The 57,671-nt window shown below is 65.4% G+C and carries 46 protein-coding genes (2 of these 46 running past the window's edge); 22 read left to right on the top strand and 24 right to left on the bottom strand.

The genetic code is table 11. The features are described 5' to 3' along the window. The 3 genes from treS to glgA form a co-directional block, all read right to left on the bottom strand. Positions 1 to 330: the start of a maltose alpha-D-glucosyltransferase gene (gene treS, locus BAU06_RS15305; protein WP_066351068.1), read on the bottom strand. Its footprint begins 3,018 nt before the window's first position; 330 of the gene's 3,348 nt are visible here — the first part of the coding sequence; its start codon is at positions 328 to 330; its stop codon lies off the left edge, out of view. A 48-nt stretch (positions 331 to 378) separates the two neighbouring features. Beyond that, complete coding sequence (locus BAU06_RS15300) at positions 379 to 3,825, bottom strand: alpha-1,4-glucan--maltose-1-phosphate maltosyltransferase (RefSeq protein ID WP_066351066.1); 3,447 nt, start codon at positions 3,823 to 3,825, stop codon at positions 379 to 381. A 212-nt stretch (positions 3,826 to 4,037) separates the two neighbouring features. Continuing rightward, complete coding sequence (glgA, locus tag BAU06_RS15295; protein WP_082988561.1) at positions 4,038 to 5,654, bottom strand: glycogen synthase GlgA; 1,617 nt, start codon at positions 5,652 to 5,654, stop codon at positions 4,038 to 4,040. A 353-nt stretch (positions 5,655 to 6,007) separates the two neighbouring features. Here glgA and BAU06_RS15290 point away from each other — a divergent pair, with 353 nt between their 5' ends. The 3 genes from BAU06_RS15290 to BAU06_RS15280 all read left to right on the top strand — a co-directional run bounded on the left by BAU06_RS15290 (position 6,008) and on the right by BAU06_RS15280 (position 10,970). After that, complete coding sequence (locus tag BAU06_RS15290; RefSeq protein WP_231933883.1) at positions 6,008 to 7,057, top strand: ligase-associated DNA damage response exonuclease; 1,050 nt, start codon at positions 6,008 to 6,010, stop codon at positions 7,055 to 7,057. Next, on the top strand, positions 7,054 to 8,718 hold the full coding sequence (locus tag BAU06_RS15285) for an ATP-dependent DNA ligase (RefSeq protein ID WP_066351051.1): 1,665 nt from the start codon (positions 7,054 to 7,056) through the stop codon (positions 8,716 to 8,718). The genes BAU06_RS15290 and BAU06_RS15285 overlap by 4 nt, the downstream gene beginning before the upstream one ends. A gap of 362 nt (positions 8,719 to 9,080) precedes the next feature. After that, positions 9,081 to 10,970: a hypothetical protein gene (locus tag BAU06_RS15280; RefSeq protein ID WP_156770244.1), complete on the top strand. Its 1,890-nt coding sequence runs from the start codon at positions 9,081 to 9,083 to the stop codon at positions 10,968 to 10,970. On the opposite strand, the gene BAU06_RS15275 is transcribed toward BAU06_RS15280, so the two are convergent. Further along, positions 10,941 to 11,909 carry a LysR family transcriptional regulator gene (locus BAU06_RS15275; protein WP_156770243.1) on the bottom strand — a complete coding sequence of 323 codons (969 nt, stop codon included), beginning with the start codon at positions 11,907 to 11,909 and terminating at the stop codon, positions 10,941 to 10,943. The genes BAU06_RS15280 and BAU06_RS15275 overlap by 30 nt on opposite strands. 132 nt (positions 11,910 to 12,041) lie before the next feature. On the opposite strand from BAU06_RS15275, the gene BAU06_RS15270 reads away from it, so the two are divergent. The 4 genes from BAU06_RS15270 to BAU06_RS15255 all read left to right on the top strand — a co-directional run bounded on the left by BAU06_RS15270 (position 12,042) and on the right by BAU06_RS15255 (position 16,122). After that, entirely contained in the window at positions 12,042 to 13,175 is a 1,134-nt protein-coding gene (locus BAU06_RS15270; RefSeq protein ID WP_156770242.1) for a C45 family autoproteolytic acyltransferase/hydolase, read from the top strand. Between the two features lie 122 nt (positions 13,176 to 13,297). After that, on the top strand, positions 13,298 to 14,329 hold the full coding sequence (locus BAU06_RS15265) for a Bug family tripartite tricarboxylate transporter substrate binding protein (protein WP_082993712.1): 1,032 nt from the start codon (positions 13,298 to 13,300) through the stop codon (positions 14,327 to 14,329). 87 nt (positions 14,330 to 14,416) lie between these two features. After that, positions 14,417 to 15,244, top strand: a complete 828-nt coding sequence (locus BAU06_RS15260; protein WP_066351023.1) for a polysaccharide deacetylase family protein — start codon at positions 14,417 to 14,419, stop codon at positions 15,242 to 15,244. Continuing rightward, positions 15,241 to 16,122, top strand: coding sequence for a polysaccharide deacetylase family protein (locus tag BAU06_RS15255; RefSeq protein ID WP_066351013.1), 882 nt, complete (start codon positions 15,241 to 15,243; stop codon positions 16,120 to 16,122). The genes BAU06_RS15260 and BAU06_RS15255 overlap by 4 nt, the downstream gene beginning before the upstream one ends. 854 nt (positions 16,123 to 16,976) lie before the next feature. Here the strand turns inward: BAU06_RS15255 and BAU06_RS15250 are convergent. The 5 genes from BAU06_RS15250 to hutC all read right to left on the bottom strand — a co-directional run bounded on the left by BAU06_RS15250 (position 16,977) and on the right by hutC (position 22,427). Further along, positions 16,977 to 17,798, bottom strand: a complete 822-nt coding sequence (locus BAU06_RS15250) for a phosphate/phosphite/phosphonate ABC transporter substrate-binding protein (protein ID WP_231933882.1) — start codon at positions 17,796 to 17,798, stop codon at positions 16,977 to 16,979. 28 nt (positions 17,799 to 17,826) lie between these two features. Continuing rightward, positions 17,827 to 18,831, bottom strand: a complete 1,005-nt coding sequence (locus tag BAU06_RS15245; RefSeq protein ID WP_066351007.1) for an ornithine cyclodeaminase family protein — start codon at positions 18,829 to 18,831, stop codon at positions 17,827 to 17,829. A gap of 13 nt (positions 18,832 to 18,844) precedes the next feature. Then, complete coding sequence (locus tag BAU06_RS15240; protein WP_066350998.1) at positions 18,845 to 19,837, bottom strand: Bug family tripartite tricarboxylate transporter substrate binding protein; 993 nt, start codon at positions 19,835 to 19,837, stop codon at positions 18,845 to 18,847. A gap of 143 nt (positions 19,838 to 19,980) precedes the next feature. Next, positions 19,981 to 21,663, bottom strand: a complete 1,683-nt coding sequence (hutU, locus tag BAU06_RS15235; protein ID WP_066350995.1) for a urocanate hydratase — start codon at positions 21,661 to 21,663, stop codon at positions 19,981 to 19,983. After that, positions 21,660 to 22,427: a histidine utilization repressor gene (gene hutC, locus BAU06_RS15230; RefSeq protein WP_066350992.1), complete on the bottom strand. Its 768-nt coding sequence runs from the start codon at positions 22,425 to 22,427 to the stop codon at positions 21,660 to 21,662. The genes hutU and hutC overlap by 4 nt, the downstream gene beginning before the upstream one ends. Positions 22,428 to 22,594: 167 nt before the next feature. Between hutC and hutI the strand changes: the two genes are divergently transcribed. The 4 genes from hutI to BAU06_RS26660 all read left to right on the top strand — a co-directional run bounded on the left by hutI (position 22,595) and on the right by BAU06_RS26660 (position 26,825). Continuing rightward, entirely contained in the window at positions 22,595 to 23,854 is a 1,260-nt protein-coding gene (hutI, locus tag BAU06_RS15225; RefSeq protein ID WP_066350986.1) for an imidazolonepropionase, read from the top strand. A gap of 267 nt (positions 23,855 to 24,121) precedes the next feature. Further along, a complete protein-coding gene (locus BAU06_RS15220; protein ID WP_066350979.1) occupies positions 24,122 to 25,369 on the top strand; it encodes an MFS transporter in 1,248 nt (415 codons plus the stop codon). A 147-nt stretch (positions 25,370 to 25,516) separates the two neighbouring features. Beyond that, the gene (locus BAU06_RS15215) at positions 25,517 to 26,494 is read left to right on the top strand and encodes a Bug family tripartite tricarboxylate transporter substrate binding protein (protein WP_066350975.1); all 978 of its coding nucleotides are present in this window, start codon (positions 25,517 to 25,519) and stop codon (positions 26,492 to 26,494) included. 169 nt (positions 26,495 to 26,663) lie between these two features. Further along, a complete protein-coding gene (locus tag BAU06_RS26660; RefSeq protein ID WP_156770240.1) occupies positions 26,664 to 26,825 on the top strand; it encodes a hypothetical protein in 162 nt (53 codons plus the stop codon). 22 nt (positions 26,826 to 26,847) lie between these two features. Here the strand turns inward: BAU06_RS26660 and BAU06_RS15210 are convergent, their stop codons facing one another. Continuing rightward, complete coding sequence (locus BAU06_RS15210) at positions 26,848 to 28,296, bottom strand: FAD-containing oxidoreductase (protein WP_082993710.1); 1,449 nt, start codon at positions 28,294 to 28,296, stop codon at positions 26,848 to 26,850. A gap of 254 nt (positions 28,297 to 28,550) precedes the next feature. Here BAU06_RS15210 and BAU06_RS15205 point away from each other — a divergent pair, with 254 nt between their 5' ends. The 3 genes from BAU06_RS15205 to BAU06_RS15195 all read left to right on the top strand — a co-directional run bounded on the left by BAU06_RS15205 (position 28,551) and on the right by BAU06_RS15195 (position 32,049). After that, entirely contained in the window at positions 28,551 to 30,827 is a 2,277-nt protein-coding gene (locus BAU06_RS15205) for a phosphocholine-specific phospholipase C (RefSeq protein ID WP_066350966.1), read from the top strand. 332 nt (positions 30,828 to 31,159) lie between these two features. Further along, positions 31,160 to 31,753: a DUF2975 domain-containing protein gene (locus BAU06_RS15200; protein ID WP_066350963.1), complete on the top strand. Its 594-nt coding sequence runs from the start codon at positions 31,160 to 31,162 to the stop codon at positions 31,751 to 31,753. Positions 31,754 to 31,821: 68 nt separating this feature from the next. Further along, complete coding sequence (locus BAU06_RS15195; protein WP_066350959.1) at positions 31,822 to 32,049, top strand: helix-turn-helix domain-containing protein; 228 nt, start codon at positions 31,822 to 31,824, stop codon at positions 32,047 to 32,049. A 152-nt stretch (positions 32,050 to 32,201) separates the two neighbouring features. On the opposite strand, the gene BAU06_RS15190 is transcribed toward BAU06_RS15195, so the two are convergent. From BAU06_RS15190 to BAU06_RS15165, 5 genes are all read right to left on the bottom strand, one after another. Beyond that, on the bottom strand, positions 32,202 to 35,270 hold the full coding sequence (locus BAU06_RS15190) for a hypothetical protein (protein ID WP_066350957.1): 3,069 nt from the start codon (positions 35,268 to 35,270) through the stop codon (positions 32,202 to 32,204). A 158-nt stretch (positions 35,271 to 35,428) separates the two neighbouring features. Beyond that, on the bottom strand, positions 35,429 to 37,309 hold the full coding sequence (locus BAU06_RS26655; protein WP_156770239.1) for a hypothetical protein: 1,881 nt from the start codon (positions 37,307 to 37,309) through the stop codon (positions 35,429 to 35,431). A gap of 527 nt (positions 37,310 to 37,836) precedes the next feature. Beyond that, positions 37,837 to 38,310, bottom strand: a complete 474-nt coding sequence (queD, locus tag BAU06_RS15175) for a 6-carboxytetrahydropterin synthase QueD (protein WP_066350945.1) — start codon at positions 38,308 to 38,310, stop codon at positions 37,837 to 37,839. Next, positions 38,307 to 38,939, bottom strand: a complete 633-nt coding sequence (gene queE / locus BAU06_RS15170; RefSeq protein ID WP_066350933.1) for a 7-carboxy-7-deazaguanine synthase — start codon at positions 38,937 to 38,939, stop codon at positions 38,307 to 38,309. The genes queD and queE overlap by 4 nt, the downstream gene beginning before the upstream one ends. Before the next feature lie 195 nt (positions 38,940 to 39,134). Beyond that, positions 39,135 to 40,427: an NCS2 family permease gene (locus tag BAU06_RS15165; RefSeq protein ID WP_066350928.1), complete on the bottom strand. Its 1,293-nt coding sequence runs from the start codon at positions 40,425 to 40,427 to the stop codon at positions 39,135 to 39,137. Between the two features lie 522 nt (positions 40,428 to 40,949). Between BAU06_RS15165 and tsaD the strand changes: the two genes are divergently transcribed. Further along, positions 40,950 to 41,993, top strand: coding sequence for a tRNA (adenosine(37)-N6)-threonylcarbamoyltransferase complex transferase subunit TsaD (gene tsaD, locus BAU06_RS15160; RefSeq protein WP_066350920.1), 1,044 nt, complete (start codon positions 40,950 to 40,952; stop codon positions 41,991 to 41,993). Positions 41,994 to 42,230: 237 nt separating this feature from the next. Here tsaD and plsY read toward each other — a convergent pair whose 3' ends face one another. Then, the gene (gene plsY / locus BAU06_RS15155; RefSeq protein WP_066350916.1) at positions 42,231 to 42,878 is read right to left on the bottom strand and encodes a glycerol-3-phosphate 1-O-acyltransferase PlsY; all 648 of its coding nucleotides are present in this window, start codon (positions 42,876 to 42,878) and stop codon (positions 42,231 to 42,233) included. Between the two features lie 158 nt (positions 42,879 to 43,036). On the opposite strand from plsY, the gene surE reads away from it, so the two are divergent. The 6 genes from surE (at position 43,037) to BAU06_RS15125 (ending at position 48,419) form a co-directional block, all read left to right on the top strand. Then, positions 43,037 to 43,798, top strand: coding sequence for a 5'/3'-nucleotidase SurE (gene surE / locus BAU06_RS15150; RefSeq protein WP_066350906.1), 762 nt, complete (start codon positions 43,037 to 43,039; stop codon positions 43,796 to 43,798). After that, on the top strand, positions 43,783 to 44,613 hold the full coding sequence (locus BAU06_RS15145; protein WP_066350899.1) for a protein-L-isoaspartate(D-aspartate) O-methyltransferase: 831 nt from the start codon (positions 43,783 to 43,785) through the stop codon (positions 44,611 to 44,613). The genes surE and BAU06_RS15145 overlap by 16 nt, the downstream gene beginning before the upstream one ends. A gap of 17 nt (positions 44,614 to 44,630) precedes the next feature. Continuing rightward, positions 44,631 to 45,539, top strand: coding sequence for a peptidoglycan DD-metalloendopeptidase family protein (locus BAU06_RS15140; protein ID WP_066350886.1), 909 nt, complete (start codon positions 44,631 to 44,633; stop codon positions 45,537 to 45,539). A 2-nt stretch (positions 45,540 to 45,541) separates the two neighbouring features. Continuing rightward, the gene (locus BAU06_RS15135; protein WP_066350877.1) at positions 45,542 to 46,324 is read left to right on the top strand and encodes a 3'-5' exonuclease; all 783 of its coding nucleotides are present in this window, start codon (positions 45,542 to 45,544) and stop codon (positions 46,322 to 46,324) included. A gap of 141 nt (positions 46,325 to 46,465) precedes the next feature. Next, a complete protein-coding gene (locus tag BAU06_RS15130) occupies positions 46,466 to 47,092 on the top strand; it encodes a hypothetical protein (protein ID WP_066350868.1) in 627 nt (208 codons plus the stop codon). Positions 47,093 to 47,666: 574 nt separating this feature from the next. Then, positions 47,667 to 48,419 carry a TorF family putative porin gene (locus BAU06_RS15125; protein ID WP_066350864.1) on the top strand — a complete coding sequence of 251 codons (753 nt, stop codon included), beginning with the start codon at positions 47,667 to 47,669 and terminating at the stop codon, positions 48,417 to 48,419. 401 nt (positions 48,420 to 48,820) lie between these two features. Here BAU06_RS15125 and BAU06_RS26905 read toward each other — a convergent pair whose 3' ends face one another. After that, positions 48,821 to 49,783 carry an RHS repeat-associated core domain-containing protein gene (locus BAU06_RS26905; RefSeq protein ID WP_066350858.1) on the bottom strand — a complete coding sequence of 321 codons (963 nt, stop codon included), beginning with the start codon at positions 49,781 to 49,783 and terminating at the stop codon, positions 48,821 to 48,823. A gap of 233 nt (positions 49,784 to 50,016) precedes the next feature. On the opposite strand from BAU06_RS26905, the gene rlmD reads away from it, so the two are divergent. Next, on the top strand, positions 50,017 to 51,336 hold the full coding sequence (rlmD, locus tag BAU06_RS15115) for a 23S rRNA (uracil(1939)-C(5))-methyltransferase RlmD (RefSeq protein WP_066350854.1): 1,320 nt from the start codon (positions 50,017 to 50,019) through the stop codon (positions 51,334 to 51,336). A gap of 59 nt (positions 51,337 to 51,395) precedes the next feature. Here rlmD and BAU06_RS26900 read toward each other — a convergent pair whose 3' ends face one another. The 7 genes from BAU06_RS26900 to argH all read right to left on the bottom strand — a co-directional run. After that, complete coding sequence (locus tag BAU06_RS26900; protein WP_231933881.1) at positions 51,396 to 52,319, bottom strand: RHS repeat-associated core domain-containing protein; 924 nt, start codon at positions 52,317 to 52,319, stop codon at positions 51,396 to 51,398. 49 nt (positions 52,320 to 52,368) lie between these two features. Then, entirely contained in the window at positions 52,369 to 53,280 is a 912-nt protein-coding gene (locus BAU06_RS26895) for an RHS repeat-associated core domain-containing protein (protein ID WP_066350838.1), read from the bottom strand. Positions 53,281 to 53,333: 53 nt separating this feature from the next. Further along, on the bottom strand, positions 53,334 to 54,290 hold the full coding sequence (locus BAU06_RS26890; protein WP_066350834.1) for an RHS repeat-associated core domain-containing protein: 957 nt from the start codon (positions 54,288 to 54,290) through the stop codon (positions 53,334 to 53,336). 54 nt (positions 54,291 to 54,344) lie between these two features. Then, the gene (locus BAU06_RS15095; RefSeq protein WP_066350828.1) at positions 54,345 to 55,238 is read right to left on the bottom strand and encodes an RHS repeat-associated core domain-containing protein; all 894 of its coding nucleotides are present in this window, start codon (positions 55,236 to 55,238) and stop codon (positions 54,345 to 54,347) included. A 53-nt stretch (positions 55,239 to 55,291) separates the two neighbouring features. Continuing rightward, positions 55,292 to 56,203, bottom strand: a complete 912-nt coding sequence (locus BAU06_RS15090) for an RHS repeat-associated core domain-containing protein (RefSeq protein WP_197509305.1) — start codon at positions 56,201 to 56,203, stop codon at positions 55,292 to 55,294. Positions 56,204 to 56,258: 55 nt separating this feature from the next. Then, positions 56,259 to 57,191, bottom strand: coding sequence for an RHS repeat-associated core domain-containing protein (locus tag BAU06_RS15085; RefSeq protein WP_082993708.1), 933 nt, complete (start codon positions 57,189 to 57,191; stop codon positions 56,259 to 56,261). Positions 57,192 to 57,470: 279 nt separating this feature from the next. Beyond that, positions 57,471 to 57,671, bottom strand: the 3' portion of a protein-coding gene (gene argH / locus BAU06_RS15080; protein ID WP_066350816.1) for an argininosuccinate lyase. Its footprint extends 1,218 nt past the window's final position; 201 of the gene's 1,419 nt are visible here — the last part of the coding sequence; its start codon lies off the right edge, out of view — the gene reads right to left on this strand; the stop codon is at positions 57,471 to 57,473.

The raw sequence follows: 57,671 nt of genomic DNA, 5'->3' as shown, positions 1-57,671 counted from the left end.
CAGTTCCGTGATGACGCGCAAGCCTCGCGCGTGCGCCGCGCGGATGAACTTGCGTACGTCGCTCAGCGATCCGTAGTCCGGATGAACGCCGCGGTAATCCGCGATGTCGTAGCCGTCGTCGCGCCGCGGGGAAGGATAGAAAGGCAGCAGCCAGATGGTGTTGACCCCCAGCTGCGAGATGTAGTCCAGCTTTTCGATCAGCCCGGCGAAGTCGCCGATACCGTCATTGTTGGCATCGAAGAACGATTTGAGGTGCAGCTGGTAGATGACCGCGTCCTTGTACCAGAGCGGATCGTCGCGGTCGGGGGTGTTGACGGTGCTGTCGGTCATGGTGTTCTTCGCTTGTCGCTTGCGTGTCTCTATGGTTTCCACGGGCGCTCAAGCCATGCCCGCGACCCGCCAGATCCGGTAGGGTTGTCCCGGATGCAGATAAATGGTCTGTTGCCTGCCTTGCCAGGACTGGCGGCCGCCGTCGATCAGGTCCTCGGCATAAAGCGTGCCGTGATCGGGCAGGCCGAACTCCCACAGCGGCAGGTCCACCGTCGCCGTCTGGGCGCCGAAGGGATCCAGGCTGATCGCCACCAGCATCACGTTATCGCGCTCCGGCGTGGCCTTGGAAAAGAACAGTACGCGGTCGTTGTAGGCGGTATGGAAGCGCAGTCCAAGGTGGCTGTGCAGCGCGGGATTGGCGCGGCGAATGGCATTGAGCTGGGTGATCTCGCGCACGATGTTGCCGGGCCGGTCGTGGTCCCAGATGCGGATCTGGTACTTTTCAGAGTCCAGGTACTCTTCCTTGCCCGGCACGGGCGTGGCCTCGCAGAGCTCGAAGCCGTTATAGACGCCCCACAGTCCGGACAAGGTCGCCGCCAGCGCCGCGCGGATCAGAAAGCCGCCGCGCCCGGAGGCCTGCAGGAAGCGCGGATTGATGTCCGGGGTGTTGACGAAGAAATGCGGCCGGAAGAAATCCGCCGGCGGCGGCGCGTTCAATTCGGTCAGGTATTCGGTCAGCTCCTGCTTGGTGTCGCGCCACGTGAAGTAGGTGTACGACTGGGTGAAGCCCACCTTGGCCAGCCGGTACATCATCTTGGGCCGCGTGAAGGCCTCGGAAAGAAAGATGGTTTCCGGATGGCGGCTCTGCACGTCGGCGATCAGCCATTGCCAGAAGGGCAGGGGCTTGGTGTGCGGGTTGTCCACGCGGAAAACGCGGATGCCCTGCGCCACCCAGAACAGCACGACGTCGCGCAGCGCGCGCCACAGCGAAGCCTGGCGGGACGCGCCCGCCTGCGGGCCGTAGAAATCGACGTTGACGATGTCTTCGTATTTCTTGGGCGGGTTTTCCGCGTACTTCAGCGAGCCATCCGGACGCCAGTCGAACCATTCCGGATGTTCCTTCAGCCAGGGATGGTCCGGCGAGCACTGGATGGCGAAGTCCAGGGCGATTTCCAGTTCGTGGCGGTGCGCTTCGTCGATCAGGCGCTTGAAGTCGGCCAGCGTGCCCAGCTGGGGATGCAGGGCATCGTGGCCGCCTTCCTCCGCGCCGATGGCATAGGGGCTGCCGGGGTCGCCCGGTTCGGCGCGCAGGCTGTTGTTGCGGCCCTTGCGGTTGCGCCGCCCGATCGGGTGTATGGGCGGAAAGTACAGCGTGTCGAAGCCCATGCCCCGTATGCGCGGCAGCTGGCGGATGACATCGTCGAACGTGCCATGGCGCGCGGGATCGTCGGTCTGCGAACGCGGAAAGATCTCATACCAGCTGGAGAAGCGCGCGGCCGGCCGGTCCACCGTCACGCCGTATTCCACCGGGGTGGTGGTTTCGAAGGGCCGGGCATCGGCCTGCCGCATGGCTTCGGCGGTGTCGTCGGCCAGCAGTACGGCGACTTGTTCGGGCGTCGGCGCGGCGAATACGGGCGGCGGCTCGGCGTCCGCCTTGCGGCGGCCGCGGCGCGGCTTGGGCGCCTCGGGTTCGTGGCCCAGCACGCGCAGGGCATGCTTGAGCACCCGCGCCGCCGGGCCGTCCTCCGGCAGGCGTTCCAGGGCCTGCGCGATGGCCTGCTTGCCCTCGGCGGTTTCCAGGGCCACGTCCACGCCGGCTTCGTGCTTCTTCCGGTAGCCCTCCGTGAAGGAGTGCCACGTATCGGACCACGCCTGGATAGCGAAGTAATGCCGGCCGTTGCGGCGCGGGGTGAAGCGGCCCCGCCAGCGGTCGTTGTTGACCAGGGCCATGGGCTCGCGCTGCCACTCGCGCTCGTCGGCCGCGCGCCATAGCAGCGCCACCGCGATGTGCTCGTGGCCGTCCATGAAGACGTCGGCCTCTACCGTGATGGGCTCGTCGACGACGCGCTTGACCGGAAAGGCGCCGTCATCCACGGCCGGCGTAACCCGTTCGATCACCGCGCGCGGCGCGCGCATCGCCGCCGTCACGGATGTGCGGCCCTCGTCGGAAGCGGGCACGCGCACCGGCGGCAGCCGGCTGGCGCCCAGTTGCAGAATGGCGCCGGGGCCCAGGCGCTCCGGCAATTCCCGCGCGGGCTGGTCGGCATCGCAGATGTCCAGGCGCGCGTAGTTGTCGGGCAGGCGGCTGCCCAGCGTTTCCCAGTCGACGGGGACGTCGCGATGATCGTCGGGATTCAGCACCACCAGCCGTGCCGGGGTGCGGCTATTGCCCGTCAAGGCGAAGGGCCGGCCGTCGCCGCGGAACAATGCTGTCACGGGAGACAGCGGCCCCAACAGGCTGAGCAGGGGCCCGACCGCGCCGGCGGTGCGTGCCAGCCATTGGTTCGCGCGGGCGACGTCGCCGTGCAGCGACGGATGGGCAATGCCGGTGTCCGGCATGTCGGCCGTCCTGCGCTTGCCGGCGCCGCCAGCGCTGTCGCCTTGGCCGCCGGACTCCCTGGCATACCATTCCTCGGAATCGCCATTGCCGCCCTGCAGCGCCAGGGGCTCGGTGGCGCCGTCCTCGAATCCCATGGGGACCAATATCCCGGCGTCGCCCACCACCGCGGCGGTCCAGAGGGCGCGCACCGCATTCAGATAGCGGCCCTGGGTATCGTGGCGCCATGCCGCCACGCGCTTGGCATAGGGCGCCTCGGCCGCCGCGATCACCGGCGCCACGGCGCGCAGCCGGGCGTACTCTTCCACCAGCCACGGGGAGCGGTAATCCCACCATGGCAAGGAAGAAAACACGCCGTCGAATCCCGCGCCTGCCAGTTCGCCCACCTGCGCGGGGTTCAGGCCCGGTGTCCAGGCCAGGAAACGGCAGTCCGGACGCACGGCGCGCACGCCTTCCATCAGGTCGCGCCACTCCGCCGCGTCCAGGCCCTGTGGCGACAGGCAACGGAAGCCCGCCACGCCGTTCTGCACCCACAGGCCCAGCCGCTCGACCCAGCCGGCGACATAGCCTTGCGGCGCGCGGCCGCCGTCGCGTCGCAGCGGCAGGGCATGGCGCTCTTCCAGGGGCTTGCGCGGGTCGCGCAGGGCGTCGACGCCGCCGGGATCGGTATACCAGTCGGGATGGGCAGCCGCCATCGCGCCGCCGGCCGCCACGCGGTCCAGGACCACGTCCACCATTAGCGACAGGCGGTGGCGGGCGCACAGGCTGGACAGGGTCGCCAGGGCCTCGTCCAGGGCCAGGTCGCCCAGGGACGGGTTCAGGCGTTCCGCGTCCGCGGGCACGTAAGGGTTGCCTTCGGGATCGGGCGCCCACAGGGGAGCGACCATCAGCGTGTCGAAACCCAATGCCTTGGCGCGCGCGCAGATGGCCGGCCAGCGCCCCGCGGCAGTGTTGGACAGGGTGCCGGCGAGCACGGGATGGACGTAATAGATGCGCATTGATGGGCTCGTTGGAAAGTCTTATTGAACGGTGAGCGGCACAGGGGCCGAGCCGCCGTGGCTTCGCAAGTGCAGGGCCCGGATGCGGCGGCGCGTGGCGCCCCGGGCAGCCCCGCGGCCATCGCCAACCTGCGGCCAGCCGGCGCCCGCGCCGGCATGGCGACGGCCGGCGGAAAGCCCGCCGGCCGTGTCCGCCATGCGCTGTGGCGCCGTCAGACCGCGCCCGCGCTCAGTACGCTGGATGCGGCTTCCTTGCCGCCGCGTCCGCCGACGACCACCAAGGGACGCGCCACGGCGGTGACCTGGTCCAGCAGCGAGGGGCGGGCGACCGGCGCCGGCGCGGCAGCCTGTTGCTGCCGGGCATCGTCGGGCAGCAGCGAGCGGTACAGGCAGTCGTAGCCGGCCACTGCCCGCTGCCAGCTGAAGTCCGTGGTCATGGCGCGGTGGCGCATGGCCTGCCAGATGGCGGGCCGGCGGTACAGGCCCATGGCGCGGCTGATGGCGCCGACCATGGCTTCCATCGTGTCGCCGTCGAACAGCAGGCCGGTGGCATTGCGCATCGCCTCGCGGCCGGCGCGCACGCCGGGGTCGGTGATGGTGTCGGCCATGCCGCCTACGCGCGAGCCGATGGGAATGGTGCCGTAGCGCATGGCATACAGCGGCGTCAGCCCGAAAGGCTCGAAACGGCTGCCGTGCAGCAGGATGTCGCCGCCGGCATGCAGCATATGCGCGGTGGCTTCGTCGAAGCCGATGCGCGCGGCGCAGCGGCCGGGATAGCAACGCTGCAACTGGCGCAGTGCCGCCTCTATCCACTTTTCCCCCTGGCCCAGCACGGCCACCTGCAGGTCCGGATAGTCGTCCAGCGCGCGCGGGATGGCTTGCACGGCCACGTCGGCCATTTTCTGCGTGGTGAGCCGGCTGCCCATGACCAGCACGGGCGCGCGGGGGTTTTCCGCCAGGCCGAAGTGCTGCTGCAGCCGCTGCTTGTTGCGGGGCTTGTTGTCCATCTGCGCGGCGCTGTACCGGTACCCGCCCAGATGAGGATCCGTGGCGGGATCCCATTCTTCCGCGTCGATGCCGTTGGGCACCGCCAGCAGGTCGTGCAGGCGGGTGGCCAGCACGCCCTCCAGGCCGCAGCCGAAGCGTTCGGTCAGGATCTCGCGGGCGTAGGTATGGCTGACCGTGGTGATCCGGTCGGCGTGGCGCAAGCCGGCTTTCAGGAAGCTCAGCTGGCCCCAGTACTCGATGCCGTCCACGTCCAGGTGGCGCGGATGTACGCCGATGGCGGCGGCCATGTCCATGGGGTAAAGCCCCTGGAAGGCCATGTTGTGCAGCGTCAGTACGGTGCGGACGTTGATGCCTTTGTCCCGCACCAGCAAAGGCACCAGCGCGGTGTGCCAGTCGTGGGCGTGCACGATGTCGGGGCGCGGGATACGCGTGCTGCCCGCCGCCACGCGGGCGGCGGCGTGCGACAGCGCGGCGAAACGGATGGCGTTGTCCTGGTATTCGCGGCCCTCGGCGTCGACATACAGGGCGTCGCGGTCGTACAGCTTGTCGTTTTGCAGCAGCAGCACGGGCACGCCGCCCAGCGCCGGACACACCCCTTGCAGCAGGCGCGCCTCCCCGCCCGGCAGGCGGCGCAACCGGCAGACTTCCCGGACCTGCGTCAGTTTCTCGATAGTGCCGCGATAGGCGGGCAGCATCAGGGTGATGGCGGTGCCGCTTTCGTGCAGGGCGCGCGCCATGCCGCTGACCGCGTCACCCAGGCCCCCGGTCTTCGCCAGGGGAAATGCTTCCGACGTAACTGCCAGGATTTTTAGCGACACGATACCTACTCCAAATAAAGCGCGTCCTGAAAAAGGGTGGACGCGCCGGGCGAAGACAACGAGGAGGCCGGACGTCGGCGGGTGGGAAACTATCGCTTTGTTGCTTTGCTCGCGTAGGAAATGACAAGCAGCGTAATTTCTATACGCGATGCTTCGCCGCGATCCGCGCCCTGGCCATCGTCCGGTTGCATCTATCTTGGCAAGCAGCGTGCCTGAAGAGCTGAAATCGGCGGTCAACAGCTATTCTGCGCACGGAACGGCGGCACTGATGTGTGCATTGGTAACTCGGTGGCCGGGGGCCGGCTTGCGATTTGCTCTCCCGTAATTTCCGGCCTCGCGGCCGCATGCGCTTTGCGATGGATCAATCATTCACCATGGACCTTGTCGTCGCGCGTCCCGAAGGGCTGTATTGCCCGCCGGGAGACTTCCATATCGACCCCTGGCGCCCGGTGGACCGCGCCGTCATCACGCACGCCCATTCCGACCACGCGCGGTCCGGACACCGCCATTACCTGGCGGCCGCGCCCGGCGCCGGCGTGCTGCGGTCGCGGGTCGGCAGCGTGGACCTGGACGCCGTACCCTATGGCGAGCCGCGCGTGCACAACGGCGTGCGCATCAGCCTGCACCCGGCCGGCCATGTGCTGGGCTCCGCCCAGGTACGGCTGGAATACGAAGGGCAGGTCTGGGTGGCGTCCGGCGACTACAAGCTGCAGAAGGATGGCACCTGCGATCCATTTGAGCCCGTCCGGTGTGACGTCTTTATTACCGAGTCCACCTTCGGGATACCGGTATACCGGTGGGACGAGGTCGACAGCGTGCGCGCGGACATCAATGCCTGGTGGGCGGCGAACGCGGCCGAGGGGCGGCCGTCGGTGCTTTACTGCTATGCCTTCGGGAAGGCGCAACGCATCCTGCACGGGCTGGACGGCTCCATCGGCCCCATCGTGGCGCATGGCGCGGTGGAGACCCTCAACCGCGTGTACCGCGCATCGGGGGTGGCGCTGCCGCCCACGGTGACGGTGAATGACGTGGCCGATGCGGCGGCGCTGCGGCGTGCCCTGGTCCTGGCGCCACCGTCAGCCCGCGGCACGCCCTGGACGCGGCGCTTCGGCGATCATGCGGACGCCTTCGCCAGCGGCTGGATGCGCTTGCGGGGCGCCCGCCGTCGCCGCGGGGTCGACCGCGGCTTCGTCATGTCCGACCACGCGGACTGGCCCGGCCTCGGGCAGGCCATCGCCGCCACCGGCGCCCAGCGCGTGATCGTCACCCATGGCAGCACGGCGGTGCTGGTCCGCTGGCTGAACGAGCAGGGGGTGCGCGCCGAGTCCTTCACCACCGAGTACGGCGCCGAAGAGGACGAGGGCGGCGCCGACGCACCGGCTCCAGGCGAGGGCGAGCCCCGATGAAGGACTTCGCCGACCTGTACACCCGCCTGGACGCCACCACGTCCAGCAACGCCAAGCTGGCCGCGATGCGGGATTACTTCCGCCAGGCGCCTCCCGCCGACGGCGCCTGGGCCGCCTACTTCCTGGCGGGCGGCAAGCCGCGCCAGCTGGTGCCCACCAAGATCCTGCGGCAGTTCATCATGGACGCCGCCGGGATTCCGGAATGGCTGTTCGAGGAAAGCTACCAGGCCGTGGGCGACCTGGCGGAAACGCTGTCCCTGCTGCTGCCCGACCCCGGCACGCCCGATACGGCCAGCCTGGCCGAGTGGGTGGAGGAACGGCTGCTGCCGCTGCGCGGCCTGCCGCCTGCGGAAATCCTGTATCGCCTGCGGGACCTATTCGGCCGCCTGGATCAACATGGCCGCTTCGTCTGCGCCAAGCTGATGACGGGCGCGATGCGGGTGGGCGTCTCCAAGCTGCTCCTGACGCGGGCGCTGGCCGAAGTGGCCGGCGTGGAGACCCGCCACATGTCGCAGCGCCTGATCGGCTATACCGACATCGGCGCCCGCCCGCAGGCCGACGTGTTCGCGCGCCTGCTGGAGCCGGTCTCGCACGAAGGCCAGGCGCGGGTCGACGGCCAGCCCTATCCTTTCTTCCTGGCGCACCCCCTGAATGCCGACGTGGCGGCCTTCGACGATCTGCTCGGCCCGCCGGCAGGCTGGCAGGTCGAATGGAAGTGGGACGGCATCCGCGCCCAGCTGGTGCGCCGGGCCGAGCAGACCTGGGTCTGGTCGCGTGGCGAAGAACTGGTCACCGAACGGTTTCCGGAGCTGATGCGCCTGGGCACGCGGCTGCCCGAAGGCACGGTGCTGGACGGGGAGATCGTCGTCTGGCGCGAAGACCGCGTGCAGCCCTTCGCCCATCTGCAGCAGCGCCTGGGCCGCAAGACGGTCGGCGCCAGGCTGCTGGCCGAGGCCCCCGTCGTGCTGCTGGCCTACGACCTGCTCGAGTTCGATGGCGAAGACCTGCGCGGCCGCACGCAAGCCGAGCGCCGCGCCATGCTGGAGCGCCTGGCCGATGGGATCCGGGATCCGGCGCTGGTGCTGTCGCCGCTGCTGCGGGGGGCGGATTGGCAGGACCTGGCGCGCCAGCGTGAAGCCTCGCGCGCCCTGGGCGTGGAGGGCATGATGCTGAAGGCCGCCGACGCCCGCTACGGCGTGGGGCGCACCAAGGAAAGCGGCGTCTGGTGGAAGTGGAAGGTGGATCCGTTCTCCGTGGACGCCGTATTGATTTATGCGCAGCGCGGCCATGGGCGGCGCGCCAGCCTGTATACCGATTACACCTTCGCGGTCTGGGACGCGCCGCCGGAGTCGGCGGAACGCCGCCTGGTGCCTTTCGCCAAGGCCTATTCCGGCCTGACCGACGAGGAGATCCGTCAGGTCGACGCCATCGTGCGGAAAACCACCGTCGAAAAATTCGGGCCCGTGCGCAGCCTGGAACCCACGCAGGTATTCGAACTGGGGTTCGAAGGCATCGCCCGCAGCAGCCGCCACAAAAGCGGCATCGCCGTGCGCTTTCCGCGCATGCTGCGTTGGCGGCAGGACAAGACGCCGCAGGATGCCGACACCCTGGAAACCCTGGCGGCGCTGTTGCCGGATGGTTCCGGGGGCCCGTCCACTTGACACATCGCAGGCAATGTTTGCGTATGGCTCTATCGAGGGCCGTTCCATCTCCATGCGGTAGCCCAGTTCACCGAATATCGCTTTCCGCCGAGGCGTCCTGCCCGCTCAAGCGGGAGCTGCCATGGCTGTACGCCGCCAACCCCCCGCGCGCCAGGTATCGAAGACCTGGCGTGTCGCGCAAATCAAAAGAGTTGGCGTCGATTTAAAGGCAGGTATCGGGCTGAGCCCCTACGCTGCTACATCAGGAGCGTGTATTACCCAGCGCTGAACGGTGCCGTGGCGAGTCTCTTTTCGGCTGCAGCAGGATGAAAACCGCTCTGTTCGCGGTCCTCGTGGCAAATCGATACCACAACGGAGAGATTATGAGTGAAGCGACGCTTACCGGCAGTACCGATACGCAGCCGCCCGCCGATGGGATGACGACTCACAGGGCGGTGCTTAAGTACTCTATGCGTACTACGCCTGATATGTCCGCTGTCTTCTCTTTGCCACAAGACCGATCCGCGATATTCCTACGAACGGACGAGCGCCAAGTGTTGAGCGAGGACAGGAAAACGCTCACTTTCCAGTCGCTGCTGGATGGCGTCGATATGGTGGCGCATTTCCTGGATATGAACCCAGCGGGCGAAACGGCCACGCTTACGGCATGGGTCAATGCCTGGTATGGCAAGGTAACCCCCGACCCCCCAAGCCTGGAGTTTACATTCAGTGCTTACAAGAAAGGAGCCGCGGTGGACTATGGCGTGGTGCAGATCACGACGGGGGAAGGACTGAATCGCATGTATTTGTGCTGCAACGACCCACCTTACTTCAACAATGAAGGGCTCGGATATACCTATGATGGGCAGGCAGGCATCACCCGTTTCGTGATGAAGTACGTCGCTGAAGACCAGATCAAATTGAATAGCCTGCAAGGCAGCCTTAAACGCCTCGATTGGATACCGAGCTTTTCCCCCGATTATCGTGACCTCGTCTTTCCGCCGGATCTTGCCGCTACGGACCTGGTGATACGGGACTACGATCCGGATGCCGGCACCTTCAAGCTCTGGGACCCGGAAACGGATTACATGCTAAGTCAATTATGGGTGGGGGGGTGGAAGTTTGCACTGGTTGCCGCTAGCGAAGGCAATACCTTCTCCTTCAATTACCTGACCACAAAGCCGGTGCCGCCGCGCGCTGCGCCCTATAAACTTGTGCTGACGGGCGACAGCGACTTGCTGCCACAGGCCGACGGTATCTCTCCTCATACGGCCACGGCCACCATTACCCGACTGCGCACGGCAGGGCCGGAATTTCCGTCTCCCGTGTTTTTCAACCTGCCGGACGACGGCGGCCACAAGGCGCGCTTCATTCCTCGGCTCGGGCAAACGCTAAGCACGGACGGCATGCAGTTACGCGCGCCCGTGAACCCCAGTACGGGCCAGGCCACCGTCCAGTTCGTGGACACGTCGCCCAATGGCGAAACCGTGGCTTTGCGAGCGGCTATCGAGATAGATCCAGGGGGCGACGATTCCTACTACATCGAATCCACGCCAATTAAATTGCCGTTCAGGTTCGTGCGCAATATCGGCGCGACGCTGGAACTGGAGCGCGACCTGACGATTTTCGATAGCCGCCTGGCCGCGGGCGGAAAGATATATCAAGCCACGGCCGTGGCCAGCCACGTGGGTGCGCTGCCACCCAACGCGCAGCAGGCGACATTCAAACTGGTCGAGGGCAGCTCGGCCAGCTTCATTCCCGGCGGCAATCAAACGACCAGCGACAACGGCAAGACCTTGCACGCGCCGCTGAACAATGGGCAGGCAATTGCGCAGTTCCAGGACGCCAACATGAGCGGCGAGCTAGTGGGCCTGCGCGCCTATATCGAGACCAGCGAGCTTTATGTGCCGTCGGTTCCGCCGCTGCTGGATTATGCGGCCAACCTGACCCTGGAACTGAAGCTGACGAGCAATGACTTGGACACGAAAACCTTGGCCGACGGGATTTCCCAGCATACGGCCACCGCCACCTTGACGGGGGGCACTGTGGATAAGGGCGACTTGCAGGTCGTGTTCCAGCTATCGCCTGCCCGCGGCGCCAAGGACGGCATTGACGCCTGGTTCGTGGACGAGACCGCAAACCAACAAGTGTCCAATGACGGCAAAACGCTGACGGCGGTGCTGGTAAACAATCAGGCATCGGTCAAGTTCGTGGATAACAGCATGCAGGGCGAAGAAGTCTGGCTACAGGCCAGCATTCCCAACTTGAGCTGAAGGCGAGCCAGACTTCTGGAATACCCCAGCTGTCATCAATCCCGCGACGGTCTCGCGCATCCATCGATGCGACGGGACTTCATCCCATCGGGCATGCCAGACCATGTTGTAGTGCGACCGCGGCAGCTGGAAGCCGAGCTCCAGGACATGCAGGGGATGGAACCGCGCCACGTACATCGCCAGTTTGCGCGGCATGGTTACGGCAAGGTCGGTCTGCAGCAGGATCAAGGGGACATGGCTCATGCTGGACACGTACAGATCGAACTGCCGTTGAAAGCCGGACTTGCGCAACCATGCGTCCACCTCGTTGTCCTTGCCGTACATATCGGTCGTGGTCACGAAGCGCAGCTGGCAGAAATTGGCGGGCGTCAGCCGCTTGCGCGCGGCGGGATGCCCATGCCTTAACAGGCAGACCCGATCGTCGTCGAATAGCGCGTGCGTGCGGAAACGGCCGCCGACCTCTTCGAAGCGGCCCAGCGCGATGTCGATGGAGTGATCCTCCAGCTGTTTTTCCGGCAGCGCCACGCCTTGCATATTGACAAAGCTGAATCGCACCCCGGGCGCATGGCTGTCGCAATAGCTGCGCAGGCCGGGCGCCAGCATCCATTCGATGGTATGGCGGGCGGCGATGCGGAAGGTGCGCGAAGACTTCATGGGATCGAAGGCCCCGCCGTCTTCCATGATGCCGCCGATGGCCGCCAGGGCTTCCCGTACGACCGGGCGGATTTCCAGCGCGCGCGGGGTAGGGACGAGTTGCCTGCGCACCAGGACGAACAAGGGATCCGCCAGCAGCCGGCGCAATTCGGCCAGCTTTCGGCTGATGCCGGGCTGGGTCGTATGCAGCCGGGCCGCGGTCTCCGTGGCGCTGCGCGTTTCCATCAGCAGTTCGAACACCGTCAGCAGGTTCAGGTTGACCTTGCGCAGCGTATCCAGTTCCACGAAGGCGATCTCCAAACGGCGGGCTATTCATATCAAAAAAAGCATTATATGTTCCAGATAAATCATTTGATGTTATGAGCGGCGGCGTCTAGGATTTGTCTCGACCCTGAAACAAGGCTGTTGGAGAAATCGATGAGCAGGCAGCAAGTGACGCCGTTCCCCCTGTACGAAATCAGCGGCGCGCCGCGGGAGCGGGGCCGGTCCTATGGCGAGCAGGCCCGGCAGCGCATCGCCCGCTCCATCGAGCACTACAGCGAACAGGCGGCCCGCTGGAAGCTGGAACGCAGCGAGATCGACAAGATCATCCACAGCTACATCCCGGCGGTGCGCAAGTTCGACGAGAACTACTTGACCGAGATGCAAGGCATTGCGGAAGGGGCGGGGGTGCGCCTGGAAGACATCTTCCTGCTGAACGCCCGCACCGAAGTCATGAAGCTGGCCTTCAAACCGGAGCTGCGCGCGCGTCTGCTGGGCGAAACCAACGATGGCTGCACTTCCGTGAAGGTCATGCGCGAAGCCACCGCCGACGGCCAATTGATCCACGCGCAGAACTGGGACTGGAAGGAAGAATGCTCGGAGACCGGCGTGGTGCTGCGCATCCTGCGCGATGACGGCCCGGACATCCTTACCTTTACGGAAGCCGGAATGCTGGCCCGCTCGGGCTTCAACTCCGCCGGAATATCGATCACGGGCAACAACCTGGAGTGCGATCGCGATTACAGGCAGATCGGTGTGCCGTTGCCCCTGATCCGCCGCAAGGCCCTGGAAAGCCCGTACCTGGCCTGGGCCATGCACGCGGTGTACGCGACACCCAAGACCGGCTCCAACAATATGGCCGTGTGCCATCACGAAGGCGTTGCCATCAATTTCGAGTGCGCGCCGGACGAGACCTTCCAGCTGCTGCCGCGGAACGGCCTGCTGGTGCATTCCAATCATTGGCTGAGCCCGATCGCCCTGGCGAAGCTCAAGGACACGGGCATCGCGTTCTCGCCGTGCACGCTGTATCGCGAGCAGCGCGTGCGCGACCTGCTGGCGCCGGACGTGGGCCGCATCACCGTGGATTCCGTAAAACAGGCGCTGCTCGACGATTTCCAGTCGCCGTGGTCGGTGTGCAGGCCGCCGCGCGGCGACTTCGGGCGCGATACGCGTAGCGCGACGGTATCCACGGTCGTCATGCAGCCGGCGCTGAACGTGATGGAAGTGGCCAACCTGCCTGCGCTGGATCCCACGTTCACCCGCTATGAGTTGCCGCGGCGGAACCGCTAGCGGCTGCCGCCGGCTGTACCGCGGAACCATTCCGTATGCGCATCGCGCGGCCGCGCACGTTGCGGCCGCCGAGTCACCCGGCGCGGGCCGGGATTTTCTAAAACACCACAGGGGAAGCAGCCATGAAAAAGGCCTTCGAACACCATCTGCCGCGCGGCGGCGTCTTTACCGGCGGGCTGGCCCGCATGGCCGCCACGCTGGCGCTGGGCGTTGCCGTCGCCGTGTCCGGTACGGCCGCGGCGCAGGACGGCGACAAATATCCCTCTCATCCGATCCGGCTGATCGTGCCATTCGCCGCGGGCGGCGGCACGGACATCCAGGCGCGCATCGTCGCGCAGGAAGTGGGCAAGGAACTGGGCCAGACCATCGTGGTCGAGAACCGGCCGGGTGCCGGCGGCGGTATCGGCGCGTCCTTCGTCGGCCAGGCCAAGCCCGACGGCTATACCTTGCTGGTCGGCTCCACCGGCACGCACGGCGCCAACCAATTCCTGTATTCCAAACTGCCGTATGACCCCGTCAGGGACTTCACGCCGATCACCGTACTGGCCACCTTCGACAACGTCGTTGTGGTGCCCGAGTCGTCCAAGGTGCATACGCTGAAAGAACTGGTCGACGCGGCCAAGGCCAATCCCGGCAAGCTGAACTACGGCGTCACCACGGTGGGCAGCTCGGCCCACCTGGCGGTGGAGAAGTTCAACCGCGACGCCGGCATCAAGGCCAGCGGCGTGCCGTACAACGGCGCGGGCCAGGCGACGACGGACCTGCTGGCGGGCCGCCTGGACTATATGCTGGACCTGGTCGGCACGCAGATCGGCAACATCAAGGCCGGCAAGGTGCGGCCCATCGCCACCACGGCGCTCAAGCGCAACGCCGTCCTGCCCGATGTCCCGACCATCGCGGAATCCGGATATCCCGGCTTCAGCGCGGTGGGCTGGGTAGGCCTGTTCGGGCCCGCCGGCATGCCGCAATCGACGGTCGACACGCTGTACAAGGCCATCGAGAAAGTCTATGCCTCGCCGGACTTCCAGGCCACCATGCGCGCCCGGTCTTTCGACATCGCCAACATGCCGCCCGCGGAATTCTCCAAATTCCTGGATGCCGAACGCCAGAAGTGGGGCACGGTGGTGCGCGAGTCCAATATCAAGCTGGATTGACCGCCCATGGACCGATCCGGCGGTCGCCAGTACGATCGCCGGTCGGACCACGGCACCGATCGTCAAACCGATCATCAAGGACCAAGGATGAGACAAACCACATTTCCAGAGGCCATGCGCTGCGTCGTGCTGATCGGCATCGACTTCGATGGCCCCAGCCATGAAGTAGGGCGCGGCATCGCCCCGCTGGGCAAGCATTCCTGGGGCAACTACTCCGCCCGCTGCGGCGTGCCGCGGCATATGGAGATGCTGGACCGCCACAACATCAAGGGCACTTTCTTCGTGCCCGGCTATGATGCCGAGCGCCATCCCGCCACCATCGAGGATATCGACCGCAACGGCTTCGAGGTCGCCGCGCACGGCTATCTGCACGAGGCCTGGGAACTGGAAGCCGCCGAGGAGGAAGCGCTGCTGCGCAAGACCGACGGCATCCTGCGCGACATCATCAAGAAACCCGTGCTGGGCTGGCGCTCGCCGTCCGGCCGCAAAAGCGACAAGACCATGAAGGTGCTGAAGTCGCTGGGCTACATCTACGATTCCAGCGACAAGGACTACGACCGCCCGTACCGGCTGCGCTTCGGCAAGGGCCAGGACGACGTCATCGTCGAGCTGCCCAACAACACCTACAGCCTGGACGACTTCCCCTTCTACAAGTTCAGCTATACGCCGCCATCCGAAGTCCTGGCGCAATGGAAGACCGAGTTCGACGCCATCTACCGCAACGACCGCTTCTTCGTCATGTCGCTGCACCCGCGCGCCGGCTGGGGCTCGGGCACGCCCTCGCGCACCAAGGCCCTGTCCGACCTGATCGCCTACATGAAGACGCACGACGGCGTGCAATTCATGGAATCGCGCGCCTTCGCGCAATGGTGCCTGGACAACAGCAACAATCTTGAAGAGGTGTCGTTCGCATGAGCACGCATACCTGGCCCACCGGCGCCCGCGCGGTCGCCTTGCTGACCGTCAACTTCGACGCCGAATCCTTCGACCTGAAGGAAGTCCCCACCGAACGCATGTTCGGCCGCTACTCCTATGGCCGCTACGCCGTGCGCGCCGGCTTCCCACGCCTGGTCGAACTGTTCAACAGGCATGACGTGCCCGCCACCTTCTTCGTACCGGGCACGGACGCACGCCGCCATCCCGACCTGATCCGCGAACTGGCCGCCAACGGCCACGAAATCGCCGCCCGCGGTATCGACCTGGAAAACTTCGCCACCCTGGGCGACAAGGAAGCGCAAGTCCTGAAGGACTCGCGCGACATCCTGGCGGACGCGGCCGGCGTCGCGCCCGCAGGCTTCCGCGCCCCCGGCGGCGAGCTCTCCTCGAAGACGCTGCATCACCTGGCCGACCTGGGCTTCATCTACGACGCCAGCTTCCAGGACGCCGATCATCCCTACGTATTCGGCCTGACGGGGGAGAAGAAAGTCGTCGAGCTACCCTCGTCCTTCGCCCTGGACGACGCACCCATCTACTCGGCCCGCCACACGCATGCTCGCCTGCAAGCCATCTGGCGCGACGAAATCGCCGCCATGCACGCGGAAGGCACGCTCATCCCCATCACCCTGAACCTGCGCGGCGATTTCGGCTCCACCCGCGCCGCACGCATCGCCGTGCTCGACACCTTGCTGGCCGAGCTCAAGCAACTGGGCGGCGTCCGCTTCATGACCTGCCAGCAATTGGCCGACCACACGCTATCGCTGAACCTGACGCCCGAGCCGGATCCGTACCGCGCCCACGCCAACACCCTGGCCAAGCAGGTATATCGAGGCGACCTGGCCATCCGGCCGCTGTAGCGGCGCGGCGGCATAGCCGGCACCCCCACGCCCCCACGCCGCGACAAACAATCCAGCGCAAGCCCCAGGACGACCCGCAAAAAAAGAAACCGATACCCCGCACCCCGCACCCCGCACCCCGCACCCCGCACGCAACACGCAACACGCAACACGCAACACGCAACACGCAACACGCAACACGCGACACGCAGGATCGCGGCGGCCCCGCTGGGGGGCCGTCGCGATCGGCCCCGCAAGACCTTCAACCGTCCATAGCCTCTTCCAACGAAGGGCCAAGCAAACCACCCGCCCCGATACCCGCCACTGAGGCACGACGCAGTCCGGCGGGGGGATGCCTGCCGGCGACGGCCTGTCGGAGGGCGAACGAGCGGATGTCGAAGGAAGCCGTGGCGCGGACGCCATGAAGAAAAACCCAACCAGCCAACGCCCGGCGGACGAGACGAGCGACGTGGTGTCCGGGGCCCGGGCCCCGGACCGCCCGACCAGGCCGGCGCCGGCAGGCATCCCCCCGCCGGACGTCCGACAGGCACCCCCCCAGCAAACATCAAGCAAAACCCGAGCGAACACCCAAGCCACCGCCCCACGCCGGAGATCCCCACCACACCCCACCAGGCACGAGGTTTGCTCCTCCACAATCGAAGCCCGCCGTACGTAGCGGGCAACCGAGAAAAGGAGAGCGCCATGCGAGGCATACTGCTATGGCTGTTGGGGATCCCCATCCCGGTCATCATTCTGCTGTGGCTGTTCCACGTCATCTAGGGATCCACCTCCGGCCACAGGGAACCGCCCCCATTCCGCCGGCCAGGCGGCCGCTTCGCGGCCGCCTTTTTCACGCGCATCGCAACCCTGACGGTCTACACGATATCCGGATACCCAGCGCCATCCCCATCATCGAGCAGCGCATCATAAGCCCCCGCATCCACCGCCACGAACCGCTGCACGCGAGCCTCGCGCAGCAGACCCGCCGCGTCCCCATCCCGGTGCATCGCCACCAGCGTCGCCCTGAGCCGCTCGCAACACGCCGCCTCCACATCGACCCTGCACACCAACAGCGGATTCGGGGTCCACGGCGTCACCCCGATCGTCCGCACATTTTCCAGCGCCCCGGCGTCATGCACCCGCAAAAGATCCAGATACCAACCATCCACCGCCGTCAGATCGATCTCCCCGCCCCGCAACGCGCCCAATAGCCCGCGCGGGTTGCCGTAAGGCCCTTTCACCTCCCGGAACAGCTTCCCGTCCCGCACCGCCGCATACGCGGCAAGCGCACGCCGCGGCGCATTCCATCCCGACTGCGAATCCCGGACCATCCATCCGTACCGGCAACCCAACGCCTCTTCCAGCCCCGTCCACGGCGCATCCGCGCGCACCAGGAACTCGCTGCGATAGCGCGCCTGTCCCTCGTACCAAGGAAAATCCGGCACCACCGCCGCCACGGCCTGGTACTCCCTCCCAGCGCGCAAAGCCTGCGCGTAAGGCCATCCGCACATGAACGCGCCGCACAAGCCCGGCCGCGACCAGAGCTCCGCAATCGGCGTGGGCCACCCATGCTCCACGAACCGCACCGTCAGGCCCGCCCGCCGATGCGCCTCGCCCAGCAAGGCATGCCACGCCGCCCGCGCCGTCGGCGCCACGTCGTACATCCGCGTCGAGGCGATCAGCGTCGATTGCATCATGGTTCTTTCATGAGAGTCCGCATGGCGATCAAGCGAACTTCAAGGTCTGTCCGATCCCCAGGCGCCGTGCCTTGTCCAGCATCGCCTGGCCCAGCGCGATATCCGTCGTCGACAGCCCGCGATGCCAGAACAGGATCGTCTCGTCCTCGCGCTCGCGGCCCGGCTTCAGCCCCGCGACAATCTGCCCGATCTCCGCATGCAGGTTCTCCTGCGTAATGCGGTCGCTGTCCACATGCGCGCGCAGCGCGCCGAACGGCAGTCCCTTGCGGCACTGCCCCCAGTCATCCACCACCACCTTGCTCATGATGTCCGTCAACGACAATTCGACCGCGCTCATCGTCCCGTAGGGCATCACCAGCGCGCCGGGCTTGATCCATGCCGTCTTCAGCAGCGGCGTCGGCTCGGGCAGGCGCGAGGCCTCGACCACGATATCCGCGTCGCGCACGCAGGACTTCCAGTCGTCCACCACGGAAACGGGCTTGCCCAGATCCCGCGACAGCCGCTCGCCGAAAGCCTGCCGGCTTTCCGGGCGGCGCGAATGCACGCGGATCTCGTCGAAATCGAAAATGCTGTCCAGCAAGCGCACATTCCAGTACGAGGTCCCGCGGGCGCCGATGTGTCCCAGCACCTTGCTGCCCTGGCGGGCCAGATGCCGCGCGCCCAGCGCGGTCACCGCCCCGGTACGCATGTCCGTGATGGCCGTCGCATCCACGATGGCCAGCGGCTTGCCGGTTACCGGGTCGAACAGGTTCAGCAGCGCCATCTCCGACGGCAGGCCCACCTTGTAGTTGTCGACGAAGTCGCTGACCACCTTGACGCCGGCCACATGCAGCGGCTCGATATAGCCGCGCAGCACATTGAAGTGGCCCTTGTCCGAGGACTCCGGCACCAGGTGCACGCGCGGCTCGATCACCGTCTTGCCCAGGCCCTGGGCGCGCAAGGCGCCTTCCACCGCGGCCAGGATCTCCGCATCCGTGATGTTCAGGGCTTTGACGTCGGGCCCGTTCAGATAGGTAATGTCGATGGACTGCATGATGTCTCCGGGTTCACTGGATAGGCTTGATGCCCGCCGTCTTCACGATGTCCGCCCACTTGCGCGACTCGTTCTGGATCATGGCGGCGAATTCCTGCGTGCTCGTGCTGGCGGGCTCCACGCCCTGGTCGGCGAACTTCTGCCGCACGGCGGGATCCTGCAGCACGGTGGCGATATCGCGCTGGATCTTCTGCAGGACGGCGGCCGGCGTCTTGGCGGGCGCCACGATGCCGTACCAGGACGTCACGTCGAAGCCGGGGTAGCCGCTTTCGGCCACGGTCGGCACATCGGGCAACTGCGGCAGGCGATGCGGGCCGGCGATGGCCAGGGCGTTCAGCTTGCCGCCGCGGATGAAGGGCAGCACGGTCGACACGCCCGCGAACATCATGTCCACATTGCCCGCGACCACATCGGTGACCGCCGGCGCCATGCCGTTGTAGGGGATGTGCATGGTGCTCAGGCCGGCCGATTGATTCAGCAGTTCGCCGGCCAAATGCGCGCCGCTGCCCGCGCCCGGCGAGGCGAAGTTCAATTTGCCCGGCCGCGTCTTGGCATAGGCGACGAAGGATTTGAAATCCTTGGCCGGCACCGAGGGATTCACCACCAGGATATTGGGCGACGTCGCCAGCAGCGTGACAGGCGCGAAGGCCTGGGCGGTATCGAAGTTGAGATTCGTGTAGAGCAGGGGATTGACAGTCAGGTTGCCGGCCGGCGCCAGGCCCAGCGTGTAGCCGTCGGCCGCGGCACGCGCCACTTGCCCCATGCCCAGGTTGCCGGAGGCGCCCGGCCGGTTCTCGATAATGACCGGCACGCCCCACATCTCGTTGAGCTTCTGCCCGACGATGCGCGGAATCGCGTCGGCCACGCCGCCCGCGCCGAAGGGCACGATGATGGTGACGGGCTTGGACGGATACGCGGCGTCGGCCGCATGCGCCGGCAGGCTCGCCGCCGCAAGGTAGGCGCCGGCGGCGGCAGCCGCCAGGCGCAGGCTCAGAGACAATTTCATGGTATTCCCCTTGTATGTATGTCTACTGCTGCGTTATGCCGGTCCCCTTGGGGCCGGCGTGGATTCGTGGCGTATCCGGCCGGGGTCATCTCCCCGCGGAGCGTCCATGCCCGAGGGGCACGCAGTGGCCAGGCATGCCAGCCTCAGCGGCCCAGCATGGGCAGGTCCAGCCCCGCGTCGCGCGCGCAGGCGATCGCTTCTTCATAGCCGGCATCCGCATGGCGCATCACACCCGTGGCCGGATCGTTGTGCAGCACCCGGGCGATGCGGCGCGCGGCCGCATCCGTGCCGTCGCAGACGATGACCACGCCCGCATGCTGCGAGAAGCCCATGCCCACGCCGCCGCCATGGTGCAGGGACACCCAGGTGGCGCCGCCCGCGGTGTTCAGCAGGGCATTGAGCAGCGGCCAATCGGACACGGCGTCCGAGCCATCGCGCATGGATTCGGTCTCCCGGTTGGGGCTGGCTACCGATCCGGAGTCCAGGTGATCGCGGCCGATGACCACGGGCGCGCTCAGCTCGCCCGTGCGGACCATCTCGTTGAATGCCAGGCCCAGCCGCGCGCGATCGCGCACGCCCACCCAGCAGATGCGGGCGGGCAGGCCCTGGAAGGCGATGCGCTCGCGCGCCATGTCCAGCCAGTTGTGCAGGTGCTTGTCGTGCGGAATCAGCGCCTTGACCTTGGCGTCCGTCTTGTAGATGTCCTCCGGGTCGCCCGACAGCGCGGCCCAGCGGAAAGGCCCGATGCCTTCGCAGAACAGGGGCCGGATGTAGGCCGGCACGAAGCCCGGGAAATCGAAGGCATTGCGGACGCCCATCTCCAGCGCCATCTGGCGGATGTTGTTGCCGTAGTCCAGCGTGGCGGCGCCGCGTTCCTGCAGCGTCAGCATGGCTTGCACGTGGCCCGCCATGGATTGCTTGGCGGCGCGCACCACGGCATCCGGCTCGGTGGCGCGGCGCGCTTTCCATTCCTCCATGGTCCAGCCCTGGGGCAGGTAGCCGTTCAAGGGGTCGTGCGCGGAGGTCTGGTCCGTGACGCAGTCCGGCGTAATGCCGCGCTCCACCATCCGCGCCAGCACGTCGGCGGCGTTGCCCAGCAGGCCGATGGACAGCGCGCGGCCGTTCTTACGGGCCTCGTCCAGCAAGGCCAGCGCTTCGTCCAGCGTGCGCGCCTTGACATCGATATAGCGGGTACGCAGGCGGAAGTCGATGCGCGACTCGTCGCATTCCACCGCGATCATGCTGAAGCCCGCCATGGTCGCGGCCAGGGGCTGCGCGCCGCCCATGCCGCCCAGGCCCGCCGTCAGGATCCAGCGGCCCTTGGGATCGCCGCCGAAGTGGCGGTTGGCCACGGCGTAGAAGGTTTCGTAAGTGCCCTGGACGATGCCCTGCGAGCCGATATAGATCCAGCTGCCGGCCGTCATCTGCCCGTACATCATCAGGCCCTTGCGGTCCAGCTCGTGGAAATGCTCCCAGGTGGCCCAGTGCGGCACCAGGTTGGAGTTCGCCAGCAGCACGCGCGGCGCGTCCTCGTGGGTCTTGAAAACGCCGACTGGCTTGCCCGACTGGACCAGCAGGGTTTCGTCGGGCTGCAGGCGGCGCAGCACCTCCAGGATTTTGTCGAACGATGGCCAATCCCGCGCGGCGCGGCCGATGCCCCCGTATACCACCAGTTGTTCGGGATGTTCGGCGACTTCCGCATCCAGGTTGTTCTGGATCATGCGATAGGCGGCTTCGATCAGCCAGTTCTTGCAGGTCAGCGTGCTGCCCCGCGGCGCGCGGATGGCGCGCGACGGGTCCAGGCGGGAAGATGCGGGTGCGTTCATTGGGCTTGGTCTCCGGAAATCTTGGCGGTGGCGGATCGCGTCGATATGACGGCGTGGCCGGTCAGGCGGTAGCGGTCGCCGGGATGGATCAGGCGGGCGAACGTCACGACGTCATCGCCCGACCAGGTGCGGCGCAGCACCTGCAGGCAGGCTTGCGGACCTTTCAGTTCCAGCCAGCCCGCCACGCGCGCATCGGGAAGAATGGCTTCGATGGTGTGTTCGACCGCCGTCAGCGGCGCGACGCGGCTCAGGTAGGCGTTGGGCGTTTCGCGGCTGAAGTCCTGGTCGATGTAGTCCGGGGCGACGCGCGGATTGACGTAGCGGTCTTCCAGCTGCACCGGCACGTCGTTGTCCAGGTGCAGGATCAAGGAGTGGTAGACCGACTTGTCGATGGACAGGGCAAGCGCGGTGGCGATGCCCTCCGGCGCGGTGACGCGCTCCAGCTGCAGGACACGGTTGGCGTAGCGGTGGCCGCGCTGGGCGATTTCTTCCGCGATGTTGCGCACCTCCAGGACCGGCAGCGCGGGTTTTTGCTCCGCGACGAAGGTGCCCAGGCCCTGGCTGCGCACCAGGATGCCTTCCTGCGTCAGCTCCAGGATGGCGCGCCGCGCCGTCATGCGCGACACCTCGAACTGCGCGGCCAGCTGGTTCTCCGACGGGACCTGGTCGTTGACCGTCCAGCGTCCCGCGTCGATCTGTTCGACGATGTGCTGCTTGATCCGGGCATAGGGCGGCAGCGGAAGGTCGCGGGTGGCGGTAGGCATGGGTATGAAGTCGATGCGCGGCGGCGCGGAGTGGACGATGGGGCAAACTCTAGCTTGAATATACAAGTATAGGCAAGTAGTATGCGGCTATGGAAAACCCGGGTAGGGCCCTAACCGCGCCGCGCGCCGCGCGCCCGACCTCGACCGCCCCACAGGAACGTGCCGCCATGAGCCTTGAACCCGCGCAAGACCCTGCCTTGATTGTCAATGCCCGGATCGCCAGCTTCGATCCGGCGGCGGCCACGCCCTATGGCGTGCTGGATGGCGCGGACGCCATCGCGATACGGCATGGACGCATCGCCTGGTTGGGGAATGGCGCCCGCGTGCCGGACGCCGCGTGGATGAATGAAGCCGGCAGGCCGGGCCGGTGCATCGATGCGCAGGGTGCGTGGGTCATGCCCGGCCTGGTCGATTGCCACACCCACCTGGTATATGCCGGTACGCGGGCCAGGGAATTCGAAATGCGCCTGAACGGCGCGTCCTACGAAGACATCGCCCGTGCCGGCGGCGGCATCGTCTCCACGGTGCGCGCCACGCGCGCGGCGGGGGAGGCCGGACTGGTCGAGCAGGCCCTGCCACGGCTGCGCGCCCTGTTGCGCGAAGGGGTGACCACGGTGGAAATCAAATCGGGCTACGGGCTGGACGGCGATACGGAGCTTGCCATGCTGCGTGCGGCGCGCACGCTGGGCGATCGCCTGCCGGTGACCGTGCGCACGACTTTCCTGGGCGCGCATGCGCTGCCGCCGGAATACGCCGGGCGCGCCGATGACTACATCGATTTCGTCTGTACCCGGGTGCTGCCGGAGGCCGCGCGGCTGGGCCTGGCCGATGCCGTGGATGTCTTCCACGAAAGCATAGGTTTCGATGCCGCGCAGTCCGAGCGCGTCTATCGCGCCGCGGCGGCGCTGGGCCTGCCGGTGAAGGTGCATGCCGAACAACTGAACCTGTGCGGCGCGGCTGCCTTGGGCGCCCGTTATCGCGCCCTGTCGGCGGACCACCTGGAGCACCTGGACGAGGCGGGCGCGCGTGCCATGGCGGCGGCGGGCACCGTGGCGGTGCTGCTACCGGGCGCGTTCTACTTCCTGCGCGATACCCGGGTGCCGCCGGTGGACCTGTTGCGCCGGCACGGCGTGCCCATCGCCGTGGCCACCGACTGCAATCCCGGCACGTCGCCGTTCACGTCCCTGCTGCTGATGCTGAACATGGCGTGCACGCTGTTCCGCTTGACGCCGGCCGAAGCACTGAACGGCGTGACGCACGCCGCCGCGCGCGCGTTGGGCTTGCAGGAACAGGTGGGCAGCGTGACGGTGGGCAAGTGGGCGGACCTGGTTTTCTGGCAGGTGCCCGAGCTGGCGGAACTGTGCTACAGCCACGGCATGCACACGCCCGCGCGCATACTGCGGCGCGGACACGAATCGCTGTTCTAGGCGCCGGGCCGTGGCCGGGATATTCGGGGCGTTGGCCATGCGCTTGTCGCCGGTGATTGATGGATGGGGCAGGGCGCGGAGGCCATCCTGGTGTTTTCCATTCCAGTATGGCTGATGCCGGTGCCCGGGATTACGGTACCCCGTATCGGCTGGATGCCGATCCATGGCGGCGTATAGTAGCCAGCTCTTGCCGGGGCTGCCGCCCGCGCGGTGGCGGCTCCAGGATCGTCCCTTCCGCCATCCATTCTCCGCCCTCTCCGTACTTCGATGACCAGTTCCAGCGCAACGCCGTCCGCCGTCGATACCGCTTCCCTGGAGCAGGGCTCGGACCACTGGCTGAGGAACCTGGCGGTATGCGTGTTCGGTTCCTTCACGACCATTGTGGGCATGACCCTGCTGCTGCCTTTCCTGCCGCTGTATGTGGAGCAGCTGGGCGTGAAGGATCATGCCGCCATTGTGCAATGGTCCGGCGCGGCCTTCGGCGCCGCTTTTTTCAGCGCCGCCCTGACCGCGCCGCTGTGGGGACGGCTGGCCGACCGCTATGGCCGCAAGCTGATGCTGATCCGCGCCAGCCTGGGCATGTCCATCGCCATGTCGCTGATCGGCATGGCGGAGAACGTCTACCAGCTGGTGGGACTGCGGCTGCTCGCCGGCCTGTTGGGCGGGTATGCCTCGGGCTCGATGGTGCTGGTGGCCACGCAGACGCCGCGGCATCGCACCGGCTGGGCGCTGGGCGTGCTGTCTTCGGGCATCATGGCGGGCAACCTGGCGGGGCCGTTGATCGGGGGCGCGTTGCCGCCCCTGATCGGCATACGCGCCACCTTCCTGGCATCCGGCGGGCTGATCTTCGTGGCCTTCCTGGTCACGACCTTCCTGATCAAGGAAGAACGCCGTCCCAAGCCGGGCAAGGCCGCGGACAAGCCCAAGGCAGGGTTGGCTGCCGTGCCGGACAAGGGGCCGCTGATGGCGATGTTGTTCACCGGCATGCTGCTGATGCTGGCCAATATGTCCATCGAGCCCATCATCACCGTCTACGTGGCGCAATTCGCCGAGGCGGGCCACGTCACCATGGTGTCCGGACTGGTGATGTCGGCGACCGCGTTGGGCAGCATCCTGTCCGCCTCGCGCCTGGGGCGCCTGGCGGACCGCGTGGGCCACTGGAATGTGATCATCGGCTGCTTGCTGGTGTCGGCCCTGCTGCTGATCCCGCAGGCTTTCATCACCGCGAGCTGGCAGCTCGTGGCGCTGCGCTTCCTGATGGGCCTGTCGCTGGGTGGCTTGCTGCCCTGTATCGCCACGGTCATCCGCCACAACGTGCCGGAACGCGTGGCGGGTGCCATGCTGGGCTATTCCACCTCGGCCCAGTACGTGGGGCAGGTGGTGGGACCCCTGGCGGGCGGTTTCGTCGGCGGCCATTTCGGCATGCAGTCGGTGTTCCTGGGCACCAGCGTGCTGATGGCCCTGGGGGCCTTGTACAACCGCATCGTGCGGGTACGCCGGGCCAAGGCTGGCTGAACGGCCGCTGAATCGCGCGGGCGTCCGGCCGTGTCCGGTCATGCCCGTCTATCCGTCCGGCAATGTCCTGGCTTATCCTCGGGTTTCGGCACGAGATCCGAACGCGATCCCGCGATCGCGCAATGACAAAACCCAGGAGACATATTCATGAGCCGTGCATTCAATCGCTGCCTTGCCGCGTTGTTCGCCGCTGCGGCCGTCGCCGCCGCGCCGGGCGCGCATGCCGCCGACGCGTGGCCAGACAAGGCCATCACGCTGGTTTCGCCGTATGCGCCCGGCGGCACCACCGACGTGCTGGCGCGTTTGCTGGCGACCCGCCTGCACGACAAGCTGGGCCAGACCGTGATCGTGGAAAACCGGGCGGGCGCGGGCGGCAACATCGGCACCGCCTACGTCGCCAAGGCCAAGCCGGACGGCTACACGTTCCTGCTGGCCGCCAGCGGACCCATCGTGATCGCCGGCACGCTGTACAAGAAGCTGCCCTACGATCCGGCAAAGGATTTCACCGAAGTCGTGCCGCTGGCGCGCACCAGCTTCGTCGTCGCGGTCAACGCCAAGTCCGGGCTGAACTCCATCCAGGACATTATCGCCAAGGGCAAGACCGGCGACCTGGTGTTCGGCTCCGCCGGTTCGGGCACGCCGCAGCACATCATCGGCGAGATGTTCAACACCGCGGCGGGCACCAAGATCCGCCACATCCCGTACAAGGGATCGGGCCCCTTGCTGAACGACTTGGTCGGCGGCCAGGTGCCGCTGGCCTTCGAAAACCCGCTGCCCATCATGCAGCAGGTCAAGGCGGGCAACCTGAAGGTGCTGGCGGTCACGGGCGCGCAGCGTTCGGCCGCCTTGCCCGACGTGCCGACCCTGGCGGAAACCGGCATCAAGGGCGTGGACGCGCAACCGTGGTACGGGCTGCTCGGCCCCGCCGGCATTCCCGACGCCATCACCAAGCGCATGAACCAGGAAGTGCAGGCCATCCTGAATGCCCCCGATGTGAAAGAGCAGCTCGCCACGCTGGGTGTGGAGGCCATGCACATGAGCCCGGCGGAATTCCACAGCTATGTGATCCGGGAAATCGGTACCTGGGGCAAGGCGGTGAAGGCGTCCGGGGCGACGGTGGACTGATGAAACGAAAACACCGCGGGTAAGGCGACCTCCGATCCGGTACGCCTTTCAAAGCGGGGCCCGGCTTCTGTCCGGGCCCTTTTTCGTTGTCTGGCCGGCGTCGATAGAGATTCATGCTTGTGGCCGAACGTCAGGGCTCGCCCTGATCGCGCGGACCGAACCCGTTTCATTGAACGACCTGGCCGCCAAAAGCGGCAGGGCAAAATCCAATCTTCCCCGCGCATTGCGCACGATGGAGCAGTACGGCCCGATCCACTTCGAAGAAGGCCCTGGCCGGCAACTGGCCCTCCGGGCGGATTATTCGGGCATATCGCTGGAAGTCTCGTTCTGACGCGGTTCTCTGCGTCGGTCCTTTACGCCATCGGTTTCAACTCCCCCAGCACCGTGGGTATCAGCTCGGACACCGTCGGATGGATCTGTACGGTGCGCTGCAGGGTCGTATAGGGCGCCTTGCTCGACATCACATCCAGTATCCCGTGCACGGCTTCGTCGCCGCCGGTACCCAGGATGGCGGCGCCCAGGATAGCCTTGGTCTCGGCATCCACCACCACCTTCATGAATCCCTCGGTCTCGCCCTTTTCGACGGCGCGGCCGACGCGCGTCATGGGGCGCACGCCGACCAGCGCCGGCCGGCCGGTGGCGCGCACCGCGGCTTCCGTCATGCCCACGCGGCCCAGCGGCGGATCGATGTACAGGGCATAACAGGGCAGGCGGTCGCTGACGCGGCGCGGGTCTTCGTCCAGCAGGTTGGCCGCGACGATCTCGAAGTCGTTATACGAGGTATGGGTGAAGGCGCCGCGCCCATTGCAATCGCCCAGCGCCCAGATGTGCGGCACGCTGGTGCGCAGCTGGTCGTCGACAACGATGTACCCGCGTTCGTCGGTCTTTACGCCCGCGGCCTCCAGCCCGAGATCGCCGGTGTTCGGCAGCCGCCCGACCGCCATCAGCACATGCGAGCCGATGATGGGCCCGGGATCCTGCCGGCACGACACGCGGACGGCGGCGCCTTGCGGATGCGCTTCGAACCGTATGCATTCCGCGTTCAGGTGCACCCGTATGCCTTCCTTTTCCAGGATCTTCAGGATGGCGTCGGAGATATCCGGATCTTCACGTGAAATCAGCCGCGGACCTTTCTCCACCACGGTGACCTCGGCGCCGAAGCGGCGGTACATCTGCGCGAACTCCAGCCCGATATAGCTGCCGCCGATGACGATCATATGGCGCGGCACGGTGTCCAGGTCCAGCAGGGTGGTGTTCGTCAGCAGCGGGATGTCGCGCACGCCCGGCATGTCCGGAATATTGGCGCGGCCGCCGACATTGATGTAGAAGCGGTCCGCCGACAGGCGCCGGCCGTCCACGTCGATTTCGCGCGGGCCCACGAAGCGTGCGTGGCCCTGCACTACGGTGCAGTTGTCCATGCCTCGCAGCCACTTTTCCACGTTGCCCCGGGCACGCAGGACGACTTCGTCCTTGCGCTCCTTCAGCCGCCTGGCGTCGACGCCGACCGTGCCTTGCAGCGCGACGCCGAAGTCCGCGGCGCGCCGCGCCAGGTGGGCCGCATAGGCGCTGGCGACCAGCGTCTTGGTCGGCATGCAGCCCGTGTTGACGCAGGTGCCGCCGAAGTGCTTGCGCTCGATCAAGGCCACGCGCTGGCCCGCCTGTGTCAGGCGGCCGGCCAGCGGCGGGCCGGCCTGTCCCGCGCCGATGACGATGGCGTCGAAGTGGGTGGGCGTTACGCCGGACGGCGAATCCGCGCGCGGGGTGGTGTTTCCGGATGGGCCTTGCGTGGGCTGCGTGCTCATGGGGACCTCTCTTTGCGCGCCGCGCAATGCGGCTCCTGGGGCGGATGACGGTCGGGACGCGTATCGATGCGACGGCCGCGCCGGACCGGCAATTACTGTAAACGCTGCGGCGGTTTTCGCGAAGACCGGAATGCAGGCGCTGCCCCGGCTTCAGCGTTATGTGAAGTGGACGCAGGCATACTAGTCGGGCGGGATCCGTGCATTGCGCGCGGGCCCCGCAAGCCGCCCGATCCCTCGATATCGTCATTGCCGACATGCCCACCGATACCCGTCGCCGCGAATTCTTCCGCCTGTCCGCCCAGGCCGCCGGAGCCGCCGCCGCGCTGTCCATGTTTCCACCGGCCATCCGCAAGGCGCTGGCGATCGGCGCGGACCAGCGTACCGGCACGCTGCAGGACGTCGCCCATATCGTGGTGCTGACGCAGGAGAACCGGTCCTTCGATCATTACTTCGGCACCCTGGCCGGCGTGCGCGGGTTCGGCGACCGCTTCCCCATCCCCGTGCCCGATGCGCCGGGCATGGCGGGCAAGACCGTCTGGTACCAGCGCCATGACGGCCAGCCGGCGGGCATGCCGTCGATTCTCGCGCCGCAGCACAACGATACGGCCACCGACTTCCGCCTGATGCGCACGGCCGGCACGCCGCACCTGTATCCCGATGCCCAGGATGCCTGGGACGGCGGCCGCATGACGCATTGGCCGCAGTTCAAGCGCAACGCCTCGATGGTGTACTACACGCAGGCGGACATTCCCTTCCAGTTCGCACTGGCCAATGCCTTCACGGTGTGCGATGCCTACTATTGCTCGCTGACCGGCGGCACCAATCCCAACCGCTGCTTCCTGTACACCGGCACCAACCATGGCAGGGACGACCCTGCCATGCCCGGCGTCTACAACGGCCCGGCGCTGGACAACAGCTACAACACGCTGCACAACGGTCCCCGGAAACTGGGTTACACCTGGATGACCTACGCGGAACGCCTGGAAGACGCCGGCATCAGCTGGCAGGTCTACCAGGACAACGAGTTCGAGTTCTACGCGCTGAACCCGCTGTTCGGCTTCAAGGCTTTCCGCCGGGCGCATGCGCGCAGCGTGCCGGCGGTGCTGCCGGAGCGCACCGCCCGCGAACGCGCCTTGTACGAGAAGGGCATACGCACGCGCAATGTGGCGGCGCTGAAGGCCGACGTCATGGCGGACTGCCTGCCTCAGGTGTCATGGATCTGCGCGCCGTCTTCCGCTTCTGAGCATCCATCGCCGTCCAGTCCGGCGCAGGGCGCCGCCTTCACGGCCCAGGTACTGGAGGCCCTGACCTCGAATCCGCGCGTCTGGAGCCGCACGGTGCTGATCCTGAACTTCGACGAGAACGACGGCTACTTCGATCACATGCCGCCGCCGGCGCCGCCATCGCACGCCCGCACGGATGGCGGCACGGCGGCGCGCGACCCCATGGGCGCGAGCACGGTGGACGTGGCGGACGACTACCTGGGCGATGACGTAGGCGGCGTCGAGCCGACGCGGCCGTATCGCCATCATCCCTACGGCATGGGGCCGCGCGTGCCGATGTACGTGATATCGCCGTGGAGCCGTGGCGGCTGGGTCAATTCCGAAGTCTTCGACCACACGTCGGTGCTGCGCTTCATCGGACGCCGCTTTGGTGTGGACGAGCCCAACATCAGCCCCTGGCGCCGCGCCGTCGCGGGCGACTTGATGTCCTGTTTCGATTTCGCGACGCCCAACGCGCGCCGCTCGTCGACGCCTGTCCTGGACCATCTGCCGGAGACGGCCACGCGGGATCGCCGCAGCCGCGCCTTGCCGGGGACCACGGCCCCTGGCGTGCCGGCGGAGCTGGCCTTGCCGGTCCAGGCCCGTGGCAAGCGGCGCTCGCGCGCATTGCCTTATGAATTGCATGTGGACGACGATCTGCGCCGTCCGGCGGGCCAGGGGGATGGCGACGAGACGAAGGCCACGTCGCGCCGCTCACCCGCTGTGCGCCTGGTCTTTTCCAATACGGGGCAGCGCGCGGCGGTGTTTCATGTCTACGACGTCCATCGCCTGGACGCGCTGCCGCGTCGCTACACGGTGGAGCCGGGCAGGGCGCTGGAGGACGACTGGCCCCTGGCGCCGGGCGGCGCGTACGACCTGTGGGTGCTGGGCCCCAATGGCTTCCATCGGCGGTTCATCGGAACGGCCGAACCGGGCGATGCGGCCGCCGCGGTCCCGGCGGCGCGCGTGCGCTATGTGCCGGCCGAGGGCATGCTGGTGCTGACGCTGTCCAACCCCGGCCAGGGGGCCATCCCGGCCATCGTGCGCGACAACGCCTATTTCCAACGGGCTAGCTGGCATCGCGACATTCCCGCGGGCCAGCAGGCGGAATGGCGATGGCCCTTGGCCGGTTCGCACCAGTGGTATGACTTCACATTGGCGCTGGACGATGGCGCCGGCTATACGCGGCGTTTCGCCGGGCGGATGGAAACCGGCCAGGACGGTTACTCCGATCCCGCAATGGGCGGCGTGGCCATCGGCGAGCGGTAGATCTGCGGGCCGACGTCCGGCGCTTTTGTTGGCTGGCGCGGGGGCGGCAGCCCCGGGGCGGCACTCATGCCACGCTGCCGGTGAGTATGAAGGGCTTCGTTTTACGCGGGACAACTGTCGCCTATATGGGCGACGTGCCGAGGGTCGCACGGCGCGCGCCGATGAAGGTCGGGGGATGCGTTAAGGCAATTCGCACGCAGATATCGATATAAAATAAAAAATTATTGTTTTGCGATAATTTCTGGATTAATATGTCGGCACACCGCTCCCGGTGCGACGCTATTCCGCCCGGCGCGTCGGGTCCACAGACCCTCTCTCCCCATGAGGTTTCCATGCCCGTCCACCATCCCGCCTCCTTCCGGCGCAGGCTTCCCGCGGACCGCCTGGCCGGTCTCAGTCACCGCATGGCCAGCATCACGCTCGCGCTCATGTTCGCGCTGCTGGCCCTCAACGTCGCCAATTGGATCTATCCGCCCTATGGCGTGCATGGCTATGGCTTCAGTTTCGGGCTGACGTCCCGGTGGGTGTCGAATGGTGATATCGACATCGCGACGTTTCCGCTTTGGCAGCGACTGGGCGCGATCCTGATTTCCAGCGTGCCGCTGCTGGTGCTGATGTACGGCCTGGGGCACCTGCGCAGGCTGTTTCGCGCCTATGCGGAAGGCGCGTACTTTTCCATGGAAGCGGCGCGCCGGCTTGGTGCGCTGGGGCGTTCGATCGCGCTGTGGGTCGTGGTGCAATTCCTGACGGAGCCGGTGCTTAGCGTGTGGCTGACGCTGCGCAACGGGCCGGGCCATCGGCTGGTGACGCTGTCGCTCGATTCCACGGACCTGGTGGCGCTGTTCGTCGCGGCATGCATCGCCATCATCGGCCGCATCCTGCAGCGGGCGTCCGAGGTCTACCAGGAAAACCAGCAGTTCGTATGAGCGCCGTCGTGCCTGGCGCCGTCGCGCCGGGCGCCGTCGCGCCAACCCCTTACCCGACAGGAGCCCGAATGCCCATCGTCGTCAGGCTCGACGTCATGCTGAGCATGCGCAAGATGAAATCGAAAGACCTGGCGGCGATCGTCGGGATCACCGAGCAGAATCTTTCCCTGCTGAAGTCCGGCAAGGTAAGGGGCGTGCGCTTCGACACGCTGGAAGCGATATGCCGCGCGCTGCAGTGCCAGCCGGGGGATTTGCTGGAGTATCGGGACGGCGAAGGCTTACCGGCGCGCGGCTGATGCATTGCTCTTGGTGTGCTTTCTCTTTTCAGGCATGGCTTGCTGTGTAGCTGGCGCAATAGGAGGCTAGGGAAAGCTCGTGCGACGATCTGAGCCCGGAGACTATAGTAGACGCCTGATCTGTCCAAGGAAAGGCCGCGTACGTGTTTCCATCAATAGGGAGATCGCCCGTTCGTGAATCGCCAAACGAAATCTTTGTTGAGTTGGGACACGAATGGCGCGAAACGATCATAAGTCGTATCGCTTATCGTTTCCGGGTGGGTGTAGCCGGACTCGTTAAATAAAAGGAAACCATTCTGATCCCATACTGGGCGCACAGTGCACAAAGCAACATAGCCGGGCTGAGCGAAAACATTTGGTGGTAGGGAGTACTCGGATTTCACGCCCCAAGAATAGCCTCCGTATCCCGAGTTATAGAACGTATATATGCCATTAGGAACTTCCGTGGCCACACCCATGAAGCGCCAAGTAGACACGCCCCCTGTGCCGCCCGGAGATGCAAGATTGACCCAACGCAATAGATCTTTCGGAAAGGTATCGGGACTTAGGCCCGCCCACTTCTGATAACTAGGGGAATAGAGCGCTACGTTCTCGGGCTCCACCACCGTTGGCGTCGCTTGAGTGCTAACAATCACGTCATCGAACTTAGAGAGAACACGCCCTTCTGTGTTTGAAACTACCGCGATACTGCTGTTTTTCGGATAGCCGTCGATATCTTGGGAGCCATAGTCTTTCGGGTAATATGTCGGCGGGATATTGCAATTCAGGTAGAAACTCCCCTCATTGCCATATTGATCGTGCAGACTGACTAGTCCGGGGCTGCTTGGCCAAAGCCCGAACGGATTGAAAAGGCGCACATAGGTCACCAGTACAAGGGTGATGGAACCGTCGAAATTACCCGTCTCGAGCGAGACTGGATTATCCATATAAAATCTTGCTGTCAAATCCGAAGTACCGGTCCAGCAAATATATGCGTCAGTGGTGTAGCAGTTATTGGAGCTCTCGCAATATATATAGCTGCTGGGACCTGTGTTGCCGTCGATGTCTAGAGGCATCCCGTCAATCGTGATGTCAAATATTTCCTTATCGCTCGCTTGATTGTTAATGGATGCGTCGTCATTATTGCGGATGGCGACGCGGTAATTATCTTGGCGCCAATAGAAGTCGGCTGGCCACGGATCCATGCTGGGATGTGTTTTCCAATAGTCATTATCATCGGCTGGAGGAGCCACCCCCCGGTCCATATGCTTCGGATCGACCCCCAGCCCGCCGGTGGCAGGAACGGCGTTGTATTTCGTCGACGTGTATACCGTTACTTGAATGGGTGTGGTGTTGCTGTTCGCGGTCGTGCCAAATCGCGCCTCGGTACCGTCGGGAAGGCTGCTCTGGAGGCCTATCTTGGTCGTTTCTTTGATCTTGGATGTGTAATAGCGTTTGGCGCACCATTCAATGCTGTCGTCAGCCGCCGTGCCGCTTGTGTCTTCCGTGTCGGCGAATCTCGATCCATTGATTACCGCGGTGTAAGGGGTAGGCTTCAGCAGGGACTGCGTTTCATCGTACGGCACGCCATGATCGTCGATCAAGGCGATCGAAAATCCGTTGGGCGGGGCTTCGGACTCTTTTGTTTTAACCTGGGATCTCATTACAAAGCCCAGCGTTTCCATGTAGCTTTTGAAGTACTTGCCGGGCTGTAGCGTCCAGTCCGGCGATATATGGTTTCCGCCCTCGCCCGTGCCGGGATCGAAATACAGGACGACGCCGAGGCAGTGGTTGCCATTGCCAAAGAGTGCGGGATTGGCGCCTGCGCCGAGCGTGTCAAGTACACCATTCTGGAACGATTTCCATGCGTGCGCCCAGTTCTCATTGTCGGGCTCGCCCAGGGCGGGCGGCGGATAGCTCGCGGCATTGGACAAGCCATTGGGGTTTACGCAGATATAGTATGCCCCTTCGATGTACCCGGTTCCGGGAAAGTCGCCATCGATCAATTGGTAGATATCATTCTCTCGGGCGTTCGCGTCGCTTTTGAAATACTTCGGGTTATCGAAAGAGCCCCCGCCTTGCGTGGTGAACTGGAAGCTCAGAGACTTTGGGCTGGACACGATCGTCTGGTTTTCGTCGTAATCGACCACCGCCTGTAGCGCCACCGTCTCTCCTTTGGGATCGACGAATTTCGCCGTTGCGACGTTCTGCGCCAGCGGAGCGATCATGACTTGTTTATTTGTGCCGTTATCGCCGTAGCGCTGGTTCTGCTGCAACAGGAAGGTCGCCGATTTGTTCGCTGGGAGGGTGAAGGTCACATTCAGCGGATAGTACATATTAGTCCCGCCGAGCGTGGCCGTGGCGGAATGGGCGCTTTGGCCGTCGGCCGCCACGGTGGCGCCAGTGTCGCCCTCCAGTGTCAAATAAAGGCCGGTCACCGCGCTGAAGGGAAAATTCACCGCGGGCGCAGAGAGATCTACTACCGCGTTGTCGACGGCGGCGTTCAGCGTGACGGTTTCCCCTTTGGGGTTTTCGTCGACGATTTGGGCAGTTGCGCTATTACTGGCCAATGGCGCGATCAGTATCGTGCGATCGGTACTGTCGGCGCCTCCATACGACTGGCCGGCCTGCGCGACGAACTTCGCCGATTTGTCCTTGGGCAAGGCAAAGGTGACGGACCATCCATAGTTTTTGCCGGAGGTGCCATTGACCAGGGTCGCGGTGGCGCTGGAGACATTGACGCCGTCGGCCACCGTCTGTACCCCGGGATTGTCATTGCGCAGGTCCAGCGCCAGATTCTTCGGCAAGGCATCGAAGGTGAATGTCTCGTATGTGGGATCGGAGACCAGCACTCCGCCATGAACTTCCGAATTCTCGATCTTGGCCCATACCTTGACGTCTTCGCCATCCTTATCCGTGTCCACCAACTGGGCCACGGCCTTGTTGCTGTTCAAGGGCGCGATGAGCGTGGTGCGATCCGTGCCATCGCTGCCGCCGTAGGCCTGGCCCTTTTGCTTGACGAACAATCCCGAGCTGGTGGACGACAGCGTGAAAGTCACGTTCCAGGCCTCCAGACCGTTCTGGTTCAGCGTCGCCGTCGCGGTGTAGGCGCTGACACCGTCGGCTTCATTGCCTTTTGTGGAGTCTGCCGTCAATTCGAAGACGTCATTGAACTGGAACTTCAGGATATTCGAGAGCAGGCCCGAATTCTGGACATCACTCAAAAGTTTGGCGTCATTCATGGCGAAGTATCTCCTTTGTATGTCCGACTCCAGGCACGCGTAAGGACCCGCTGGTACCTGGATCGACCAGGGCCGAAAAATCTTGCGAAAGTACGACTGTTTCAATGACTTGCTGTTACGTGCACAGAACCGGCCGGGCGTCGGTGGCCGTGTGGCGGTCAGCTCAGGTTCGGGATGCTGGCCTGTAGCCAGACTTCTTCGCCCTGCATGCTGTTATCCACGAACTTGACCGAGGCTTGATTGTTGACCAGGACCGCGGTCAGCGTTTTGCCGTCATTGGACACTTGCTGGTTGGCCGTCTCATCCACGAACCATGCGTCGATGTCGTCCTTGGCACCGCGGGCGTGCGATAGCTGGAATACGACCTGCAAGTCGCCTTTATCGACAGTGCCTCCGGTCAGGGTGGCGGTAGCCGTGTGCTGGGAAATCCCGTTGGCCAAGGTCTTGGTGTTCAAATCATTGCTCGTGAGCTTCAATTCCAGGGTCAGATTGGCCGCATAGTCCAGTAGCGGCGGGACCGAGGGGACATAAAGTTCGCTGGTCTCTATATAGGCACGCAGGCCGACCAGTTCGCCGCTCATGTTGGCGTCCTGGAACTGCGCAACGGCCTGCCCATTGTTAAGCGGCGCGTGCAAGGTCTTGCCGTCGTCGCTGGTGGTTTGATTGCCGCCAGGAATGAAAGTGGCCGAGCTGCCCTCGACCAGTTTGAATGTCGCCTGCTGCGCGTTCTGTGGCAGCGCGCCCAGCTGGCTGGCAACGGCCGTGGCCTGGTAGATCTTTCCGCCCGCGGCCAGGCGGCTACCGGTAATCGTCGGGTCGCGCTCCAGCTCCAGCGTCGCGCCGATGTTGCGCACGAATCTGAACGGCAATTCAATAGGCGTGGATTCGATGTAGTAGGAATCGTCGTCCCCCGGATCTATTTCGATAGCCGCTCGCACGGCCACGGTTTCTCCATTAGGGGCCGTATCGACAAACTGGGCGGTGGCTTGGCCGGTAATGGGATCCACAGGCGCGCTTAGTTGCATGCCGTCATTGTTGATAGTCTGTCCCAGTTGGGCGATGAAGCGGGCCCTATGATTCCCTTCATTCGGCAGGCTGAAATAAACGGGCGAAGGAAACTCAGGTGCTTCCGCGCGTCGTCGAACGATGGTGGCGGTTGCGGTGTGAGGGGAAACACCATCGGCTTGGGGCAATAAAGAATTATTACCCGACAGCGAGACCTTATAGGGAAAGGATGTGCTTGGGGGAACTGGCTTCTGTGTCAGATAGTTGAAGGAGAACGTCGCTCCCTCGTGGTCGCTGACAAGCATGGGTAGCCAAACGTCATATCCATATGGCTGTTGAACCAGGGCCACCATACTATCGGTTTCCGGATCCCAGAGTTTGAACGTGCCGAGATCGGGGTCGTATTCGCGCATGACGAAATCCGTGCCGAGAGATCCGAATTCCAGGTACCAGCTGTCCGGGCGAATGCCGGAATAGCCGCCTCTGTGTAATTCTCCTTGGCCGCAGATGAACCGGACCTGGTCTTCCGAAACGAACCTTATTAATACGCGCGTGTCCTCCGACGACGCATCCTTCGTCAAAGCCAGCCTGTTCCCGGAAGGGCACCAGAAATCCGGATTTGTGGTGGCGGTTGTCTTTACCTGCACCAGGCCGCAATCCATCGTAGCCGACTGCGTGTGGGGACTGAAGGAGAATTCCACACCGGGTGGCGTGGTTGAATAAGACCTCCAGCCGTTTTCCCATATGCCCACTTCTGCCGTCAGGGTGACCGTTTCACCATTGGTGTTCAGGTCGAAGAATTCGACCTTCACCTGCTTCAGCGCTTCATTGCCATTGCCGACCGTCAACGTTTTCATGTCGTTGTCGAGCGTGCCGCTCTCCGGTCGCAGGAATAAGGCGGATCGATCCCGAGGAAGGTGGAAATACATGACCTTCACATCATCGGCTTCACATGTCACCGTGGCGGTATGTGTCGCGAATCCATCGGCTTGGGGCCGCTTGTCGATGTCTCCGGTAAGCTTCGCCAGACTCATGATGCTTCTCCTTGCCTTTGTCAGTATCGCTTTGTCAAGCCATTTGACGCCAGCCCGTCGTGGGCTCGGTCCGCAGGCCCAAAGTTGGATGCGGTCTGATAGCGCGCTCATGGGTCGCTGTGGCAGCGTATCGATTTGAACGAGAGCCGGCTTTTAAATCTATGGCGGAAAGTTTTGTTTTTGCGCCGCTGAATTCCGGCAATCTGGGCGGTGGCAGAGCCAGGGCAAGGCCGTGTCTTTTTTGAGCCGGGTCTGGCACGAAAACCCAGGCTTGCGCCACCGGGCCGGGGTTCGAAAGGACCGCCGGCGCAGGCAGGGGCGTACCGCACGTGCCGAATGAGCGGACGGATTTTTCGAGGACTCGGGCGGTCGGTCTACAGATGGCCCTTATAGCGCCATCGGCGTGAGGTGTTCTTCTACGCGCTCAGGACAAGCGAGGCTCCGGCTATGGCAATTCAGAGCCGACGAATCGCAACGCAGACCGACTTGTCGGGGTCGGATTCCGCTGATCGAACTGGTGACTGAAATCAGCCTTCGCAATCCGCCCAGCAATTAGGCGTCTCGTACAGCCGCACGCGCGCCAGCCGCAGGTCGCCGCCGAATTGACGGTGATAGTGGGGGCGCAGGATATCGAAGGCGATGCGGGCCAGGTTTTCCACCGTGGGAATGCGGTCCAGCACTACGGTCTTGTGCCCGGGCAGGCTTTCCAGGAAGCCGCGCACCGCTTCATCGCCCGCATAGACCAGGAAGGCATGGTCCCAGCGGTCCACCAGGTGTTCGCGGGCGATCGCCTTGATGTCGGAGAAGTCCATGACCATGCCGTTGTCCGAGGCGCCGGGCGCATCGATGACCTGGCCTTCCAGCGTGACTTCCAGTACGTAGCGATGCCCGTGCATGTTGCGGCACTGGCTGCGGTGGTCGGGGATGCGGTGGCCGGCGTCGAATTCCAGCCGGCGGGTAACGGAAATCGTGCCCGGCGCCGCGCCGGTGGGGCTGTTCATGGGATGCCTATGTATTTATGGGTTTGCAGGCTGAGCCGCCATTGCGGATGGCGCATGCAGTAGTCGACGATAGCCTGCGTATTGGCGACGCGCGCCGGCCCGTCCATGGGCTGCAGGAAGAAGTGGTCGAACTCCAGGCCGGCAAAGGCTTCCGGGCGCGCGTCGGCCTGGGGGTAGACCAGCTTCAGCTCGTTTCCGGCGCGCAGCACGACCGGCGCCTTGCCCTTGGGGCTGACGCATATCCAATCGATGCCTGGCGGAGGCTGCATGGTGCCGTTGGTTTCGATGGCGATGGTGAAGCCGCGCGCGTGCACGGCATCCACCAGGGCGCCATCGAGCTGCAGCAGCGGTTCGCCGCCCGTGAATACCACGTAGCGGTTGAAGGCGTCGGTTCCCCATTCGGCGGCGAGGGCGTCGGCCAGCAGGTCGGCCGTGGCGAACTTGCCGCCGCCCGGCCCATCGGTGCCGACGAAATCGGTATCGCAGAAGGTACAGGCGGCGGTGGCGCGGTCGCTTTCGCGGCCCGACCACAGGTTGCAGCCCGCAAAGCGGCAAAACACCGCGGCACGTCCCGCCTGCGCCCCTTCGCCCTGCAGGGTCTTGAAAATTTCCTTGACGGCGTAGGTCATGAAGCAGCGAGCTTGAAACAGCGGGTCTGTAAAACCGTGTATTTTAGCGCGCCTGGCCGTTTTTCTCTTCGGGCCAATGGCGCCCCCGCTCCGTGGCGCGCGCTGCGCGCCAGGTCAATGCAGGCTGCGGCGGCTTTCTCGGCCGGGGCTGGGGGCGCATCGCCTTCCCATGGCGACGAAAGGCCTATCGCTTCCTCATCCGGCGAAGAACGCGAATCGGATCACGAACAGGGCAGCCACCAGCCACGTCGCAGCGTGCACCTCGCGGGCCTTGCCCGTCAGGGTCTTGAGTACGACATAACTGATGAAGCCGAAGGCCAGGCCGTTGGCGACGGAGTAGGTGAAGGGCATCACCAGCGCGGTCAGGGCGGCCGGCGTGGCTTCGGCCACATCGTTCCAGTCGACCTCGATCAGCTCGCGCATCATCAGGCCAGCCACGTAGAGCAGGGCGGGGGCCGTGGCATACGCAGGCACCGACCCGGCCAGGGGCGAGATGAAAAGCGCCGCCAGGAAGAGCAGCGCGACCACGACGGCCGTCAGCCCGGTGCGTCCGCCGGCCTGCACGCCGGACGCGCTTTCCACATAGGCCGTCGTGCTGCTGGTGCCCAGGGCCGAGCCGGCCACGATGGCGGCGCTGTCGGCGAACAGGGCGCGGCCCAGGTTGTTGGGCTTGCCCTCCGGGATCAGGCCCGCGCGCTTGGCCACCCCGATCAGGGTGCCCGTGGCGTCGAAAATCTCCACCAGCACGAAGACCAGGATGACGTGGAAGAAGCCGCTGTGCAGCGCCCCGGCGATGTCCAGCTGCAGAAAGGTCGGCGCCAGGCTGGGCGGCGAGGAAAACAGGCCATGGAAGCTGTTGTAGCCCAGCACCATGGACAGCACCGTCACCACCAGGATGCCGATCAGGATGGCACCGCGCACGCGCAGCGCATCCAGCGCCGCGATGATGAAAAAGCCCAGGATGGCGAACAGCGGTCCGTGCGTGCGCAGGTCGCCCAGGCTGACCTTGGTGGCCGGGTTGGCGACCACGATGCCGGCATTGGACAGCGCGATGATCGCCAGGAACAGGCCGATGCCCGCCGCGATGGCGCTGCGCAGCGATTGCGGGATGCCTTTGATCAGCCAGCCGCGTATGCCGGTCACGGTCAGCAGCAGGAAGATCAGGCCGGAAATGAACACCGCGCCCAGCGCCTGCTGCCAGGAATAGCCCATCGCCTTGACCACCGTGAAGGCGAAGAACGCGTTCAAGCCCATGCCCGGGGCCATGCCGATGGGCCAGTTGGCCAGCAGGCCCATGACCAGCGATCCCAGCGCCGCCGCCAGGCAGGTGGCGACGAAGACGGCGTCGCGGTCCATGCCGGTGGTCGACAGGATGTCCGGGTTCACGAAGATGATGTAGGACATCGTCAGGAACGTTGTCAGGCCCGCGACGATCTCGCCGCGAGTGGTGGTCCCGTGTTCGGTCAAGCGAAAAAGTCGATCCAGCATGCGCCTCTCCCAGGCAGTCCCGTCGTCGCGGGGTTATCGGCCAAGGCGCGAAAATACCACTTCCCCGTGCCGAGGGCACGTCCGCGCATCGCCAGGCCGTCGGCCGTCTTGCATGGAGGGCGGCGACGGCAAGGAACGCTCCCGCCGGGCGAGGCGCGTCGGGGCAGCCGGGGCGCGCGGTAACGGGCGCGCGGTAACAGGGCGTGGTAACAGGGGCGAGGTAACCGGGGCGCGGTAACGGGGCGCGGTAACGGGGTGCGGTAACGGGGTGCGGTAACGGGGCGCGGTAACGGGGTGCGGTAACGGGGTGCGGTAACGGGGCGCGGTAACAGGGGCGCGGTAACAGAGGCGCGGTAACAGAGGCGCGGCAGTACCGGTGGCGTCGCGCTAACGGGAGGCCTGCAATAGCGGTGGCGGTGCAGTAGCGGGGCATCGCCATAAGGTGGCGTCGCAGTAGCGGGGGCATCGCCATAGCGGCGCGGCGTCGCAATAGCGGGTAGCCGTCGCAGTAAACTGCCGGACATGATCATTCTCGGTTTTGAAAGTTCCTGCGACGAGACCGGCGTGGCCGCCGTCTGCACCGAACGCGGCCTGCTTGCGCATGCCTTGCATACGCAGATCGCCATGCACCAGGAATACGGCGGCGTGGTGCCGGAACTGGCGTCGCGCGACCACGTGCGCCGCGTGGTGCCCCTGACCCGCCAGGTGCTGCGCGAGGCCGGCCTGACGGTCGCGGACGTCGACGCGGTGGCCTATACGGCCGGCCCGGGGCTGGCCGGTGCGCTGCTGGTGGGTGCGAGCGTGGCCCAGGCCTTTGCCTGGGCGCGCGACCTGCCCGCCATCGCCGTGCACCATCTGGAAGGCCACCTGCTGTCCCCCATGCTGGCCGACCCGCGGCCGGAGTTTCCCTTCGTGGCCTTGCTGGTGTCAGGCGGACATACCCAACTGATGCGCGTGGATGGCGTCGGCCGCTACACCTTGCTTGGCGAAACCCTGGACGATGCCGCCGGCGAGGCGTTCGACAAGTCGGCCAAGCTGCTGGGCCTGGGATATCCCGGCGGGCCGGCGCTGGCGAAGCTGGCGGAGCAGGGCGATCCCACGCGCTTCGATCTGCCGCGGCCGATGCTGCATAGCGGCGACCTCGATTTCAGCTTCAGCGGCCTGAAGACGGCCGTGCTGACCCGGGTCAAGGCCATCGAGCAGTCGGGCGGCGCGCCGGATCCAGCCATCCTGGCGGACCTGGCCGCGGCCACGCAGGCGGCCATCGTCGACGTCCTGGCGGCCAAGGCGGCTCGCGCCCTGAAGGAAACGGGTTTGCGACGCCTGGTGGTGGCGGGCGGCGTGGGCGCCAACACGGCGCTGCGTGAACGCCTGGCGGCTGCCTTGCCGCGGCTGAAGGCCCGGGCGTATTTCCCGCCCTTATCGCTGTGCACGGACAACGGCGCCATGATTGCCTTCGCGGCGGCCGAACGGGTCAAGGCCGGACTGGCGGTGCTCGACCGCGGGGACCATGCGTTCACGGTGCGCCCGCGCTGGGACCTGGAAGAACTGGACGCCGCGGCCTGATCCCGCCGGGCTCGGCGATTCACGCCGCGTTCGGCGCTTTACAACGAGTTCGGCGCTTCACGCCGGGCTCGGCACGCTACACCAGGTTCGGCGCTTCAGGCAGGGCTCAGCGCGTTACCCCACGTGCAGCGCGTTACCCCAAGTGCAGCGCTTTACCCCCGGTTCAGCGCTTCGCGACAGCCCAGTGTCTTGCGCCGACTTCAGTGCTTGGGCCCGCTTCAGGCCCGCGCGCGGGGTTCAGCTTTTTTTCTTCTGACCGATGCGCGATTCGGTTCCGTTGAGCAGGCGGCCGATATTGGCCCGGTGCCGCCAGGCCAGCAGCAGGCTGATGGCGATCACCGCGGCCAGCAGCGGGGGCTCCGCATGCCAGGCAAGGTTGGAGCCGTACAGGTAATACAGCGGCGCGAACACCGCCGCCACCAGCGCGGCCAGGGACGAATACCGGAAGAACACGGCGATGATCAGCCAGGTCGCGACCGTGGCCAGCGCCAGCCACGGCGAAATGGCGAACAGGACGCCCAGCGCCGTCGCCACGCCTTTGCCGCCGCGGAATTTCAGGAACACCGGATACAAGTGCCCCAGGAAGACCGCCAGCGCGGCCAGCGCCACGATGGTCCACCCGGTATCGGCGGGCACGGCCAGCTGCCTGACCAGCCAGACGGCGAACCAGCCCTTGGCCGCGTCGCCCAGCAAGGTAAGCGCGGCGGCTGTCTTGTTGCCGGAACGCAGCACATTGGTCGCACCGGGATTCCCGGACCCGTACGTGCGCGGATCCTGCATGCCCATCAGCCGCGTGACCACCACCGCGAACGGTATCGAGCCGATCAGATAGGCCAGGACGACCAGGCCGGCATGGAGGACCAGGGGAGGGGCGGCTTGCAGCATTGAACCTTTCCACGGAACGGGATCAGCCGCGGATTCTACCGTGGCGCCGCCGCCGCGGGGAGCCGGAATGCCGCATCAACGTCGGCGCGACGCCTGGCATGGACCGCCTACAGTACAATTCCGCCGACCCGCCGCCATAATTTTCTTTTCGACGCAGAATGCGGATTCTGGTTTCCAACGATGATGGCTATTCGGCCCCCGGCCTGCAGGCGCTGGTCGATGCCTTGCGCGGATTGGGCGAGCTCACCGTCGTGGCGCCCGAGGTCAACCATAGTGGCGCCTCCAATTCCCTGACCCTGAGCCGCCCCTTGTCCGTGCGCGAAGCCGCCAATGGCTTTCTTTATGTGAATGGCACGCCTTCCGACTGCGTGCACGTCGCGCTCACGGGCGGGCTGGTCGATGCACGTCCCGACCTGGTGGTGTCCGGCATCAACAACGGCGCGAATATGGGCGACGACACGCTGTATTCCGGCACCGTCGCGGCCGCCATCGAAGGCTATCTCTTCGGCATTCCGTCCATCGCCTTTTCGCTGCACGAAAAGGGTTGGAACAACCTGGACGCCGCCGCCGAGATGGCGCGGCGCGTGGTGGAACACCAGATCGCCCACCCGCTGCCCGCGCCGGTGCTATTGAACGTCAACATACCGAACCGCCCGCTACAGACGATGCAGGGCATGCGCGTGACTCGCCTGGGCAAGCGCCATCCCTCCGAGCCGGTCGTGCGCACCACCACGCCCTATGGCGATACGGTGTACTGGATCGGCCCGGCCGGCCTGGCGGCGGATGCCGGCCCGGACACGGATTTTCATGCGGTGGCCGAGGGCGCGGTCTCCATCACGCCGTTGCGGCTGGATCTGACGCATCAGGGCATGCTGCCGGAAGTGCGTACCTGGGCGGAGCCTCTATGCGCAAACGGGTAGGCCCGGAACCGATCCCGCCGGCGAGTCCTCCCGCCCGGTCCCGCGGCGATGCCTACCGCTCCGGGACGCTGGGAGCCGGCTACACGCCCGCCAACAGCAATACGCGCATATCGGCCGCCACGCTGCCGCGTAGCGCGCCCGCGCCCGCGGCGCCGGACGTCGCGGGCAATCTGGGCCTGAATTCGGAGCGCCTGCGGCGGGCCATGGTGCAGCGCCTGCGCGCGCAGGGCATCGCCGACGAGCGCGTGCTGAACGCCATGGAAGCCGTCCCGCGACATCTGTTCGTGGACCAGGCGCTGGCCAGCCGCGCCTACGAAGACGCCGCGTTGCCGATCGGCCATTCGCAGACCATCTCGCAGCCCTGGGTGGTCGCACGCATGATCGCCGCGGTATGCGAGGACCGCGAACCCACGCGCGTGCTGGAGGTCGGCGCGGGCTGCGGCTATCAGGCGGCGGTGCTGGCGCAGTTCGTCCGGGATGTCTACGCCATCGAACGCATACGCGGCTTGTACGAGCTGGCGCGCGACCATCTGCGCCAGTTGCGCCTGACCACGCGCGTGCGCCTGACCTATGGCGACGGCATGCTGGGATTGCCGAATACGGCGCCGTTCGATGCTATTGTGGTGGCCGCCGCCGGCCTGGCCATTCCGCAGGCGCTGCTTTCGCAACTGGCGCCCGGCGGCAGGCTGATCGCGCCCGAAGGAGGCTCCAACCAGCGCCTGGTGCTGGTGGAGCGCACCGGGCCATCCAGCTGGAAGCGCGTGGAACTCGAAGCCGTTCGCTTTGTCCCGTTAAGGGCCGGCATACAATCGTGAGCAACCAGGAGAATCATATGCTCGACGGGCAGTTGCAGCTGACCGGAACCGAATTCCCGGGCGCGCGTGCCGCGCGCCCCTCCCGCTCCATGCTCTGGGTGGGACTTCTTTGCCTTGTTCTGGCGGGCTGCGCCTCGCGCACGACGCGCGCGCCCGTGGTCGATCTGAATACCCAGCCCGCGCCCGCCACGCCGTCGGCGGCGGGCGGCGCGACCTACGTGGTCAAGCCGGGCGACACGCTGTATGGCATCTCTCGCGCCAACGGCGTGGACATCGAAAGCCTGAAGCGCTGGAACAATATCGCCGACTCCAACCATCTGGCGGTGGGACAGGTGCTGAAATTGTCCGCGCCGGCCTCCGGTTCCGCGGGCGCGCCGGTCAACGGCGCCAAGCCGGCACCGGCCACGCCGGTCAAGCCCGCCGACACACGCATCGAGCCCACGCCGCTGCCGCCGCCCGGCGAACAGCCCGCGCCGACCCAGCAAGCTCCCGCGACCACGCCGCCCCCCGCCAACCCGGCGCCGGCTGATACGCCGCGGCCGCCGCGCGCCGCCGATGCCGCCTTGATCAACTGGGGCTGGCCGGCGCAGGGGCAGGTCACGGCCACCTTCAGCAATAGCACCAAGGGCATCGACATCGAAGGCAATCCCGGCGATCCCGTGGTCGCCGCCGCCGACGGCAAGGTCATGTACAGCGGCAACGGCGTGCGTGGCCTGGGCAACCTGATCATCGTGCAGCACACCAACGGCTTCATCACGGCCTATGCGCACAACCGCGCGCTGCTGGCCAAGAGCGGGCAAGAGGTCAAGAAGGGCGCCAAGATCGCGGAAATCGGCCAGACCGACGCGCCGTCGCCCCGACTGCACTTCGAAATCCGCCGCCAGGGAACGCCGGTCGATCCCTTGCAGTATCTGCCGTCGCGCTGACCATGACGCCCACCCTGGTCTTCGATCTCGAAACGCTGCCCGATGTGGCGGGCCTGCGCCGGCTGAACGGCTGGGGGGCCGACGTGCCGGATGCCGAGGTGGCCGAACGCGCGTTCGCCGAGCGGCGCGAGGCGACCGGCGGCAGCGATTTCCTGCCCCTGCATTTGCATCGCGTGGCGGTCATCGGCTGCGTGTTTCGCGACGACCAGGGCTTCCGGGTGCGCACCCTGGGCAATCCGGACGACCCCGAACCCGTCCTGCTGGCGGGTTTCTTCAAGACGATAGAACGCTATACGCCCAAGCTGGTCAGCTGGAACGGCTCCGGCTTCGACTTGCCCGTGTTGCACTACCGCAGCCTTATCCACGGCGTGGCCGCGCCGCGCTATTGGGACCTGGGCGAGGACGACAGGGATTTCAAGTTCAACAACTACATCGGCCGCTACCATACGCGCCACATCGACCTGATGGACGTGCTGGCCAAGTACAACGGGCGTGCCAACGCGCCGCTGGACCAACTGGCCAAGCTGTGCGGCTTTCCCGGCAAGCTGGGCATGGATGGCGGCAAGGTCTGGGAAGCCTGGAGCCAGGGCAAGGCCGACGAAGTGCGCGCCTATTGCGAGACGGACGTTGTCAACACCTGGCTGGTGTACTGCCGCTGGCGCTTTCTGCGCGGCGAACTCGACGCGGCTTCCTACCAGGAAGAGATCGATCTGGTGCGCGAAACGCTGGCCGCCAGTCCGGCGCCGCACTGGAAGGAATACCTGGCCGCCTGGGACCAGGGCTGACCCGCGCGGCATTCCACCGGCTGCCGCCGCCACGCGGCTGGACCGCAATCGACTGAAACAGACTCGGCCACGCACGAAACCGGCGCGTAATCGGCCCCCCATGACAATGGTCTCGCACGTTCACTCCACAGGAGACCTCTCATGACCCGTATCGCCATCCGCCCCATCGTCGCCAGCCTGGCCGTTGCGCTCGCCGCCGGGACGTTCGCCGGTGCTGCTTCCGCCGCGCCGGACACCTCCGCCGCGGCCGCCACGCAGTCCAGTCCCGCTCGTCCGGGCAAGGAGGCAGGCGGCCATCATTTCCATCGCATGCAGGGCATGCGCGATGCCGTGTGGGTGCCCGGCGTCGGTCCCATCGGCAAGAAAGAAGTCACGGCCCTGAAGCTCGACGACAAACAGCAGTCGCTCTTCACCGCCGCCAAGCAGGCCCAGGAGGACTTCCACAAATCCATGCGTGAACGGATGATGAGCCGCCACCAGTTGCTGGACGAGCAGTTGAAGGCCGGCAAGCTGGACCCGCACGCCCTGCTGGACGCGCAAGGCCAGGCCAAGCAGCAGATGCAAGGGCAGGCGGACCAGGTCCGGCAGAAATGGCTGGCCCTTTGGGATAGCCTGAACGACGGCCAGCGCCAGCAGATCACCCAGTTTGTCAAGGATCGGCAGGCGCGCATGCAGGAACGCCGCCAGGAGCGCATGGAGCATCGCAAGGACGGTCGCCCCGGCGCTGGGCAACAGCCCGCGCCGGCTGCGCCGGCTACTTCCAGCTAAGGCGAAGCCGGTATCCGGCCCGGGGGGCCAAGCCCTTCGGCGCCGGCGACCCCCCTTAGGCGTAGTCCGTATCCCGCCCGGCTCGCGGCTTTTGCCGCGCTGCCGGCCGGCAGTCAAAGCCCGCCGCCGGCGCCTCACCGCTGCGGCCGTGTCCGCCAGCACGCCGGCACGCGCTCACATAACAGGCCATTTCGCCCGGCCTGGCCCCGGACGCCCGGATCCGTACGCACGGATCCGGGCGTTTCCCTTTTCTGGGGCACCCCGCACGCCCCGCCTCATCAAGAAGCGCACCGGCATGGTGCGCAGCGTGCCGCGCCTCCGATATACGAGGGTGGCGGCCCTGTAGGGCTCCCCCGACCTGCATGACTGTATATGGATCCTTCAACTGTGTGAAAAGTTGGCACGGATTTCGCTTTGAAACGGGAGAAACCGAGGAGGTGCGGTGACCCGGCATGTCAATGACGGTCCGCCGCGGCGGTTTCGAAGCCTAGTCATTTCCAGCTGCGCCATGGCCGGCGGCCCTGCCGCCGTGCCATGTCCACATACACGCATCATTGAAATCAGGATCCTTGCCATGAAGAAGACGCTGCGCGCAGTTCCCCTTGTTCTTGCCACGTGTTTCGCCGCCGCTGCCCACGCCGAGCCCACCGACCTGGGTGCCGGGTTCTCCCTGAGCGGCAATGCCACGCTTACGAACGACTACCGTTTCCGTGGCTACTCGCAGACCGACTTCCGGCCCGCGGCGCAGTTGGGACTGGACTTGACGCACTCATCGGGCTTCTACCTGGGCAACTGGAACTCCAACGTATCGAGCACGCTATACACCGACGGCAACCTGGAAATGGACTTCTACGGCGGCTGGCGCGGCGAGGTCTACAAGGGCATCGGCATCGACGTCGGCGCGCTGCATTATTACTACCCCGGTTCGAACTCTCCGAAGGGCGGCAACTACAACAACACGGACCTCTACATCGGCGCCACCTACGCCAACTATTCCTTGAAGTATTCCTATACGCCGAGCGACTTCTTCAGCACGCCCAACTCCAAGGGCACCTGGTACCTGGACGCGTCGGCCACCTTCGATCTGGGCGACGGCTGGGGCCTGGTGGGCCACGTCGGCTATCAGAAACTGAAGAACCAGGTCGACACGGACGGCGACGAACTCGGCCATTACGTGGACTACAAGCTGGGCGTAACCAAGGACATCAAGGGCTGGGTCTTCGGCCTGGCCGCCGTCGGCGCCTCCAAGGACAATTGGTACAACACGAAGTACGACCATCCCGCCGGCCGGCTGGGCTTGATCGCTTCCATATCGCGCAGCTTCTGAGCGGACGCGCCCCGGCGCGACCGCCGGTGGAAACCTGTGCATGGCGACGCCCGCGTCGCGGTGCCAGCAAACCCGCCATGCATACCAAAAGCGGCTTGACCGCACTCCCAAGGGGAACCGTCCGCCATCCGGCGGACGGTTTTTTTTACGGCGAGTGAATCCAGGGGCCGTGAATCCCGGGCCGGTGAATCGAGGGCCGGTGAATCCAGCGTCGGCGATGCAGCGTCGGCGATGCAGCGAGGGCGATGCAGCGAGGGCGATGCATCGAGGGCGATTCAGCGCGGGCGATTCAGCGGGGGGGAATTCAGTGCGAGGTGACGTCGGGGACTCCGGGCGGGTGACGTCGGGTGAGCGGATTCACGCTGCGTGAATCGGCGTGACCCTATGACGCGGCTCCCTCTTCAATCCTGCCCGCCAAGCTCGAACCTGTCGAGGAAGAGTCGCGCGGTTCCCGAGTATGGTCCCTTGCCCGCTGCCTGCCGTCGCGCTTCCGCGATGGTCTTGGCCGGATCGCTGAATCCCAATTGCGACAGCATCGCCTCGGCACTGACGTAATCGGCGAGTTGCCGGGCCCTCAGGTTGCCAGCGGCGTGCAGACCTCGCACCAGGCGCACCAGGCGCCGCCTGGGCGTGTACGCGTTGGTCGTGATATCTCCGACTCCGCCCAGCTGGATCGCGGCGTCGCTCGTCATGGCGGAACGGGACGATGCGGGCATGCCCTGGGGGTCGACCGGTGGCACGGCCCGTGCCGGCGCAGGGGATGGCGCCGGCGTGGACGCGGAATCGAGGGGGCCCGTGCTCGTACCCGGGCCATCCGCCCGCAGGGGAATATCGAGGGGCGTTGGAATCTGCGGTGACGTTTCCGCAGCGTCCTTGTTCGCCGATGCGGTGCTTGCCGTCTTGCTCGCCCGGGACGCCGCCAGGCTGCCCTCCTGCCGCTTCCGGTCCACGGCTGCCTCATAACCGGCGTTGTAGGGACGGACGGAGCCGGGAGGCGGTGCGTCCGGATCGGCCAGGTACGCATGGACGGCCCGATCGTGAACAGCCTGGGCCGCCAGGTAGTCCGTCGGGTTGCTGATGGTATCGCCGGCGCGCCTGGCCGCCTCCGCGGCGTCTTCCAGTCCGCGCTGGAAAAGTTCGACCGCCGACATCATGTGGCCGTCCGGGTCGCTGTGATTGACGGGATCCCCCGCGCAGTAGGCGTAGACGTTGATGCCCCCTGAGCCGAAGGGGCTGAAGTCGTCCGGCGCGTTAAAGCGCATCAGTACGGGAAGAAACCAGCGGTAGCCATTGCCCAGCGGGTAGCCGGAGGTGGCGTTGTCCTGGCGGCTACCCGCGAAACCCCGTGCTGACATGGGGAACATGTGCTCTTCCTTGCTGGCTGTGCGATGGCCGCTAAAGCCTGCGCCGCATGGCGGACCTGCGGCCGCACGCGGCGGCGGTGGGGCAAGCGTATCGTCATGTCATCCCGCCCGCCTTTTTTTTGGCGCTAAAGGTTTTGAATCGCGGGTTTTTTTCGCGCCGGCGGCCGCCACGTCCGGCCGGCAGTCCGCGCCCGGAACTTCTACAATGCCGGACTCTTCTCACGAGATCGACGATGGCCGAAGTTTTGAATGTGGAGTCCCTGGACCTGGAAGCCAGGGGTATCGCCCGGCGCGAGGGCAAGGTGGTATTCATCGAAGGTGCGCTGCCCGGGGAACGGGTAGCGGTGGAGACGGTCAGGCGCAAGCCGTCGTACGAAATTGCCCGTACGGTAGAGGTGCTGCGCCCGTCGTCACAGCGGGTGGTCCCGCGCTGCCCGCATTTCGGTGTCTGTGGCGGCTGCGCCATGCAGCATGTGGAGCCGGCGGCCCAGGTCGCCATCAAGCAGCGCGCGCTCGAGGACACGTTCTGGCATGTCGGCAAGCTGCGTCCGCAGCGCATCCTGCCCGCCTTGCACGGCCCCACCTGGGGCTACCGCTTCCGGGCCCGGCTTTCCGTGCGGGTCGTGCCCAAGAAAGGCGGCGTGCTGGTGGGTTTCCACGAACGCAAGAGCAGCTATGTCGCCGACATGCGCGAATGCCATGTCCTGCCGCCCCATGTCGCGCGGCTGCTGATGCCGTTGCGGGCGATGATAGGCGCGATGTCGGCGCCGGACAGGTTGCCGCAGATCGAGGTGGCGGTGGGCGATGCCGCCACCGTGCTGGTGTTGCGCCATCTGCTGCCGCTGACGCAGGAAGATATCGACATCCTGCGCGCTTTCGCCCGGGACCACGGCGTGCAATGGTGGCTGCAGCCCAAGGGGCCGGACACCTGTCATCCGCTGGAGCGCGAACACGGCGAAACGCTGGCGTACACCTTGTCGGAGTTCGGCCTGCGCATGCCGTTCAAGCCCACGGATTTCACGCAGGTCAACCACGCCATCAACCGCGCCCTGGTTTCGCGCGCGCTTTCCCTGCTGGACGCCCAGCCGGGCGACCGCGTGGCGGACCTGTTCTGCGGCCTGGGCAACTTCACGCTCCCCCTGGCTACCCGTGCGCGCGAAGTGGTCGGCGTGGAAGGCAGCAAGGCCCTGACCGACCGCGCCCACGAAGCCGCGACGCGCAACGGCCTGGGCGAACGGACATCGTTCGCCACGTTGAACCTGTTCGAGGTGGACGTGCAGTGGCTGCGCGACCTGGGGCATTTCGATCGCATGCTGATCGACCCGCCCCGCGAGGGCGCGCAGGCCGTCGCGCAAGCCCTGGCGCAGCTTTCCGCGGCGGAGCGGCCACGCCGCATTGTGTATGTATCCTGTAACCCTGCCACCCTGGCACGCGATGCCGCCATCATGGTGCACGAGGGCGGTTATGCCCTGACCAGCGCCGGGGTCGTCAATATGTTCCCGCATACAGGGCATGTCGAGTCTATCGCGGTATTCGAAGTGGAACGCACGTGACCGTAGCCGCCGGGAGTGGGAGATACCGTCCGGGCCTTGCGGTCGGCTGACGGCGCGGGTCATCCCCCACCCGGGACAGGCAAGTCGAATCTGAAGAAAAATTCGCGCGCGCTGATGTGATAGCGGGACGTCAACTGGGCCTGCTTGCTTTCAATGAGGGTCGATGGACTGTGTCCCATCCATGTGAGCATCTCTTCCCTGCTTTGGTAATCGGCCAGTTGCGTGACGCGGACGTCGTATGCTTGAAGTCCGAGCATGAAGCGTTCGAGAAGCCGTGTCGGCGTGGTTTGCGTCGGCAGGGGAAATCGCCGCATGCCCTCTAGAAGAACGTTCGTGCGCGTCAGGGCGGAACGCGGCAGTGAGGAAGGCGCGGGCGCGGGTGGGATACCGGCGGCTGGCGCCGGCGGAGGAGCCGGCGCCGCTGGGGGCGCGGCTAGGGCTGGATCCATGCCAGGACCGCTCTCTTCGGGCGACAGGGGCACGGCAGGTGACGGCTGGGGGGGCGGACTGGCAATCGTGTCGTTTTTCGCCTGCTGCGGGGCGATGGCGGTCGATGGCTTTCTGTCGCGCAACACCTCGTCATAGTCCGCTCGCAAGGGAAACGGCGCTGCAGGCGGTGGTGGATCCGGATCCTTCAGGTCATGCTGCAACCACTTCGAAAATGCTTGCCAATGCCGGGCTTTCGCGCTTTCGTATTCGGCCAGATCCATGTCCTCCACCGCGCGTTCCATGCCCGAGGCGGCATCCTCCATGCCGTGCAACAGGGCCAGCATATGTCCGCTGGGGTCGATCCGGTTGACGGGATCGGCGGCGCAATAGGCATAGCTATTGATGCCGCCAGGGCCGAACGGACTGTAGAAATCGGGCGCGTTGAAGCGCATCAACGCGGGTAGATACCACCGATATCCGTTGCCCAGCGGGTATGCCGCCGTGGTCGGGTCGGAGCGGGCTCCCGTAAAACCGGAAGGTCGGGTGCGCGGCATGTGTTTCTCCTGACTCGGCATGATGTCCAATGCGTCTGTGGCGCTGCCCTCACGCTGTCGAATTGGGCGAATCGAATCCGAGCCAGTACAGCCGGTCCCTATTGGTTTGCACGTTTATGCCCTTTTGTATCTCGTTTTCGATGCCGAGTCGCGGCCCGTGTTCCTGACGGAAGCCGAATCGCTTGAAAACGTTCCCCGATGTGTAATCGGCCAGCTCGGAGGCCCGCACGTTATGGGCCGCGAGTACCGCAACGAACCGGTCCATGATCTGCCGCTCCGCGCGTGCAACGTCCTTGAAACGGAAGGGCGCGGCGGAGACGTGTTCAAGTATCAGCGCAAAACTCAGGTTCTCTCGCGGAATAGCCGCGACGATCTGGCCTTCGATGGCGGCCTGGTACTGTTTCAACCCCAGGCCCCGTCTTCGCAGACGGCGCGGACGCGGGACTTTGAACGTACCGGTCGCCGGCGGGCACGGGGCCGCAGCCGGCGCTTTTGCCTCGCCGATGGAACCCTGTTTGGGTTCCTCGTGCCGTGCGTCAAAGGCGAATGGCGATGGCGGTGTAGGAGCCGGGTCCGCCGGGGCAACAAGCGCGTCTTGGGCTGCCATCGATTGGTGCATGTATTTCGCCAGATCGTCGGCGTATTGTTGCTTTGCTTCCGAGTAGCTGTCGGCGTCGGGCAGCCTGGATTCCCGCTGCTTGCGCGCGGCGTCCTCGAAGGAAGTGGCGATAATGTCCTCCCATATTCCTATGTGCCCGCTGGGATCGCTGTGGTTGACCGGATCGCCCGTGCAGTAGGCATAGGGATTAACGCCGCCCGGGCCGAAAGGGCTGAGGTCGTCAGTCGCATTGAAACGCATCAATGCGGGGATAAACCAGCGATACCCATTGCCCAACGGGTATGCCGCCGTAATGCGGTCGGAGCGGGCACCGGTAAAGCCGGGACGTGAGGTGTGCGCCATGTGTTTGTTCTCGATACGGGATCAGGCCAATGCTTTCCACGGTGCTTCCTTTGTCAGGCTGGCGGATCGGGTGGCATAAATCCCAGCCACTGGAGCCGACGGGTATTGGCCCGCACGTTCAGCCCCGCTTTTATCTCGCTCGCTATGGCGTATCGCGGCCGGCCGTTATATTGAAAGCCGAACTTACTGAAAATCCGATGACGCTCGTAATCGGGCAGATCGGGCGCCCGGACATTATGGGCCTCCAGTACTCCAATAAACCGGTCCATGGTTTGCCGTTGGCGTGTCACACGGGCCAAGAAACGGAAAGGCGTGTTGCGTATCTGGTCAAGGATGCGGGCGAAACTAAGCTCGTCGCGGGGAATAGCCGCCGCAATGCTCTTCGCATAGAAGGCATTGTCGGCCTGCACGGACTCTTGGTACGTTGGCGCGGCCCGTTGGGGACCCACGTCCGGTCCGGCGTTTGACGGACCGGCGGCCGGCGATCCGGCGGCCGGCGTCCCGGCGACCGGCGTCCCGGCGACCGCAGCCTGCGCATTCGCCGGGCCCAGGGCATCGGTTTTCGTTGCCTCATGTCGCGGGTCGAACGCGAATGGCGTTGGCGGGGCGGGAGCCGGTCCCCCATTCGAAGGGAAGCTCGCGCCCTGGGCATTCATGGCCTGCTGCATGTACTTCGTCAGATCGTCGGCGTATTGTTGCTTTGCTTTGTGGTAGCTGCCGGCGTCGGGCAGCCTGGATTCCCGTTGCTCCCGTGCCGCATCCTCGATGGACGCGACGATAATGTCCCCCCATACCCCGATGTGCCCACTGGGGTCGCTGTGGTTGACCGGATCGCCCGTGCAGTAGGCATAGGGATTAACGCCGCCCGGGCCGAAAGGGCTGAGGTCGTCAGTCGCATTGAAACGCATCAATGCGGGGATAAACCAGCGATACCCATTGCCCAGCGGGTATGCCGCCGTGATGCGGTCGGAGCGGGCGCCAGTAAAACCGGAACGCAAGATCTGCGGCATGTGTTTATCTCCCGGCTTGGTATCAGATCCAATGTATCGGCGGCGAGGTCGTTGTTACGCTGGCGGATCAGGCGGAACCAATCCTAGCCAGTGCAGCCGGTCGATATTGGCTTGCACACTGACACCTTTCTTTATGTCGTTTTCGATCTGCCGTCGCGGCATGTTCTCGTAAACGTAGCCGAAACGCCTGAAAATGTTCGTGGCGGTGTAATCGCGCAACTCGGAGGCCCGGATGTTATAGGCCTTGAGTACCGCAATAAACCGGTCCATGGTCTGCCGCTCGATGCCGCCCAAGTGCTTCAGAGAAAAGGTTGTGGCCTGCACGTGTTCAAGTATTAACTCAAAAGTCAGGCTCTCCCGCGGAATAGTGGCCGCGACATGGGCCGCGATGAGGGCCTGGCTGCCTTGTATTCCCTGGCCCCATATTCCGAGACGGATCGGCCGCGGGACTTCGGATGTCGATGTGCCGGCGGCCGCGGCCTGCGCTTTTGCCGGACCTATGGAATCTTTTTTGGTCTGCTCGTGCCACGAGTCAAAGGCGAATGGCGGTGGGGGGGCGCCATGCGATGGGGTGCTCGCGCCCTGGGCCTCCATTGGCCCCTGCAGGTATTTCCACAGATCGTCGGCGTATCTCCGCTTCGCTTCCTGGTAGGTCCCGGCTTCGCGCAGCGTGGATTCCCGTTGTTCCCGCGCCGCGTCCTCGATGGAAGCGGCGATAATGTCTTCCCATATCCCCATGTGCCCACTGGGATCGCTGTGGTTGACCGGGTCGCCCGTGCAGTACACATACGGGTTGATGCCGCCCGGCCCGAAGGGGCTGAAGTCGTCCGTCGCATTGAAACGCATTAATGCGGGGATAAACCACCGATACCCATTGCCCAGCGGGTATGCCGCCGTGCTGGAATCGAGGCGGGCTCCGGTAAAACCGGAATGTGAGGTGTGCGCCATGTGCTTGCTCTCGATTCGGTATCGGACCCAATGCCTGCGCGATGCTTCGTTGGTCACGCCGGAGGATCGGGCGGGTCGAATCCGAGCCAGTGAAGGCGCTCGATATTCGCCTGCACATCACGGCCTTTTCTTATGGCAGTCTGCAGGCCCACTAGCGTCTTGGGTTCATGAAGATAGCCGAATTTCACGAAAACTCTACCCCGCTCATAATCGGGCAGATCGGTGGCCCGGATCTTATGGAGTTTTAGTACCTCGATGAAGCGATCCATGGTTTGCCGCGGGATTGTCGCGGCGCCTAGGGTGTTGAAGGATGTGGTGCCTATCCGTTCGAGTACGCGCGCAAAAGTCAGCTGTTCCCGGGGAATGTCTGCCGCGATGCCGGCCGCAATGAGAGCATGCTGGGGCTGCAAGGACACAATGGGCTTTGCCTGCATATGTCGCGCTTGCCTTGCAAGCGGTCTGGCGGCAGTCGCTCCGGTGGTCGTGGCCTGCGCATTCGTGGGGCCGAGGGACTCGAATTTTCTCGGCTCATGCCGTGCGTCAAAGGCCAATGGCGATGGCGGTGCGGGAACCGGGCCCGCCGAGGCAGCAAGCGCGTCTTGGGCTGCCATCGATTGGTGCATGTATTTCGCCAGATCGTCGGCGTATTGTTGCTTTGCTTCCGAGTAGCTGTCGGCGTCGGGCAGCCTGGATTCCCGCTGCTTGCGCGCGGCGTCCTCGAAGGAAGTGGCGATAATGTCCTCCCATATTCCTATGTGCCCGCTGGGATCGCTGTGGTTGACGGGATCGCCCGCGCAATAGGTATAGGCGTTGATGCCGCCCAGCCCGAACGGGCTGAGCTCGTCCGCGGCATTGAATCGCATCAACGCGGGAAGAAACCAGCGATACCCATTGCCCAGCGGGTATGCCGCCGTAATCGTGTCGGAGCGGGCTCCCGTAAAACCGGAGCGCGGGGTATGTGCCATGTGTACGTCCCGACTTGTCATGAGCTTCGCTGCGTCCGCGGCGCTGCCCTTGTCGCTACGCTTGTTGACCGGTCAATGTGAACCCGAGCCAGTGAAGCCGCTCGATATTGGCTTGCACATTTTTTCCTTTTTGTATGTCGCTTCCTATGAGTCCGTACGGCAAGAATTCGTTACGGTAGCCGAATCGCGTGAAAACGACCCCGGGTGTGTAATCCCGCAAGGCGGAGGCCCGGATATTATGCGCCTTGAGTATCGTGACGAACCGGTCCATGGTCTGCCGCTCAATGCTCTCGAGATCCAGGTAACGGTAGGATTGGGCTCTTACGTGTTTCAATATCAGCGCAAAAGTGAGCTCCTCCTGCGGAATAGCGGCCGCGACGCTGGCCGCCACCCGGGCCTTGTAGAGTTCAAACCCCAAGCCCCGCCCTTGCGGGCGGCGCGGACGCCGCACTTGGGATGTGCCGGCGGCCGGCGGAGTGGCGGCCGGCGAAGTGGCAGCCGGCGGAGTGGCGGCCGCGGCCTGCGCTCTTGCCGGGCCTATGGAATCTTTTTTGGTCTGCTCGTGCCACGAGTCAAAGGCGAATGGCGGTGGGGGGGCGCCATGCGATGGGGTGCTTGCGCCCTGGGCCTCCATTGGCCCCTGCAGGTATTTCCACAGATCGTCGGCGTATCGCCGCTTCGCTTCCTGGTAGGTCCCGGCTTCGCGCAGCGTGGATTCCCGTTGTTCCCGCGCCGCGTCCTCGATGGAAGCGGCGATAATGTCTCCCCATATCCCCATGTGCCCGCTGGGATCGCTGTGGTTGACGGGATCGCCCGCGCAATAGGTATAGGCGTTGATGCCGCCCAGCCCGAACGGGCTGAAGTCGTCCTCGGCATTGAATCGCATCAACGCGGGAAGAAACCAGCGATATCCATTGCCCAGCGGGTAAGCCGCCGTGACGGGGTCTGGACGGGATCCCGCAAAGCCTGGGGCTGATGTGCCTGCCATGTGCTTTCCTCGACGCCAACTCGTGATCCAACGCGCCCCCAGGTATGCGGTTCAGCGGAACCACGTCGGCCTTGATTCGGCACCAGCGGGGTGCTGAGGCGGTTGCGTGCAAGAAAGCGTATAGCCGTGGCGGCGCGGTGCGCCACTTGTTTTCCGCGGAAGGTTTTGAATAGGGGGCGCCGCTTCAGCGCGGCGTGCGCCCGGGCGGCGACAGGAGGGGTGACTGCCCGCGTCCTGGGGAAGCGGGCGGCCCGGGGGGGGAAGCCCCCTGCGCCAAGCTCAAGCCGAGGTCTGGGCCAGGACGCGCTGGGCTTCTTCGCGCACGCGCCGCGGCGCGGTGCCGCCGATATGGTCGCGCGCCGCCACCGAGCCTTCCAGCGTCAGCACCTGGTGGATATCGTCGCCTATGGATGGATGGTAGGCCTGGAGCTCGTCCAGCGTCAGGTCGGCCAGGTCGCAGCCGCGCTGTTCGCAATCGCG

It is taken from the genome of Bordetella bronchialis, from assembly GCF_001676705.1.
Lineage (GTDB): Bacteria > Pseudomonadota > Gammaproteobacteria > Burkholderiales > Burkholderiaceae_B > Bordetella_C > Bordetella_C bronchialis.
This window is presented reverse-complemented; position numbering and strand designations above follow the sequence as displayed.

Coding starts and splice junctions, on each gene's coding strand:
- BAU06_RS26905 (WP_066350858.1), bottom strand. CDS start 49,783: ATGTTCCCCATGTCAGCACGGGGTTTCGCGGGTAGCCGCCAGGACAAC.
- BAU06_RS15215 (WP_066350975.1), top strand. CDS start 25,517: ATGAGCCGTGCATTCAATCGCTGCCTTGCCGCGTTGTTCGCCGCTGCG.
- BAU06_RS15285 (WP_066351051.1), top strand. CDS start 7,054: ATGAAGGACTTCGCCGACCTGTACACCCGCCTGGACGCCACCACGTCC.
- hutI (WP_066350986.1), top strand. CDS start 22,595: ATGAGCCTTGAACCCGCGCAAGACCCTGCCTTGATTGTCAATGCCCGG.
- BAU06_RS15300 (WP_066351066.1), bottom strand. CDS start 3,825: ATGCGCATCTATTACGTCCATCCCGTGCTCGCCGGCACCCTGTCCAAC.
- BAU06_RS15265 (WP_082993712.1), top strand. CDS start 13,298: ATGAAAAAGGCCTTCGAACACCATCTGCCGCGCGGCGGCGTCTTTACC.
- queD (WP_066350945.1), bottom strand. CDS start 38,310: ATGAACAGCCCCACCGGCGCGGCGCCGGGCACGATTTCCGTTACCCGC.
- BAU06_RS15125 (WP_066350864.1), top strand. CDS start 47,667: ATGAAGAAGACGCTGCGCGCAGTTCCCCTTGTTCTTGCCACGTGTTTC.
- BAU06_RS26900 (WP_231933881.1), bottom strand. CDS start 52,319: ATGCCGCGCACCCGACCTTCCGGTTTTACGGGAGCCCGCTCCGACCCG.
- BAU06_RS15130 (WP_066350868.1), top strand. CDS start 46,466: ATGACCCGTATCGCCATCCGCCCCATCGTCGCCAGCCTGGCCGTTGCG.
- BAU06_RS26895 (WP_066350838.1), bottom strand. CDS start 53,280: ATGGCGCACACCTCACGTCCCGGCTTTACCGGTGCCCGCTCCGACCGC.
- queE (WP_066350933.1), bottom strand. CDS start 38,939: ATGACCTACGCCGTCAAGGAAATTTTCAAGACCCTGCAGGGCGAAGGG.
- BAU06_RS15140 (WP_066350886.1), top strand. CDS start 44,631: ATGCTCGACGGGCAGTTGCAGCTGACCGGAACCGAATTCCCGGGCGCG.
- hutC (WP_066350992.1), bottom strand. CDS start 22,427: ATGCCTACCGCCACCCGCGACCTTCCGCTGCCGCCCTATGCCCGGATC.
- BAU06_RS15190 (WP_066350957.1), bottom strand. CDS start 35,270: ATGAATGACGCCAAACTTTTGAGTGATGTCCAGAATTCGGGCCTGCTC.
- surE (WP_066350906.1), top strand. CDS start 43,037: ATGCGGATTCTGGTTTCCAACGATGATGGCTATTCGGCCCCCGGCCTG.
- BAU06_RS26890 (WP_066350834.1), bottom strand. CDS start 54,290: ATGCCGCAGATCTTGCGTTCCGGTTTTACTGGCGCCCGCTCCGACCGC.
- BAU06_RS15085 (WP_082993708.1), bottom strand. CDS start 57,191: ATGGCAGGCACATCAGCCCCAGGCTTTGCGGGATCCCGTCCAGACCCC.
- BAU06_RS15250 (WP_231933882.1), bottom strand. CDS start 17,798: ATGATGCAATCGACGCTGATCGCCTCGACGCGGATGTACGACGTGGCG.
- BAU06_RS15205 (WP_066350966.1), top strand. CDS start 28,551: ATGCCCACCGATACCCGTCGCCGCGAATTCTTCCGCCTGTCCGCCCAG.
- BAU06_RS26655 (WP_156770239.1), bottom strand. CDS start 37,309: ATGAGTCTGGCGAAGCTTACCGGAGACATCGACAAGCGGCCCCAAGCC.
- plsY (WP_066350916.1), bottom strand. CDS start 42,878: ATGCTGCAAGCCGCCCCTCCCCTGGTCCTCCATGCCGGCCTGGTCGTC.
- BAU06_RS15195 (WP_066350959.1), top strand. CDS start 31,822: ATGCCCATCGTCGTCAGGCTCGACGTCATGCTGAGCATGCGCAAGATG.
- hutU (WP_066350995.1), bottom strand. CDS start 21,663: ATGAACGCACCCGCATCTTCCCGCCTGGACCCGTCGCGCGCCATCCGC.
- BAU06_RS15210 (WP_082993710.1), bottom strand. CDS start 28,296: ATGAGCACGCAGCCCACGCAAGGCCCATCCGGAAACACCACCCCGCGC.
- BAU06_RS15245 (WP_066351007.1), bottom strand. CDS start 18,831: ATGCAGTCCATCGACATTACCTATCTGAACGGGCCCGACGTCAAAGCC.
- BAU06_RS15135 (WP_066350877.1), top strand. CDS start 45,542: ATGACGCCCACCCTGGTCTTCGATCTCGAAACGCTGCCCGATGTGGCG.
- BAU06_RS15240 (WP_066350998.1), bottom strand. CDS start 19,837: ATGAAATTGTCTCTGAGCCTGCGCCTGGCGGCTGCCGCCGCCGGCGCC.
- BAU06_RS15255 (WP_066351013.1), top strand. CDS start 15,241: ATGAGCACGCATACCTGGCCCACCGGCGCCCGCGCGGTCGCCTTGCTG.
- BAU06_RS15200 (WP_066350963.1), top strand. CDS start 31,160: ATGCCCGTCCACCATCCCGCCTCCTTCCGGCGCAGGCTTCCCGCGGAC.
- BAU06_RS15145 (WP_066350899.1), top strand. CDS start 43,783: ATGCGCAAACGGGTAGGCCCGGAACCGATCCCGCCGGCGAGTCCTCCC.
- BAU06_RS15090 (WP_197509305.1), bottom strand. CDS start 56,203: ATGGCACATACCCCGCGCTCCGGTTTTACGGGAGCCCGCTCCGACACG.
- BAU06_RS15260 (WP_066351023.1), top strand. CDS start 14,417: ATGAGACAAACCACATTTCCAGAGGCCATGCGCTGCGTCGTGCTGATC.
- BAU06_RS15290 (WP_231933883.1), top strand. CDS start 6,008: ATGGATCAATCATTCACCATGGACCTTGTCGTCGCGCGTCCCGAAGGG.
- BAU06_RS15270 (WP_156770242.1), top strand. CDS start 12,042: ATGAGCAGGCAGCAAGTGACGCCGTTCCCCCTGTACGAAATCAGCGGC.
- BAU06_RS15165 (WP_066350928.1), bottom strand. CDS start 40,427: ATGCTGGATCGACTTTTTCGCTTGACCGAACACGGGACCACCACTCGC.
- BAU06_RS15220 (WP_066350979.1), top strand. CDS start 24,122: ATGACCAGTTCCAGCGCAACGCCGTCCGCCGTCGATACCGCTTCCCTG.
- BAU06_RS15095 (WP_066350828.1), bottom strand. CDS start 55,238: ATGGCGCACACCTCACATTCCGGTTTTACCGGAGCCCGCCTCGATTCC.
- BAU06_RS15280 (WP_156770244.1), top strand. CDS start 9,081: ATGAGTGAAGCGACGCTTACCGGCAGTACCGATACGCAGCCGCCCGCC.
- rlmD (WP_066350854.1), top strand. CDS start 50,017: ATGGCCGAAGTTTTGAATGTGGAGTCCCTGGACCTGGAAGCCAGGGGT.
- tsaD (WP_066350920.1), top strand. CDS start 40,950: ATGATCATTCTCGGTTTTGAAAGTTCCTGCGACGAGACCGGCGTGGCC.